The sequence below is a fragment of the Paenibacillus lacisediminis genome (genome assembly GCF_046567315.2).
Window position 1 is genome coordinate 518,488 of record NZ_JBKIAX020000001.1, and the last position, 57,671, is coordinate 576,158.

Below are 57,671 nucleotides of genomic sequence, written 5' to 3' on the forward strand. Positions count from 1 at the left end.
TGTTCATAACAGGGCTCGCCGTTAATGACGGGGCGCGTTTGCGGACGCGTGTAAAAATGACCGGCGATTTCATGGGCCATATATTGAAATTGCGAGTTATGCCCGGATTGATACATATAAAAATCCAGTCCGTCATGATTTTCGAACTCTTCCGGCAGATCTCTTAATCTGCCTTGAATATGCAATGTTTTTAAGCTTTCCGGGCTAATGGTTTGCACCACTTCAAGCGCTTTCATATAATACGCGTTGGCCCGCTCGCTTGGGAAGTCGGTATCACCGCTGATCAAGTAGATCGGATTGAATTTGGAGAAACGCTTTACGGCATAACTGACGTAAGGCTCGACGCAGTCTAGCGGCATTTTATTGCCTTTCTGGAACATCTCTGCCCAGGTGTCCGGCACATAATTGCACCACAGGAGCACCAAAGCCGGAATGAATCCGCGCTCCACGGCCATGTCCAGCATTTGTTCGGCCCGGTCGAAATATTCCTCATTCAAGCTGCGGTAATCGTACGAACCGTCTTCCTTCAATAAAAAGGGATCGATCCGGATCTCCGACTCGCTCGCATCCCATTGCCGCAGAATGTTGATTTGCAGCACGTTGAAGCCTTGCATTTTCCGAAAATCCAAATATTCTGCCCACTCTTCCAAAGAGGCGTTGGTGAATATGCTCCATACCGTGTCCGCTAAATAGAAAAATGGCTTTTCGTTTAACGTGAGTGTTCTCCGGTTTTTAGCTATGGATACGTTCACCTTAAATCACCTACCCTTTCTTCACACTAAAAGAAAATAATAGTTTATTAATTTTATATAAACTATTATCAATGAAACAGCTATTTAACTAAAATAATCCGCTTTCAATTTGAATATTAGCATCAGTGAGGGAATTAGTCAAATTATTTTTTATAAAAAGAAAATTAAGTTTAGTTAAGTTTAAGTCGTAAACTTTCGTGTATAATAGTGTTATAATTTACACAGTCTTTGAAGCAGGAGTGGTATTCATGAAAATAGATGACATTGCCAGACTCGCGGGGGTTTCCAAAGCCGCCGTTTCCCTGGCGCTCAACAACAAAGCCGGTGTCAGTGAAGCGACACGCCAGCATATCCTGGAAATTTCCAGGGCCAACGGCTACACCCCGCGGACGTTTAAAACCAATAAAGCCTCGGCCAAAAACAGCTCCGTGATGCGATTTATCGCCTGCAAAAATGTGGATATCGTCACCGAGCATTACGAGTCCCAGCCGTTTTTCAGCGAACTCATTCATCATTTAACGTCCTATGCCGGAGAACAAGGCCACACGCTGATTATTTCTTCTATCCCGATCCAAAGCTTGAAAGAAGAAATCCAGCAGCTCGAACATGAGCAGCCCTCGGCGGGGATTTTGCTGCTCGGCACGAATTTATCGGCGCAGATGATCGAAAGCGTTTTATCCATTCATCCGAATCTGGTCATCCTGGACACTTGCTTCGAGCATATCGATGCGAGTTTCGTTGCGATCAACAACTATCTTGGAGGTTATCAGGCGGGGAAACATCTTATCTCTTTGGGGCACCAAAGCATTGGTTACATCGAGTCCGAGGTGCGAATCTTTAACTTCGTCAAACGCAAGGAAGGATTTATGGCCGCGTTAAAAGAGGAGAATTTGGAGATCGATGAGCAGCTGACCTTTGCGATGAACCCGATGTCGCTGTTGTCGCAGGACGCTTTTAAAACAGCCGTGGAGAACATGAAGCATTTGCCTTCGGTTATATTTTGCGAAAATGATTACATGGCCATCAGCGCCATCAAAACGTTCCAGGAACTGAACATTAAGGTGCCCGAGCAGGTGGCGGTCATGGGGTTTGACAATATCCGTGAGGCCAAGGTGATCAGTCCCGAGTTAACGACGATCCATGTTAAAAAAGACATCATGGCCAAAACGGCGATGGACATGTTGCTGCGCAAGGTCGGCGGCCGGAAAGAGCAGAATGTGCAAATTCTGGTCAACACGGAAGTGATTGAGCGGGGGTCCTGCCGGGCCTAAAACGGGGGGCGGGGAGAGCGGTTAAATGTTTCCGGCCGGCAGTCTCTCCCGGTTTAAAGGCAGTTTAAGTCGTTTGGCGTTCAACCAGTTGAAAGCTTAAGGGGGACGGCTCCAAGGACTCGTCGCCAATGATGTTCCATATCCAATAAAAGGCGTTTTGCGCCTGCTCCTTGATCGGATTGTGAATGGTGGTTATGCCCAAGGACGCAGACAACTCCGTATCGTCAAAGCCGATAATAGCCAGCTGCTGCGGGATCGTCAGATTTTGGCGGCGGGCTTCGTTTAATATACCTGCGGCCGCGTAATCATTGGCGCAGAGGACGGCTTCGGGAGCTTCATTCATGGCGGCGAGCGAGCGCCAGGCTTGTTCGCCGTCAAGCATGCCATAAACCTCGTAACGGTACCAATCGCGTCTTACCGGCAGGCCGCGTTGTTCCATGACGGCTTCAAACGCCAGCCTGCGGCTTTTGGTATTCAAGCTGTTGGGTCTGCCGAAAACGTTGGCGATGCGCGTATACCCCTTGGCCAGCAGGTGCTCCAGCCCAAGCCGGTAACCTTCGCCCTGATCCATCGCCACGGAAGGGATCTGGCCTGCCCGCATACGCTGCCAGGAAATGATCGGCCCGTAGCGGCAGTAAGCGGACAGTTTTCCGGGGTCATTCACGCAAGTCATGATTAACAAGCCATCCACCCGTTTGCTCCGCAAATCCTCAAACGCCTGCAGTTCCTTCTCTTTATCCCCTTGCGAAGTATAAATAATCGTTTGAAATCCGCATCCCAAAGCAGCTTGTATAAAATGATTCAAAAAGGAAATGGTAGTTTCGTGCAGGACTGCGATGACGATCCCGATTTGCTGGGTTTGGCCTTTCGATAGCGCCACGGCGTTCCGGTTGGGAGCGTAGTCGAGCTGCTTCATAATCTGCAAAATTTTCTCCCGCGTTTCCGGGTTCACATTCGGCGAATTATTGATGACCCGTGACACCGTTGCCCGGGAATATCCGGATAACCTCATGATCTGTTCAAACTTTGACATGCAAATGTCCCTTTCCGAAAAGTTAAAGTTGACATGTAACCCGTTCCAACATTTAGGCTAAAAGTGTGAGTTCAAAAAGTCAGGTTTTTAGCACCGAGAAGGTTGGATGAAGCCAGGGACTGAGTAGCGGAGCGTACGTTTTGGGTACGTGAGCAACGGAAGGCCCGGCTGAATTCAAGATTCGATGCCGAATATGCCCCATGTTCTTGCTACGTGATCAAAAGATGACTTTTTGAACAACCTCTTTTGCATCCAGTGTAGCACAAATTGATGGAAAGATAGGAGTGTGGCAAATGAGTAACAGCAACAGCAAGGCCGTGGGCGAAATCCGTTTTCCGGAAGGTTTCTTATGGGGAGGCGCTGTCGCGGCCAACCAACTGGAGGGCGCCTATAACGAAGACGGCAAAGGTTTATCCGTGCAGGACGTGACTCCCAAAGGGCTGTTCGGGCCGGTAACGGAAGCTCCGACACCGGACAATATGAAGCTGGTGGGCATTGATTTTTACCATCGTTACAAGGAAGACATCAAGCTGTTTGCGGAAATGGGGTTTAAAGTGTTTCGCACCTCAATCGCCTGGTCGCGGATTTTCCCGAAAGGCGATGAGACGGAACCGAATGAAAAAGGGCTGCAATTTTACGACGATTTGTTTGATGAATGCCTGAAGTACGGGATTGAGCCGCTGGTCACTTTGTCCCATTATGAAACGCCGCTGCATCTGTCGAAGGAATACGACGGCTGGGTCAACCGGAAGCTGGTCGATTTCTATAAGCGTTATGCCGCCACGGTATTTAAGCGCTACAAAGGAAAGGTGAAATACTGGCTGACCTTTAATGAAATCAACTCCATTCTGGAAGCGCCGTTTATGAGCGGGGGCATCTACACGCCCAAAGACAAGCTCAGCAAGCAGGATCTTTACCAAGCCGTGCATCATGAGCTTGTGGCCAGCGCTTCCGCGGTTAAACTATGCCACGAGATCGATCCGGAGGCCAAAATCGGCTGTATGATCCTGAGCATGCCCACTTATCCGCTTACGCCTAATCCGGACGACGTGGTTAAAGTGATGGAGTTTGAACACCGGAACTATTTCTTCGGGGATGTACACGCCAGAGGCGCCTACCCGGGTTATATGAAACGTTTCTTTAGAGAGAACGGAATCGAAATCAAATTCGAGCCCGGTGACGAAGAAATACTGCGGCATACCGTTGATTTTATTTCCTTCAGCTACTATATGAGCGTGTGCCAAACGGCCGATCCGGAGAAACTCGCCGCCGGCGAAGGGAATATCCTCGGCGGGATTCCCAATCCGTATCTGAAATCCAGCGAATGGGGCTGGCAGATCGATCCGCAAGGGCTGCGTATTGTCCTGAACGCTTTCTACGACCGCTATCAAAAACCGCTGTTTATCGTAGAAAACGGGCTGGGTGCGGTCGATGAGCTGATCGTAAACGAAGCAGGGGAGAAAACGGTTGAAGACGGCTACCGCATTCAGTATTTGAACGATCACCTCGTACAGGTGGCGGAAGCCATTGCGGATGGCGTGGAAGTGATGGGATATACGTCCTGGGGCTGCATCGACCTGGTCAGCGCCTCGACGGCCCAGCTTAAGAAGCGTTACGGCTTCATTTACGTCGACCGCCATGACGACGGCTCCGGCACTTTGGAGCGTTACCGCAAAAAGTCCTTCCATTGGTATAAAGAAGTAATTGCAACCAACGGAAAAAGTCTAAAGCGCTAAGGCATACAGCCAACTAATACGTAATGAAGCGTGCCTCCCGTAAAAAGGTGGCACGCTTCATTTTTTTTGCGGTTGATAAGCACTGAAAAATATAAACATAGCATGAAAGTATAAAAATACGGAAATATAGCACGGATAAATCAAGAAAATTAAACTTAATTGTACTATAATTGGTTGTGCTTACAATATGTTTGGGTGAAGGAGGCTTCCTTTTTTGAGAAGAACATTTAGCAATCCGATACTGCCGGGATTTTATCCCGACCCTTCGGCGATCCGAGTTGGCAAGGATTATTACCTGGTGACCTCAAGTTTTGAATTTTTCCCCGGCGTGCCGATTTTTCACAGCAAGGATCTGGTCAACTGGCGTCAACTGGGTCATGTGCTGGATCGTCCGTCCCAGCTCAATCTGGATCAAATCCGCCCGTCCATGGGGATCTGGGCGCCGACTTTGCGATATCACCAGGGTGTCTTTTATATGATCACGACTTACGTCGATACCGATAAGAAACAGCATAATTTCTATGTAACGGCAACCGACCCGGCCGGGGACTGGTCCGATCCCGTATGGCTGGAGGATGCCCCGGGGATTGATCCTTCCCTGTTCTTCGATGATGACGGGAAGGTGTACTACACCGGCAACCGCGTTCCGCCCGAAGGTCAGGACTATCCGAAGCATATGGATATCTGGCTGCAGGAAATCGATCTGCAAGCGGGAAAGCTGGTTGGGCCAAAGCACAGTATCTGGCAAGGGGCTCTTAAGGTGGGCCATGCGCAAGAGGGGCCTCATGTTTATAAAATCGGCGGCTGGTATTATGTGCTGATTGCCGAAGGCGGCACCGGGCACACCCATGCGGTTACGATTGCCAGAAGCCGGAGCGTAACGGGCCCCTACGAGGGAAATAAGGCCAACCCGATACTGACGCATCGTCATCTGGGGAGAAGCTTTCCGATTGTCAACGTCGGTCACGCGGAACTTGTGGAAACCCAGTATGGAGACTGGTGGATGTTCTGTCTGGCTTCCCGAACCTGCGGGGGATATTTCCGCAACCTGGGAAGGGAAACGTTTCTGACGCCGGTAAGTTGGGAGAATGAATGGCCGGTGGTGAACCCGGGCAAAGGGATGCTTGAATTCAAGGCGGCGGCGCCGGATTTGCCGGAGACGAAATGGCCTCAGCCGCCGGCGCGCGACGATTTTGAAGCCGGCGCGCTTGCGCCGATGTGGAACTTCTTGCGGACGCCGCGCGGCGAGTTCTGGAGCCTTGCCGATCATCCCGGCTATCTGCGGCTCCGCCTTAAGCCGGAGCGGCTTTCGGACCTGGCCAACCCAGCGTATTTGGGACGTCGCCAGCAGCATCTGAGCTTCAGAGCGGCGGCGGACATGGCCTTCCGTCCCGGGGCTGAAGGCGAAGTCGCCGGCTTGGTGCTGCTGCAGAATGCGGACTATCATTTCCGGTACGAGCTGGGTTTGGAATCGGAAGAACAGGCGCTTCGCCTGACCGAACGCCGCGGCGGCGAGGAGAAGCTGCTCGCTTCTGCGCCTTATACGTCGGGAAAGGTGCAGCTAAAGGTTGAAGCAAGAGGGCAGGAGTACAGCTTTTATTACCGGGGCGATGAAACGGAGAAATGGACGATCCTGCTCGAAGGAGCCGATGGAAGAGTGCTCAGCACGGATTTGGCCGGCGGTTTTACCGGGGCTTATATTGGCATGTACGCCAGCTCTCAGGGCGCGGAAAGCTCCCGGTATGCCGACTTTGACTGGTTCAGCTATGAAGAGCTGGACAAAGCGGAGGAGGAATGCTGATATGACAAACGATATGAATGGTCATGAGTATCCGCTGCCCGAGCTGCCGTCTATCCCTGAACGCATTTTTACCGTAACGGATTACGGGGCGGAAGGGGACGGACTGGCGCTGTGCACCTCCGCCATTCAGGCGGCATTGGACGACTGCGCCGCCGCGGGCGGCGGCAAGGTGGTTATCCCGCCCGGCATTTGGCGGACAGGACCGCTGACGCTGCGCAGCCGGATCAATCTATGCGCCGAACGGGGAGCGCTGGTGCTGTTTGACCCCGATTTCACGCTGTATCCCCTGGTTTCTTCCCATTACGAGGGCAACTCCGGCTGGCGCTGCCAGGCTCCGCTGGACGGCGAGGGACTAAGCGATGTGGCCATCACGGGCGAAGGAATCTTCGACGGAAGCGGCGAGGGCTGGAGACCGGTGAAGCGCTTCAAGATGACCGAGCAGCAATGGAATCGCCTGATTGCCTCCGGCGGAACGGTGGACCCGCAGAGTGAAATGTGGTGGCCTTCCCGCGAGGCGCTGGAGGGGGAGAGCCTTCTCCGGAGACTGCGGGAGGAGGGGGAGACGAGCCGGGAAGCCTATATGGCTGCCCGCGACTACCTTCGTCCGGTACTGCTAAGCTTGCGGGGCTGCCGGAGAGTGCTGCTGGACGGGCCAACCTTCCAGAATTCGCCGGCATGGTGCCTGCATCCCCGAGGCTGCGAGCAAATTACCGTACGGAATGTCCAGGTGCGAAATCCGTGGTATTCACAGAATGGGGACGGCCTGGACCTGGAGTCCTGTTCGCACGCTCTTGTCGAGCACTGCAGCTTTGATGTGGGGGATGACGCCATTTGCCTGAAGTCGGGCAAGGATGAAGAGGGACGCAGGCTGGGCCTGCCCAGCCAGTATATCACCATCCGTCAATGCACGGTGTATCACGGTCATGGCGGCGTGGTGATTGGCAGTGAGATGTCCGGAGGTGTCCATGCGGTCAGGGTCCATGACTGTACATTTATCGGCACGGATATCGGGCTGCGCTTTAAAAGCGCCCGGGGAAGAGGCGGGGTGGTCGAGGACATTGTGATGGAGAATATCCGAATGAGCGGCATTGTGCATGAGGCCGTGTCTTTTCATATGTTCTACGCGGGAGTTGAAGGCTCGGAAGGCTACGAAGAGCAGCCGCTTCCGGTGAGCGAGGAGACCCCCGTATTCCGGAATATCCGGCTAAGCAATCTGGTTTGCCGGGGAGCGGCCACTGCACTGCTCGTCAACGGGCTGCCGGAAATGCCGCTGGCCGGTTTGACCGTCAGGAATTTCCGCGCGAAGAGCGAGCGCGGCATAATTTTGCGCAACGCCGCCGATTTGGTTCTGGACGATGTTGTATTGCAAACCACGGAGCAGGAGCAGCCCAAGGTGCTGGCTCATCGCTGCGGCGAGATCCGGATAATCCGTTCGGGCGATCTCGCTGTCGCGACAGAGTAAGGAGCCGCCCGCGCTAACTCGCGTTATTCCTTCGGGCCCGAGCCGGACGAAGCACGGGACTGGGCCTCCTTCCGGTATTGAAGCGGTGTAAGTCCGGTTGACTTCTTAAAGGTTTTATTAAAGTGGGACAGATGCTCAAATCCGACTGCGGCGGCGATTTCCTGGATTTTGGCGGAGGACCCGGCGAGCATCCGTTCCGCTTCCCTGACGCGAAGATGGACGATATATTCACGGAAGTGGAAGCCTGTGAACCGATAGAAGATTCGGCTTAAGTAGGACGGACTAATAAAAAAATGCTTGGCCGTTGCCTCTATGGTGAGAGCCTCGCGGTAACGGGCGCGAATATAGGTGGCTACATCGGTCACCAGTTCATGCAGCGGATGATTCCGCTCGCCGGCCTGGGGGGAGCCCCCAGAACGCTGCAGCAAAATCATCAGCTCGGTCAGCAAAGCGATGACGCAGCTTTCGTAGTAGGGCTTGCCCAGCCGGCATTCTTCCAGCATCCGGTCCAGGAGATTCTCCGCATCATCCTGTTCGCGTAAGGTCAGTCTGAACAAGCGGTATCCCCGGCCATGAAACCATGCGGATTCATCGCGCAGGGCGTGCGGAAGCAGCGTGGGATCATAATGGATCAGAATCCGCTCGAATTCGGCGATTTCGGAGCTTGCGGTGGAGTGAAGCTCCCCGCCGGGAATCAGGATGAGCTCTCCCTTGTGGACAGTGATTACCCGATTGTCCACAAAATAGACCCGTTCCCCTTCCGACAGATAATAAAGCTCCATCCATTTGTGGCTGTGGGGACGCGGCATGGCGGTAGCGCCCTTGCGCATCATATGCTGAATACTGAAGCGCCCTTGTTCGATATGATATTTGGGATTCGGACCCGTTACGTTTACCATGATCTGCCTCTTTTCTTTGAACACATCTATAAGAGGTTGTTCAAAAAGTCGTCTTCCCATGACGAAGTAGTTCAGGGAGCGGAATCGACGTCGAATCTTGAATTCAGCCGGGCCTTCCGTTGCTCACGTAGATCTGTCTACGCTCCGCTACTCAGTCCCTAGCTTCATCCAACCTTCTCGGTCCTAGAAATCCGACTTTTTGAACACGCATCTATAAAATTAATACCTTGAAATATGAAAGGAGTCAAACATGCTGTTTACAGTTTCCAAGCATGGCGATGAAGGTTACGGCAGCTTGCAGGAGGCGTTGGCTTCCGTTTTGCGGAAATACAAGCCGGAGGTTCAAAAAGTCGTCGAGGGGAGAAGCTGATCATGTTCACATTGGAGCAACATATGAAAAGATGGGCCGATACTGCTCCGCACAAACTGGCCTTTCGTCAGGACATTCCCTTTGAAGAGTGGCGGGCCGGGCTTGCCGCAAGCTTTGCGGCCCGGCTCGGCGGGTTCCCCGAATTGCCGGCGGAGCTTGAGCCGGCAAGGCTTGAACGCGTATCTTGCCCCGGCTACGTACGGGAACGTGTGGAAATCACGACCTTTGAGGGAATGCGCATGGCGGTGTATCTGCTGCTCCCGGAGCGTCCGCTGGCTGCGCCCGCGCCGGCGGTCATCGCCGTCCACGGGCATGGCTACGGGAGCAGGGAGATTGTCGGTCTGATGCCGGACGGAGCCGAACGAACAGGGCCTCCCGGCTTGCATAAAGATTTTGCCGTATCGCTGGTGAAGCAGGGCTTTGTCGTCGCGGCTCCGGAGGCGCTTGGCTTCGGCGACAGACGGCTCGCGGAGGATCGGGCCAGCGGGGATGCAGCCCGGAATTCCTGCTTTCGCCTGTCCTCGGCGCTGCTGCTGGCCGGACAAACGATGGCCGGCTTTCGCATCTATGAAACCATGAGGACGCTGGACTACCTGCGGACCCGCAAAGAAGTGGCGCCAGAGCGCATCGGAATTATGGGGATCTCGGGAGGAGGGCTGGTGGCGGGCTTCACGGCCGCGCTGGATGAACGGCTCGCTTGTGCGGTTGTGAGCGGTTATGCGGGCACTTTTGCAACCAGCATCCTGACCCGGAACCATTGCCTCGATAATTACATCCCGGGAATCTTGCTGGACGCGGAAATGCCCGATTTGCTTGGTTTGATCGCTCCGCGCAGTCTGTTTCTGGAATCGGGAAACACCGATCACCTATTTGGCCCGGAAGGAGCAAGGCAAGCTCTGGATCGGCTGAAGCTGATCTATGAGGCTGCAGGCGGCGCCGGGCGGGTGGAGGCGGACTTTTTCACCGGAGGGCATGAAATTAACGGGGAGCCGGCGTTTGCCTGGCTGCGGGAGCGGTTGGCGGATGAACGCCGTCATGTTTAGTATGGCTGACGAGCGGGAGGAGGAATTGAGATATCGGATTTGAAGAAGCGGCGAAACCGGCCGCGGTATGTAAAAAACCGTTAAAACCCTTGATCTCACAAGGCTTTAACGGTCGTTAATTCTTTTTTGCGTTGTCTGCGATTTATAATCCCCATTTGCTTAAGTCAAATCATTTCTAAGTTCCGGCCGGCCAACGCGAGCCGGTTCTTTTTAAGGCGCCGCCCCAGGCCGCTGCGGCTGCTGCGGAGCCGGCATCTGTGCGTTAAGCACGCAGGGAGCGGCGTCTATCGTTTTTTTGACGTTGCGTTTGCGGTTGTTCCTGTAAACGGTGTGAACGTCATGGCGGCTTGAAATGCATGCATAGGCGATTTCAACCCGGAAGCTGATGGTTAGATGAACAGAGATCTAGAAACGATTACCAACAGGATGAACAGCACGAGAATAACGCCAACGCTGGTAAATCCGAAACCTGCACAGCTAAATGAGCTCATTGTTCGCCACCTCCTTTGTTCTGCTACAACACCAATATATTGAGCGTAGACCAATTTGGATTGGACGAATGTAACGATTCTCATCATCGTCTAATTTTTCTTCGTAACGATACATATGCCTGGAACATAAATTAGGGATAAAACAGGCGAACCCAATGGGAGGATTTACAATGACAAGCTTGGAAGGCGGCAACCCGCAAGACCCTGCCGAAGGTTCCGGTCCGAATCATCGGACGGTGGCGGTGATCGGGGAGGGGGTGCTCGCTGAGATGGTGTATAACCAGCTATCCGCGCTGTATAAGACCGTATGGAAAAACGAACGAAGCGATAGTAATGAATGGATTGCCGGGTTGGCGGAGGAGACGGAGCTTACCGTATGGATTCGCGATGACGGAAATTCGGCGGCGGATTTTAAGGAGGAAGAAGCGCTGCAGCAAAAAGGCGCCCCTTGGCTGCGCATCCTTACCTCCGGGAATGAGGTTGTAGTCGGACCTTTGGTTGGACCGGAGACTGGAGGGTGTTATAGGTGTGCGGACCAGCGGCGGGAGATTGCCGGACGAGACGGCGGCGATGTTATGGCCTCGCTGTTTTCGCTTCTTGCGCCGGGGGAAATTCCAAGTAATGAGCCTCCTTCTTGTTCGGGGCTTGCGCATGCGGCGCACATTGCCGTTAACGAGTGCCTCCTTTATCTTAACGGGAAAAAAGCGCGTTCGGAAGATCATCTGTATATCGTTAATCTAGAGACGCTGGAAAGCTCGCTGCATTTTGTCCTGCCGGATCCGTTGTGCGAAGTATGCGGACAACTTTCCGCTGATTCTGCTTTGTCGGCGCGGATCGGACTTGCGCCAAGGCCAAAAATAGCCGCAAACGGTTACCGGTCCCGCGGCATCGATGATTTAAAGGACGCGCTTATTCATGATTATTTGGATCCCCGTACGGGCGTGTTTAACAAAGCGACGATTGACCTGTTTTCCCCGTTTGCCGGGGTATATGTGAATATGCCTTCGTGGATGACGGGAGACGAGGTCTCGGGGGGGCGCAGTCATTGTTTTGCGGAAAGCGGGCTGACCGCCATTTTGGAGGGATTGGAGCGGCGCTGCGGTTTCGTTTTGCGGGGCAAACGCACGATGGTACGGGAGAGCTATAACCGAATTGCCGGCGAAGCTCTCGACCCTGCTACAGTGGGGTTATATAAGCCGGAACAGTATGCGCAGCCGGATTTTCCGTTCGAACCGTTTGACCGAGACCGCGTTATGAATTGGGTTTGGGGTTATTCTTTTTTGCGGCGGCAAACCATATTGGTTCCGGAGTGTCTGGCCTATTACAGCTGGAGCTACAGCGAGAGCTTTGTTGAGGAAGGATCAAACGGCTGCGCTTTGGGCGGAAGTTTGGAGGAGGCCGTTTTGTACGGGATTTTGGAGGTGGTTGAGCGCGACGCGTTCCTCATCGCCTGGTATGGACAATTGCCCGTCCCGCGGCTGGACCTAGGCTCTGCGGACGACCCTGAACTCAGGTTGATGATCGAAAGGTTTAAAACGGTGGCCGGGTATGAAGTTTATTTGTTTGACATTACGATGGAAAACCGGATACCGGTCATTTTGGCCTTGGCGAAAAGCAATGGGCCCGGAAAAATGAATCTGCTCTGTGCGGCGGGTTCCCATCTTGACCCGGCAAAGGCGGCGAAAAGCGCTGTGCATGAGCTGGGCGGGCTGGTTGTTGTGCTTAACGAGAAATTTGCGGAGCGGCAAGACGAGTTGCGGGACATGTTCCATGACCCTGATCTGGTTCTGCAGATGGAGGATCATGCTTTGCTGAACGGTTTGCCTCAAGCGGAGGAAAGGTTTGATTTTTTGCTGGATGGCCGGGGGCCGCTGCGGACGTTTGCGGAACAATTTATTCGCAAGGCAAGCCATCCTGATCTGACGGAAGATCTGAAGGATATCCTGCAAATATTCGAACGGCTGAATCTCGAAGTGATTGTGATCGACCAGACCTCTCCGGAAATTTCACGCCATCATTTGCACTGCGTCAAAGTGTTGATCCCGGGCATGCTGCCGATAACGTTCGGACATCAGCTCACCCGGCTGCACGGGCTGGAACGGGTGTTAAGGATACCGGCGGAGCTTGGATATGCGGAGGAACCGTTAACGCTGGAACAACTCAACCCGCATCCTCATCCTTTTGTTTAATCCAAGGAGGAATGAAAAATTGAGCCCACATCGGTTTCAAACAGAATGGCCGCATGACATTTTGGCCGTTGGTTCCGGATCGGTTTTCTTTTCGCTGCTGTCCGCTTTGAATGAGTCCGGGTTCAGCGAAATCAACCTGTGTATGACTAGTTCGGCGCAGGGCGACCGGCAGCGGCTGGCGGAATGGCTGGGCCAAACCCGCAAAGCGGCTCCCGAGGCGAAGGTGAGGGAAGTCGCATTGGGGCGGGAAGACGCTGATGGCTGGAGGGAGGTCGTACGGCCATATCAAATGATCCTCTATGCCTCGCAGGAAGGGAATCCCGGGGAACTGCTGCGGCTTGGGCAGGCTTGCCGGGAAGAGAATAAGGCGCTGCTGCCCGCTGTCTGCTTGCATCAAACAGGGGTGGCGGGCCCGCTCGTACAACCCGGCCTGGAAGGAGACGGGCTGGATGGAGGCTGGGAGTCGGCTTGGCGCCGGCTGCACATGGCTGCTTTTTGCCAGGGTCCGGAGCGGCAGCCGGTTTCATCGGCAGCCGGCGCGTTGCTCGCCAACGTGCTTGTATCCCGGCTGCTGAAATACGCTGCCGGAGAGAGCGAAGCGGGGGATGGTGCTTCGCTTTATCTGCTTAATTTGGAGACGCTGGAAGGGAGTTGGCATGTTTTTCTCCCCCATCCGTTCGCGGCTGGCCGGAAGGAGATCGCCATCGAAAATCTGCAAAATTCCGGCCGGCGGTTCGAACAAAACGCTGATTGTAGTAGGTTGGATCAAATTTCTGAGCGGCGGCACGAACAAATGTCTGATCAGCGTCACGAGCAATTCCCTGACCGCAGGCTCGAACAAACCGCTGACGGCAGACTCGAACAAATCGCTGATGGCAGGCGCGTACAAACCACTAATGGCAGGCTCGAACAATCCACTGACGGCAGTACGCCGGATGGCTGGTTCGCTTATTTCAGCCGGTTAACCTCGGAGCAAACCGGAATTTTCCACACATGGGAGGAGGGAGCATTGAGTCAACTGCCGCTTGCCCAATGCCGAGTCCAGGCGGCCGATCCGTTGTCGGAGGGCCCGGCAAGCTTGCTTCCGGACATCGTTTGCGCCGGCCTGACGCATGTGGAAGCGCGCCGGGAAGCGGGACTGGCCGGGATCGAAGCTTATGTGTCGCGGCTGGCCGAGGCGCTTTTGGACGAAACAGGCGGATTCATCGGCATCGGTGCGGGGGAAACGGTAGAGGAGGCAATCCATCGGGGCTTGCAGGATTGTTTGAGCGAATCGTTTCGCAGGCGGACGTGCGGACAGACACGCGTGCAGGCGGGGGAGCGCGGGCAAGAGCGGAAGCAGGAGCAAGAGCTGGTGCAGGAGCAGGAGGAGGAGCTGGTGCAGGAGATGGTGCAGGTGCAGGCACAGGAGCAGGCACAGGCGGTCGAACGGGAGCAAGAGCAGACGAAGGAGCAAATGCACGAGCAGAGGCATAAGCAGACACGCGAGCAGGCGGAAGAGTGGACGAACGTGCTGAAGCAAGGGCGGACGAACGAACAGGGACACATGCAACTTCATGAGCGGACGAACGGGCGTGCACACATACAGCCGCTGGGGCAGATACCGTCCGCCGTTTGCGTTCGGTTGGGGAAAGTGGATGATAAGCGCTGTCGATACTACTTACAAGCCTTAAGCATCATGCAGGGTGAGCCGGTGATCGGCTTGGGAGAAGCTGTGTCCGGGTTTCCGGTGTTTTGGGTAGGTACGGGCGAGGCTTGGTACGGCGGTGTAGGTCTAAATGACACTTTTGCACTACGGAATGCCCTTCGCGCCGCTTTAGTGAAAGCGCAAAACACACAATATCCATCGGGCTCGGGGGGCCAGCCGGCCAACGTGGTGGAGATCCCCTCCCTGCAACTAAAACAGGATGCCTCCGTCCGCCTTGACATTGGTCGATTTGATGGAACGTTCGAGCCGGAAGTCTTGTCCGAAGCGCTGCAGGTTGTGAAAAGGAACGGGCAGCATCTTACCGCGTTAGATCTTGCCGTGGAGCCGTTCCTGAAAGAGCTGGCTGTGTTTGGCGTGTCGCTACGGGAGGGGGAAGCATCTTTTTGACCGAACCAACTGCAAAAGTGCATTTCATTTTCCGCAGAATTGCTCCTTTGAGCGTTTGAAATGCAAAAGTGCATCTAATTTGGGGCCATTTGATAAAAAAGTTAATTTTGACCGGGAATGAACTGCACTTTTGCATTTGAACCACCTGTTTCGAGGAATTTCGACGAAAATCGCATGCACTTTTGCATTTCGCAGGGCATTCCCGAGACATTCCGCAAGGCATTCAGCGAGGCATTCAGCGAGGCATTCCAAAGGGCGTTCCGCGAGGAACCCGCGGCCATTCCCCGGGTACTCCTCGGGGAATTTCGTGGCCGCGGTATGGTGCGGACGGTGCGTGGTCCGGGGCATGTTTGGATAGCTTTCAGAGTCCGGATTGGCCACGGGGATATTCGCTGAGACGGTGTTTGCTGCAGTCGTATTCGCTACAGCCGTTTTTTGCCGCAGTCGTATTTACTGCAGTCGTATTCGCTGCAGCCGTATTCGCTGCAGCCGTATGCCCACGGCCGTATACGCTACAGCCGTATTCCCGCGGCCGTATTCGCTACTCCACTTTAAACTGTGCCGCCGCCGCGGTCAGTTCTTTCGCCAGTCCGTCAATGGTTTGCACCATACCGGCGAGCTGTTGAACGGTTGCCGACTGCTCCGTCATCGTGGCCGAAACTTCCTCGACGGAAGCGGAGACCTCTTCGCCCGATGCCGAGAGGCTTTGGACGGAGCCGAGCACTTCGTCCTTATCGCTTTCCAAGCGGCCGACTTCTTCCGCCATCTGTTTGATCTGGCCGGTGATGTCGGTGATTTTTTCAAAGATCTCGTTAAAAGCTTGCCGCGTCTGGCCGACAAACTGGTCCTGCATGGCTGCGATATCTTTAATCTGGGCCACGCTTTGGTAGTTATCCTCCACAAAAGCGAGGTTTTCCTGAATAATGCCTTGAATATGAGCGGACTGCTGCGAGCTTTGCTCGGCCAGCTTGCGGATTTCCGCCGCCACGACGGCAAAGCCGCGGCCGTGTTCGCCGGCTCTCGCCGCTTCGATGGACGCGTTCAGCGCGAGCAGGTTGGTCTGTTTGGCAATTCCGGCGATCGCGTCCGTGATGCTGTTGATTTGCTCCGAGCTTTGTTGCAGGTTAGACGTCATTTCGGAAATCTTGTTCACCTGTTCTTCGTTCTGCTCGTTGATGCGGATCAATTCGTCCACCACAGCGTTGCTCGTATGGAACACGCCGACGATTTCCTCCGAACGGTCCTTGGCGGATTGGGCTTTGGAGCTCATCGACTCGAAGCTTTCCCCGAAACCGAAAAATTTGTTTACGATATGTTCGGTTTCCCGGGCTTGGGAGTCCATTGCCTTGGCGATTTCCTGCGAAGTGGCGGACGTTTCGCTGACGGATACGGCCGTTTGCTTCGAGGAAGCTTCCAGCTCCTTCGTGCTTGTCCCGAGCACCGCGATCGTTTTGTTCATATTTTGGATCAAGTCTTTGTTGCGGCCGACCATTTGGTTGAAGCTGCCCGCCAACGTTTTAAACTCGCCTTCATACCGGTCCTCGTCCGCGCTAACGGTGAGATCGCCGGAAGCCATCTGCCGGAACAATTGGGTTAATTGCGCGAGCGGCTTGGCGATATAACGGGACAGCAACAAGCCAAAGCCAACAGCCACGAGAATGATCACAAGGGTTAAAATAACGGTGTTGCGGAACATCTCCTTGATCGGCTGCTGAATGTCGTCCAAAGAATCGATAACCGAAACGGTTAAGTCGGGGCCCGGAATCCGGTTGATCCGCAGGTACTCGTTGTTCATTTCAAGACTGGATTTTTCGATTTCTTGACTGCCCGTATTTTTAACAGAACCGGCAAGCTCTGCAATGACTGTACCGATTCTTGAAGAGTCCAGGGAGTTATATAACACCGTTCCGCCGCGGCTGACGATTTCGATGCTGCCTTCCCGATTGATGGAAACTTCACCTAATGTGCTGAAAAAGAACTGGCTGTCGATCGTCGTTACGAAAACGCCCAGCACTTTGCCGTCCGAATCCTTGATCGGCTGGGCGAAGGCGAGCAGCAGGTTGCCTGTGCTTTTTGACACGATGGCATCGCTGATGTAAGGCTCCCCTTTGAGCGCTTCGCTAAAATATTCGCGATCCGACCGCGATTGTCCGATATTTTCCGCGTTCGTTCCGGCCACGATCGTACCCTTAGCATCCGTAAGCAAATAGGACTCGATGTCGCTGGTTCCTGCCAAACTGCTGTTCAGAATCCCGTTCGCTGGGTCCAGATAAGGATTGGCCGGCGAGAAAAATTGTTTATCCGAGAGTTCACCGGATTCTCTAAGCTTCAGCAGGCTGCGGAACGTATTGTGCTGTGAGATGAGGAAGGTGGATTGCTGCTGCAATTGGACGGCCGTCGACAATCCGCCTCCCAGCCGGTCGGCCATGACGTTGATCTCGTCCTTGCTCTTGCGCAGCGCCAAACTGGACGCCTCCCGATAATTCAGGACGGAAGTCGCCAGCAAAGACGCGACCACCAATAAACAGACGAAAAAAGGTATTTTCACGCGCAATGAAACAGATTTCATTTTCCCGGTTATTCCCGAAGGCTTTTCCTTCACAACTCTTCAACTCCCTTATGCTTCTCTTTTCTATAGTTGCTAACGAAAAGATATATCGGTTGCGATGCAGGAGTTGTGAAGTGGAATTTTCATCCAGCGGTTTGTTTACATGACCGTAAAATATTCGGTGATGCCGGCGTAAATCGCTTCGGCGATTTTTTGCTGGCCGTTCCGGCTGATCAGCAGGGCGCGGTCTCCCGCATTGCTCAAAAAACCCATTTCGACGATGACGGCCGGCGATTCAACATGCTTCAGCAGGAAAAACGGTTTGCCGAGCTCGGGGATCGAAGCCCTGTCCAGGTTATAAAACCGTTCCAAGGCACTCTGAATGGAGGCGGCCAGCAGCGCGCTGCGCCCTTCGTTCTGGTGCAGGACAAGCGGTCCATGTTTCGATTTGTTGCGGCCCCAGTTCACATGCAGGCTAACGACGATGGAAGCGGGGAGCTGCGCACTGAGTTCCTTGCGTTGGGCGAGATCCCTCATATGGCGGGAACTGCTGCGCGACCAGCGGTTATCGTCGCTTAGCGCGTAGTCGCCTGTGCGGTTCAGAACCGCCCGGTATCCGTGGCTTCGCAGCACGACGTAGAGCCGGCGGCCGATCTCGAGGTTGATGTCTTTTTCCATAATATCTTCGTAAGAGGTTCCGCCGTCAATGCCGCCGTGTCCGGCATCGATCAGGATGACCGGCTCCGGAAAAGCGTGCCGAAGGTCTGTGTCTTCCGCAAAAGCGGGACTTCCGCATAAACCGAAGGCAAGGGAGACGACAAGCATAGCTGCCAGCGTGTACCGCGTCAAAATTTTCATGGTTCTCACCTTTCCAGGCCTTATTTCCTTTATAGATTGAGCTTTGGGCGTCTAAATCATGCATGAACTGCCCGGGAGCGGCGGGTTTAGAGAACGGTTCGCCGGAGCAAACTAAAGATAAGGCGAGCAAATGACGAAAAGGAGATAGTTAGCATGGCAAAAGGCGATGAACTGGTGAAATACATTACCGAAAAAGTCGTCGATTTCGTGGAGACCCCCCGGGAAGTCCGGCGGGAGCGTACCAAGCCGAAGGAACCGTGGACACGCCGCTGGTTCGGGATGATCCCGTTTTCGGTTTCTTTATGGGCGGGGCAGCTTCCGGTAAAACGGAAAAAGGAAAGGGAGCATTCCCGTTCCAGCGAGGGGTAAATCTCGTGTGAACATTAAAGAACCGCCGAGGAAATTTCTTCGGCGGTTCTACTCGTTTAACCGGAATAAGCGATAAATTTGCCCGGCTTTGACTCGAGCAGAGCATCCAAGGCGATGAGCCGGATCGAAGGGCCTTCGCCGGTTAGGACATATACGGAACCGTTTAGGGATGTTTCGCCAGGTACGGAATCGGTGCCGGAGGATGTGTTGTCCTGCCACGTTTGGTACCCAAATATCGGCATAGGAATCGAATAAGTGCGTTCCGGGCCCGCTGCGGCGAAGATCAGTTGTTTGCTGGATTGAAGCTTGCGGATAAACGTTTCCTGCTTGACCGAAAACGGACTGTCCGCCATCCACAGCAAATTGTCGTAAGGATTAAAGGCATCGGCGGTAAAAACGATCCGGCCGGGGGCCAGTTTCGCCTCACCGCTGCCTGCCGCGTGCTGGGGCGTTTTATAAAGGGCGGCCTGTCTGTCCCAGGTTTCAGCCGTTTCAGGCAGCCATTCACCGTCCGCGGCGTGAATGAAACGCGGCGATTCGCCATCCGGCAGGCGGACCATCCATTCGGCTAGGGCGGGGCCGGCATAGAGCGGCGTAACGCGGATTTGGCTGAGCTGGTCTGCGGTCAATTCTGCAGCCAGCTCGCTATTTTTCAGGGCAGCCTTCAGCAAGGAAGGGGCAAAAACGGTATTGGCGCCGAGCCCATATTCGACCAGCTTGTATTCGCCATCGGACGTGGCGGAAATGATCAGGTAACCGTTCGAGCGCGAATCGCCGCCGGATTCGCCGGGGATCACGGTGACCAGCCAGCTGTGCGTTCCCGGGCCAAGCGGCTCAATCACGGTTTTTGCGCCGCGCCAGGCGCTGAAAGGTTCGGTTTGTGCCAGCTTCCGTACGGCCTCCGCAGCAAAAAGGCGGAGCTGCTCGGGAGCGTGATCGGCCGTTTGAAGTCCGGTGGCCCACTCGGCAGCTGCGTCCGGACCGGAAGCGGCATAGCTAACGGCTTCTCCCGCTAGCGTAAGTCCGCCGGTGCAAGCCAGGCCGATGCTGCATAAGATTTTCATCGTAATCGATAGGTTTCGGGGGAGCTTTCCAAACATCGTTCGCCCTCCTATTTAGGGGATGAGTGAGTCAGCTTTGCGATTGCTTGTCCATTGTACCGGACCCGGGGCAAAAAGGTTGTTGCAACCTGTCGCGCTTAGGGTCTTTGTCCAGCTTCTATTTTTGCGGTCTTTTAGCGAGATCGGTCTATTTCTGGTCACCGCGGCGAACGCAGGTGAAAGATGCCGCAGCCCAAGGCGGATACGACAATTCTCGGCTCGTATTGCCAGCGGATTTCTTCCCGCCTCGCCTCGTATTGATTCCGCGCAGCCTGCTGCCGTTCCTCATCCGGTTCTTTGAGCAAATCCTTATAGTAAGCCTCGATAATCTCCAGCTCGTCCCGCAGGCGTTCCCTGGCCTGGATCGACCAGCCGTTGTCGTAGGTGCCGAGCAGTTCGGACAGCCTTGCTTCCAGCGCGGCCCGGCCCGCGTCCAAAGTGAGGTTTGTCGGCTCGATATGGACGTTTTCGGGAAGGCGCGGAGCGAGCGTGACGCCGGCTAACTTCTTCTCAAAAGCTTCGTCGATTTTTCCGTTTAGCAGCGAGATCCCGAAGAAATGGAGCTCCTCCCGCTTCATGTCACAGCAGAACTCGACTTTATAGCAGACACCGAGCCACGGCTCGTAGGCGGCCGGCAGCAGGGCCGTGCGCTGGCGCGGGCCCGGCTCCTCGAACAGATAGACGAAGCGGCCGCCGCGTTTGGCCGCTTCGAAGATTTGCTTAAGCCGCGAGCTGCCGAAGGTCAGCTCCTCGCGCTGAATGCGGCCCGGCCCCAGGACCGGCATTGGGCGTACGGGGCCGAAATAGCGGCCGAGGAGGCTGTCCTCCGGCGGTTGGCCAGGCTGGCCCGTTTGGCCCGGGCCGGGCTGCTGCTGCAGTCCAGCGCCGGTAACGCCGCCGGGGCCTGGTGCGTTTGCCGGAGCTGCGCCGGCGCCGCCAAGCCCGGGCGCAGCGCCTGCGGGTGCCGGACCGCTGCCGCTAAATCCGGCCGCAGCGCCCTTGCCGGTGTTCGGCGCGGCCGCCTTCCCGGCTTCGGCCTCCCGGTGCCGCTCGGGGTCGAAGATGAACGAAAACGACATCGTCTCCGGCTCGGCCCCGGTGCGTTCGATGAACCCCCAATAATACGGGCGGTTCGTCAAATCGCGGTCGGCACGGGGTGACAGCTTTACGGTGACGTGATAGGGCGATTTTTCTAAAAATTGGCATTCGGTCGCTTCAAGATACGTCATTACAAGCTTGCGGATTTGCTCGTTCGTCATCGTCATGCGGGTCAACCTCCCAACAGCTGCTTCAGATCGCCGCCTTCGTTTTCGCCGCCTGTAGCGTCCAGCTCGGATTTGATCGAATGAAACGTGCGGCCCAGCGATTCGACGCGGTTGGCGATCTCCTCGTCGCTTGCGGATTCGAGCATGATTTTATAGATGCTTTTTTCCAAGGAATGTTCCTTCTCAAACCGCTCCAAAATCACGTCAAGATCTCCGATCACCATTTCGAACATGTTGATCTTTTCATGCAGCAGGTTCACGATATACTCTTCAATCGTTCCTTTGGTGGACAGGTTGTAGATTTTGACGTCATTTTGCTGCCCCAGCCGGTGCACCCGGCCGATCCGCTGCTCCACCCGCATCGGATTCCACGGCAAGTCGAAGTTGATCATGTGATGACAGAACTGCAGGTTGATGCCTTCGCCGCCGGCTTCGGTGGCGATCATCACCTGGGCGCGGTCGCGGAACAGGTCCATCATCCAGTCCTTTTTGCCGCGGTTCATGCCGCCGCGATAGGGGACAGCCGTCATGTTGCGGTCGCGAAAATAATTCAGCAAATATTCCTGGGTCGCGCGGTATTCGGTAAACACGATCACCTTGTCGTTCATTTCCCGAATCAGCTCCATCGTTTTTTCGGCTTTGCTGTTGGCCTTGATCTGCCGGATCAGGTCGACGATTTCCCAGATTTTGTCGCGCAAAGGGGAATCGGGAGCAAGCTTCTTTGATAAGTTGACCAGCGTGACGAAGACGGCGTCGCGGCTGCTGCATACTTCGCGCTGGAGCGTCACTAGCGAGAGCATGCTGTTCAGGTCGCCACCCGCTGCCTGATATTGGTCTTTGACGAAGGAAGTGACCCCGCTGTACAAATTTTTCTCTTCCGGCGAAAGTTCGACGTCGATGTTCCGGACGATCCGCTTGGTGAACTCCAGCTCCCCATCGGCGCGGCGGTTGCGGATCATCACTTTGGAGAGCTCGCCTCTTAGCTGATCCTCGTTTTTCGGCAGGCGTTTGTCCACGACGAAATTGGCTGCAAATTCGCTTTGGCCGCCGAGCTGGCCGGGTTTGAGCAGCGTGATCAGGTTGAACAACTCGTCAAGGTCGTTTTGCACCGGCGTCGCTGTCAGCAGGAGGCAATATTTTTTGCGCAGCTGCAGCATAAATTGATAATTCGTCGTTTTTTTGTTTTTCAGCTTGTGGGCCTCGTCGACGATCAGCATGTCATATTCATTGTTCAGCAGAATCGATTTATGCGGATCGCGTTTCGCCGTATCCATCGAAGCCACAACGACGGCGTTTTCCCAGGAGTGCTCTTTTTTCTGGGCAACGGCGGGGATGCCGAATTTCTGGTTGAGCTCGCGCACCCACTGCAGCACAAGGGAAGCGGGCACCAGGATCAGTACTTTGCGGACCAGTCCGCGGATGATGTACTCTTTTAGAATCAAACCGGCTTCAATCGTCTTGCCCAGACCGACTTCGTCGGCCAGGATGGCGCGCCCGCGCATTTCGAACAGCACCTTGCGGGCGGTTTCGGTTTGGTGGGGCAGCGGCGTTACCTGCTGCAGATGCTTCAGGCACTGCATTTCCTCAAAGCTCGTGACCAAAGAAGCGGTTTCCGCCTCAAGGGCGAGGTTAAACAGCTTCCAGTCGTCCCAGGGGCCGCCTTTTTCCTGCCGGGCCGTAAGCTCGCTGAACCAGCTCCGGTCGAACTCGACCTGGACCTCGGCGTGCGGGGCCGGATCCTTGGTGAAGCTTAGGGATTCGCCGGGGGGATGAGCAACCATGATAAAACCTCCCTTTTCGTGCTTGTACATCTGACTTGGTTATTCGATTCGAGAAGAGGGTGAAGCGGCGGACTGTTCCGGATTAAGATTTTCAGCTATTCGCTAACGGTTGTAATCGCGCCTATTTAGCCGAAAAGACGGGGATTCAATTTCTAACGGTTATAAACGCGCTTATTTGGGTGAAAAAGGCTCGAATCCGTGAGAATACGGCAAAATAAGCTCTGCCGCAACCGTTAAAATTGGTTTCCCCTGCATTTTATCGAAATAGCGGTGCTCACAACCGTTAGAATGACAGTCTTGATTGAAAGAGCTGTGCCTTCCTGATGTTAAGCGCTGTATCTGGCTTTTAGCCCAAAGTAATCGGACTTTTTTCTGGCAGATGTATGTGTAGTATGGACGAAAAAGAGGCGGTTCATAACTTTGACGGAAGTTTACGGTAAGCGAAAATCAGGGCGGGACGGTTCCTCCGAATTTAATCCTCACACGGGAATGATACAATCATAGTAAAATCGGCGTGAGGCAAAAAAGATGGCAAAAGAGCTCTGGTGATATATCGAAGAAAACATATAAAAAGCCTATAGCGGCTTGTATTGCCGGCTACAGGCTTTACTCATTTTTGAGGGATAATTAATTTTTTTCCACCATTTGTATAAATGCAGGGTAGTCGTGGATCGCAATTCCTCCAAACCCGTCATGTTCCGCATAAAAGTCCGTTACGGTATTTAACTGCAGATTCATGTATTTCAAACCTTTGTTATAGTACGTAATTTCTTCCGTGATGGTGCCGCCGTTGGGTGAATTGGTCTCTGCGCCGATGTAAATTTTCTTGCCTAATTTCGCCGCATAATCGGTTTCCAGCTGCGTTGCGCGAATTTGTTTGTCGGCCGTGTCGCGATACGCCATAATGGATACGGTGTCCACAATGTCCAATACAAAATAACTTAGCGGTTTTTTCTCCCCGCCGGTGTTTACGATGACCGGGTTCTGCCCCGCTGCATACCACCACGGAATCGCTGCATTGAACTCCAGATTCTCCTTGCTTAAGGCAATTTCGTTCGCGATTTTCTTCAGGACCTGGATATATTGATAGCAAACGGAGCCTCTTTTGGTTAAATATTCGGGCAGGGTGTGCGGTTCAATGTCAAATTGGATTCCGTCAAATTTATTGTCCGGGTAGGACGTATTAAATGAGAGCACCTGGCGGAGTTCCTGAAGCGCTTCGCGATGATGGGTTTCCAGCGCCCAGTTGGCTCTGCCGACAAGTGCAAACACGCGTATTCCGTCCTCATGCGCTCTGCGGATCAGTTCCTCATAAGTTGCGGGCTGATCCTCCAATGTTTTTCTTGTCCCGATGAACAATAAGTTGATGTCATGATCTTTTAAAAACTGCAGCAACTGTGTAATCTTGTTTGAATCGGAAGCCGCTTGATAAAAATCCCAAACCCATAATGCTTTGGTTTCTCCGTTATTTGCATGAGCCGGGGAAGGGGCAACGTTCACCAACGCCAAACAAACCGCCAAAACAAAAATTGCCATTTTTCTCACTCGGTTCTCTACTCCATTCTTTGTAAAATTAGCAGGATTAATTTACCAGAACTAGATTAACATAAAACGGAATTTGTCGAATGATCTGTTTGGCCTATTGTGAAAAAAATTCGACAGGATTTTCACATTCTAATATACAATAAGATAGATTTAGCGGAAGGGAAGAGGCGATTCAGATGAAGGAGAAACTACACCATATCTATTCGAAAGTCCGGTTTAAAAAAATTCGTAACCGCTTTCTTGCTGCGATGATCGTATTGTCGATTCCGCCGCTTTTTCTGTTAGGTTATCTTTCCTTTAACATTGCGAAGGATACGCTGCTGGAAACGAATAAAAAAACGGACCAGGTCCATCTCCAGTCATCCAGCGAGGCGGCAGACCTCATCTTCCGCAACATCGTCAATTTGAACCGCTCCGTTATTTTGAACGATGAAATCCGCGACCAACTGCGGGCTAGTCAAAATCCCGATGAGGCGAGTGCCGGCGCCAGGCATGAGAAGATTTTAAGCCAGCTCCAAAAGATGGTGAACAATCTGTTTATCAATTCCCGGTACGTCGATTCGATTTGTCTGGTTGATCTGCAATTTAAGGCACACTGTTTAGGACGTTCCGATAATTTGGGGGTTTATGAGGGAGATGGTCAGGAAGAGCGGATCAAATTGTCGCCATGGTATCGCAAGGCCGTTGAATCCCAAGGTCAAGTCGAGTTTTTTCCCGATAACGTATTGGGGGACACGTCCTACACTTTCTCCACGGTCAAACTGTTCCGGGATTCCGAAAATATCAGCGGTGAACCGATCGGTATTCTCATCATCAATATTTCCAAATCGATTTTTGATTCTATTTTTACGGAGACGGACAAAACGGACGGAGAATACATCGTATTAACTTCAACCTCAGAGAGCATGGGGGTTATTTATCCGCGAAATTCCTACATCGAACTAAACGGCCTTGCCGGGGAAAAAAACGAGCTTTATCCGCGGCTTGAAAAACAAGGTTACATGGTCGTGGATTTCAAGAACGAAACGACGGGCTGGACCTTTGTCCATATCATTAAATTGAGCGAGTTGTTGAAGCAGTCCCGGCAAATCGGAACGGTCACGGCGATTATTTCTTCCATGATCGCGCTTGTCGCTTTGATGCTGTCCTACTTTATCTCCGGCAGCATAACGCGCCCGCTGCTCCAGTTAAAGAAAATGATGCTGGACTGGACCAAAGGGAAACGGGATTTCGGTGAAACTTTTGAACATGATGAAATAGGGGCCATAGGGCAAACGTTTAAAAAGATGGCCTCCGAAAATGAAGAGCTTAGCGAACGGCTCGTTCACACCGAACTTAAGGAACGGGAAGCCGAATTACGAGCATTGCAGGCGCAGATTAAGCCACACTTTTTGTACAATACGCTGGATTCGATATATTGGATGGCCACGATCCAGAACAATAAAGAAGTCGCCCAGATGGCGTTTTCCTTATCCGAAAGCTTTAAGCTGAGCTTGAATAAAGGCAAAGAAACGATTCCGGTCTATAAAGAACTTCAGCACATCGATCATTATATGACCATCCAAAATTTAAGATATAATCATCGTTTTAAATACATTGAAAACATTTCCGGTCAGATCAAGAGCATGGAAATTTTGAAACTGCTGCTGCAACCGTTGGTTGAAAATGCCATTTACCATGGACTGGAACCGAAAGTAGGCGAGGGGACCGTGTTGCTCAAAGGGGCCGTGGAAGGCGGGTTTCTCATCTTTGTGATCGAAGATGACGGAGTCGGGATCGAGGATATGGAGCAAACGGAACGAGGCTACGGACTGCGCAATGTCAGGGAACGAATGAAGATGTTTTATGGTGAAGCGAGCGAATTGATCATCGATAGCGAGCCGGGTTCGGGCACCCGGATTGAACTGAGAATTCAACTGGACGGCAATGAGGTGAGGCTCGATGTATAAGGTTGTGATTTTTGATGACGAATATATTGTGCTCCAGGGGCTGCAGCAACTGATCGATTGGAACGGCTTCGGGCTTGAGTTGGTCGGAACGGCTGCGGACGGTTTGTCTGCTCTGGACATGGTTCGAAAACAAACTCCGGACATTGTGTTCACCGATATCCGCATGCCTGGCATGGACGGACTAAAGCTGATCGAAGAGATTATGGCGAAAGCGCCTGATACTTACTGTATCGTGTTTAGCGGTTTTAATGAATTTGAATATGTAAAGCGGGCGCTCAAGCTTGGGGTTATCGACTATTTGGAAAAACCGATCACCCTCGAAAGCATCCAGAGTTCCATCCAAAGAGTCTTGTCCCGGATCGAAGCGGATCTGGAAATGGAGATGTTGAGAAGACAGGTTGAGGAGAGCAAGGGCGTCCCCAAAACCGGAGCGGGAACCGAAACCGGCGACAGCGTAAAGCAGGGGGCGATTGAAAGGGCGAGAGCCTATATAGAACAAAATGTATCCAGAGATCTATCCTTAAACGAAGTGGCGGAATATGTCGGTATGAACGCCGCTTATTTAAGCGTGGTATTTAAGGAAGCGATGGGGGAGAGCTATATCAAGTTTCTGACAAGGCTGCGCATGGAGTTGGCGAAAGAACTGCTGCTGAGAGGATATAAAGTTCATGAAGTAAGCGAGCGCGTCGGTTATCATACGTACCGGCATTTCTCGGAAATTTTCAAGAAGCACACGGGCCTGACTCCCGGTCAATTCAAAGAGGAACAAGAGGCGAGAAGCAATCTTTAATAGGCTCCATCCAAAAAAAACGGACAGAAATCTATAAAAAGCAGCAGTACCTGGTGCGATAAGCCGAATTTATAATAAAGCCAACAGAGAACCCGGGCTCTGTACACAAAACTAAAATGGTTCAGGGGGATAAGCCCAATGGGGAAGTCGAGAAAAATCGTTGCCACAATGCTCTGTGCCGTAATTATGGCTATATTGATGGCCGCATGCGGAAATAAACAGAATGAAACAAACCATTCTGCTTCCGGGAATAGCGGTTCAAACGCCTCACAAGAAAATGTAACGATCTCGCTGCTGACGGATAATACGCAAGAACAAGTAAGCGCTGCCAAAGCGGTCATTGAAGCGTTCCAGGCAAAATATCCTTACATTACTGTCGAACACGAGACACGTCCCGGCGGTTCCGAAGGCGACAATTTGGTGAAAACGCGCATCGCTACCGGGGACTTAAATGATGTCTTTTTCTACAATTCCGGTTCCTTGCTGCAATCTCTCGCTCCTGAAAAGAACTTTGTGGATTTGACGAACGAGCCTTTCATGGCCAAAGTGATGGAGTCCTACAAGCCAACGGTAACGGTCAATGGAAAGATTTACGGCGTGCCGGCGGGCTCCACTATGGCGGGCGGTTGGTTCTATAACAAAAAGATATATGCCGATCTCGGTCTGTCCGTTCCGAAAACTTGGTCAGAACTTATGGTGAACAATGAGAAAATCAAGGAAGCGGGCATTACTCCGGTGATCGGATCGTATAAAGACAGCTGGACGGCCCAACTGATCGTACTCGCCGATTATTACAACGTCCAAAAGCAAGATCCGGCGTTTGCCGAGAATTATACAGCCAATAAGGCTAAATTCGCGGGTACTCCCGCCGCTTTGCGAAGCTTTGAGAAATTGTATGAAGTGAACGAAAAAGGCTTTATGAACAAAGATTTTCAGGCAACCACTTATGACGCGGGGCTGAAAATGCTGGCCGAAGGAACAGGAGCGCACTATCCAATGCTGTCCTTCGCGGTTCCGGCTTTGGAGCAAAACTTCCCGGACAAAATGGGCGACATCGGATTTTTTGCCCAGCCGGGAGATTCCGCGGAGTTGAACGGTTTGACGATCTGGCTGCCGGCCGGGGCCTATGCCTACAAAAACAGCAAACATGTCAATGAGGCGAAGCTGTTCCTGGAATTCCTTACGACACCGGAAGGGATTTCCGCTTGGATGAACGCCTCAAAACCTACCGGTCCATGGCCGGTTAATGGAATTGAAGTACCGGACAATGTTGCACAAGTCGTCAAGGATATGCTGCCTTATTTTGAATCAGAGGAAACGACAGCCCCCGCGCTGGAATTTGTCAGCCCGCTCAAAGGCCCGAATCTGCCGCAAATTACGGCTGAAGTCGGCTCCGGTATCACGAGTGCCGCACAGGGCGCGGAAAACTATGACAAGGATGTCAAAAAACAAGCGCAGCAGCTTGGATTAGAAGGTTGGTAAAGCAAAATGAAGTTATGGAAACGCACCTATTCCTATACCTTTTTGCTGCCTGCGGCCATCGTATACACCATTATTTTTCTTATACCGACCGCGCTTTCCTTTTTCTTTAGTCTGACACGCTGGACGTTATCGGATTGGGAGTTTATCGGACTCGAAAATTTCGTTACTTTTTTTCAAGAATCGTCTTTAAGCATCGGCTTCAAAAATACGTTGATTTACGCTCTCGTCACTTGTGTTGCCAAAGTGGTACTGGGCCTGCTTCTTGGAACGTTTCTGACGTCGAAAATAAAGACCAAAAGTTATTTGCAATCTGTGTTGTTTTTTCCGACACTGGTCAGTACGATTGCTGTCGGCGTGGCTTTCAGCACGATGATGCACCCGACCCAGGGCGTGATTAATCAAGCCTTGCAAGCGATCGGCATCACCGGACCGGACTGGCTCGGAAATACGAAGATCGCGCTCTTGTCGGTCGCGTTCGTCGACATTTGGAAAGGCGTAGGTTTTGCCACGGTCATTTTTGTCGCCGGCATTTTGTCGATCCCGGAGGAGTATTATGAGGCGCTGCAGATCGATGGCGGTAACGCCTGGAACAAATTCTGGAACATCATTGTTCCGCTCAGCCGGCCGGCCATGAACTCAGTGATCATTCTTTCGTTCATCGGCGGATTACGTTCCTTTGATTTGATCTGGGCGATGACCAAGGGCGGCCCCGGGTTTACAACGGACGTAATCGCCTCCATCATCTACAAACAATATCAGGGTGGATTCTACGGCCTGGCCACCGCAGGAAACGTTATATTATTCTTGTTCGTGTCTCTGCTCGCTTTCCCGCTCAGCATGTATCTTAACAAGAAAGAGGTGGGCCTATGAGTATGAGACGCGAAGCCGGACGACGATTCACGCTTGAGTTGCTGGCGGTTCTGGGCACGATCGTGTTATTTTGGGTTCCGTTCTATTTTGTCATCGTCAACGCTATGAAGAACTCGCAGGAAGCCTCGCTGTTAAACTTGCAATGGCCTTCGCGGATTCATTTATGGGAGAACATCAAGGAAGTTGTTCAGGCCAGAGATTACATGCTGCTTCGGGCATTTTACAACAGTACGGTGATGACGGTGCTTTCCATCGCCATTTTAGTCATAATTTGTGCCATGGTAGGTTTTATTCTGCAGCGCCGTAATGACAAAGCGAGTCCTTACATCAATTTCCTTGTGCTTTCGGGGCTGATTATTCCTCCGGCAATCGTTCCGACGATTTGGGTATTGGACCTGGTCGGGTTATTTAAAACGATGGCAGGCATCGTAGCGGTTGAGGTTGCGCTTGGTTTACCGTTCTGCGTCATCTTGTACAGAGGATTTATCGCCGGCATCCCCCGGGAAATCGACGAGGCGGCCGTCATTGACGGCTGCGGCAAATACCGGCTGTTTTTCCAAATGATCCTGCCGCTGCTCAAACCGGTATCCGCCACGATCATCATTACACAGTCCGTGTTTATTTTTAACGATTTTACGAATCCCTTGTACTTCTTTCCCGGATCGGACAACGCTACTGTTCAGTTGACGTTGTACAACTTTACGAGCCAGTTTGTGTCCCAATGGAATCTGTTGTTTGCGGACATTTTAATCATCACGGTTCCGCTACTGCTGCTTTTCGTTATATTCAACAAACAGATTGTCTCAGGCATGGTCGCTGGATCGGTGAAAGGGTGATTTGTAAGCTATTCCAATTACGGTACAGGAGTTGAATAGAAAGTGGCGATACGTCAGGGATGGGTTGAGAAGGCGCAAAGTCTGATTCCAGAGCTGTTGGAAACAAGAGTTTATCCGCAAGAACTTATTGAAGTGTACCCGGATGAAGCCGCGTTCCAAGGCTGGGGGAAGAAATCTTTAAGTCCCTATGAGCGTGTTTTGCATAAACCGTTTGATAGAGGCGAGAGCTTTACCCTCGATTTTGGAGATCACCAGGTAGGCTATGTAACCTTCAAAATAAAGGCGACGGGTAGCCCGCAAGACGCTCCGCTCCGACTTAAATTGATCTTCGGTGAAATGCCGTGCGAGGTTGCGGAAAATTTCGATGATTACAACGGCTGGATTAGCCGGTCCTGGCTTCAGGACGAAGTGATCAATATTGACGTGCTGCCTTGCGAATTGAAGCTTTCGAGACGTTACGCGTTCCGGTATTTGAAAGTCATCGTTCAAGAGACTTCGCCAAAGTTTAAGGCCGCGTTTGAGGAGATTTATTGTACAAGTGTAAGCTCGGCTGATCTTTCTAAAATTAGCCCCCTGCCTGAGCATTTGCCGGAAGATCTGGTCACCATGGACCGCATCGGGATCAAAACGCTGCAGGATTGCATGCAAACCGTATTCGAGGATGGGCCCAAACGGGACCGGCGGCTGTGGATCGGCGATCTGCGGCTGCAGGCGTTAGCCAACTATGTTTCTTTCAGCAATTTTGATCTGGTTAAAAGATGCCTGTATCTGTTCGCCGGTATGACGCTGGACAAAGGAGAAGTAGGCGCCTGCCTGTTTGAAAATCCCGAGCCGCATGTCGATGACACGCTGTTGTTTGATTATTCGTTGTTTTTTGTCGCTGTTCTGCATGACTATTATATGGCATCGGGGGACAAGGAGCTGTTGCAGGAGCTATGGCCGGTTGCCCGGGAACAGCTGGATTTGGCATGGCTTAAGGTCGGAGACGATGATCTTGTCACGGACGACCCGTCCTGGTGGTGCTTCGTGGATTGGCATCCGGAGCTGAACAAGCAAGCCTCAGCGCAAGCCATATTTATTTATTGCCTCAAACGGGGGATAGTGCTGGCGCGGGAGCTTGGCCGTAAAAATGAAGTTGAACTCATTGAAGAGAGGGTTCATTTACTAAGCAAGGCGGCTGTAACGAAATTATTCGATCCGGATCAAGGATTCTTCACCAGCGGGGCGGACCGTCAAATCTCATGGGCCTCGCAAATTTGGATGGTGCTGGCTGAGATCTTGGAGCTTAATGACAATGAGGCGCTCATGAACCGGCTGTTTGACCGGCCGCCGGCGATCGGCCCCAATACGCCTTACATGTATCATCATCTGATTGAAGCGTTGATTATTGCAGGTAACAAGGAAAAAGCGCTGGAGCAAATGCGGGCTTATTGGGGTGAAATGGTCAGGGATGGTGCCGATACATTCTGGGAGGTTTACAACCCGCAGGAGAAAAGACTATCCCCATACGGAAGCAATCTCATCAACAGTTATTGCCATGCCTGGAGCTGCACGCCCGCTTATTTTATCCGCAAATATTTTGCTTGATAATCATGGAAGAAGCGCAGACAACAAACGCCCCAGCCAAAGATAGGAGTCTAAGGCTGGGGCGTTTCGTGATTACCAGAACCGTTTATAGTGAAATTTGTGCGTCAGCATAGAGGAATAAAGTATGTTGTAGATTATCAGGTAAGGATTCTCGAATTTTGTTGAAGTATTGAGTAGACATATCTAGTAAAGAGAACATAAATTTATTTTTGACAATGCAAATAACTTTTAATATGATCAAAGAAAAATTCAACTTATTGAGGTATCGGCCAATGATCAGTTACAAACCATTTCAAAAATAATTAATAGACCGGGATATCAAGAAACAGGAGTTATTGAAATTAACAGGAATATCATCAGCCACCGAAATAACGTTAGCATGATGGCAAGTGAAGACATGAGAAAACGGCAAAATTAGTCTATTGAAGATCTCGGTGACAACATAAAGGAAAAAAAGGGCGCTATTTCAGCGATATCCCTCACGTTGCGTGAAATAGAGGAATTTTATGGCGCTATGTTCACGATTTAATGGCGAAAGACCGCCTTTCGACCTGTTCATCGAAAAATAAGACCCAAAATTTCCCCTATGATGATGAATAGGCTCAAATTCGGAAAATAAGACCCAAAAGTTCCTCTATTTTATGGGGATGGTACTGAGCACAAGACTAATATAGAACAAAGTGATCCACGGCCCCTGTCCGCAGATAAGCCATATGATTTCCGGCAACCAATACGAGACAGGAATATGGATGGAGTCATTAGAAGATGTTTCGAGGAGGGCAATATTGAAAAGAATGGCGGTTTTTTTTCTCTCAGTAATAGTAGTGATTATTGGAATCTTGTTTTTACTGGAGAAAACGAAATACACTTCAATGCAAACGGAAATTTTAGATAAAGTACGCACAGATGACACAGTGAAAATTTCTATGGAGAGATATTCAGACCATGCAAGAATATCCATTAAAGATAAAGAGATGGTTGAAAAAATCTTTGCCGATTTATCAAGTGTTGAATTAAAAAGGGTGAAAGACATTTCTTCTGACACGGAATATGCAGTAAGAATATATCTTAAAAATGAAAACCTTGGTTTTGAAGTTTCGAAAGATATGAAGTACATAGTTATACTTAAGAAATCAGGCCATACCAATTATAAGGTGTTTACTGACAACAACTTTTTAGAAACAATTCAAAACTTAGACTTACAAACTTCCAAATAAGTGAAAATGCGGGGACGTTATGCGTATTTAGTGAGGATGATTATTCGATGATGATGAAGAAAAAAATTTATAGAATTCGGAAAAAGATTCGGACAACTATTAAATTTGGAATTCGACCCGCATTGGTATGGCTAGAAGCGGGGGCGGATGGGCATTTCAGCAGATCAAAATATAACAAACAACCCAGCCAAAGATAAGATCTGTAAAGGGCTGGGTTGTTTCGTGAATTGAATAGCTTGGCTATGGAAAGTCATTTTCATCCTTCCTGCGAGGAGGGGGCATGGCTTTCAAAGTATTGTCCGCTTTGCAGACGGTTTACAAATTGCTGCAGCCATTCGTAATAGCTCACGGCATGCTTAAGTTTATGCAAATCCTGCAGGCAAAGCTTGCGCTCCTCCTCGGAAGTGGAAATATCGAGAATCGTTTCGGACAGGGGCGGGATTACCGCTTCCAGCGCCTCAACCATGACGTCGATTTCCCGCTGCAGCTTGGTGGCGAAAAACGCCTGGAACGCCTTGAAAAAATCCGTTTCCGCAGCGTAAAGATCCTTGCGCGCCTCCTTTTCGTCCAGCTTCGCCACCATTTTGGATTCGATCAAGGAACGGACCGCATAACTCATATTGCTTTTGCTCATATTCATGCTCTGCTGCATTTCCTCCAGCGTCATCGGCCGGTCTTCAAAAAACATGATCCCGTAAAGCTGACCGTAAGAGTAATTAACCCCGTACAAGTCCATCGTTTGGGCGATCGCATCGATTACTTTAGCCCGCAGCTCTTCCCGAAAGTTTAGCGGATCGCTCATTTTCCCCGAAGTTGGCTTTTTCACCATGACACCTGCCTCGAAATTTTACATAAAATTAATCATCGCTTCACGCAGAGATAACCCTTTACCCAAACTTTGAACGTACAATATTTATTGAACAGAGCGTGAATAAAACTATTTTACAACCAATTATAGCAAAAATTCAAAAAAAATTGAACAGTGAAAAAAGGAGGACTCATGAAACGTTCTCAATTAGCGGAAGACTTCCGGGCGCTGCTTTTCACGCTTCCCGCCATGGTTCCGCTGGCGTTGTTTTGGTTTTATCCGCTTGGGTTTATCATCTATCTCAGTTTTATGGAATGGGATTTCATGAGCCCGGACAAGCTTTTCGTCGGATTGCAAAACTACCGCGATTTGTTCGCCAATCCGGCATTTTATCAGTCACTGCGCGTTACCGTGCTGTTTTGTGCGGGCAGTGTACTTCCTGTGGTCGTGCTCGGACTTGGCCTGGCGCTGCTGCTGAACCGGAACATGAAAGGCGGATCTTTCTACCGGATGCTGATGTTCTCGCCGTGGGTGACTCCGACAGTGGCCGTGTCGATCGTCTGGTCCTGGATCTATGAACCCGAGGTCGGACTAGCGAACAGTCTGCTGAAGGCGGTTGGCCTCGAAGGAATCCGCTGGCTGGAGGACCCGAACTGGGCGCTCGTTGGTATTCTCCTCGTCACCATCTGGAAATCGGCCGGCTGGGGGATGATATTTTACCTCGTCGCGCTCAGGAATGTGCCTTCCGATTTGCTGGAAGCCGCCGAGTTGGATGGAGCAAACCGCTGGAACAAATTTGTGCGCGTAACGCTGCCGCTGATCTCGCCCACGACCTTTTTTCTGGTCGTCGTTCAGGTCATCCAGTCGCTGCAGGCATATGACCAAATTAATGTGCTTACCCAGGGCGGACCGGCAGGATCCACCAGAACGCTGCTGTACCTCTACTACCAATCCGCTTTTGAGTCGTTTCAAATCGGAGAGGCATCGTCGGTGGCCATTACGCTGGTCGTCTCATGCGTGACCCTGTCACTGCTTTCGTTCTGGGTTGGACGGCGCACGGTTCATTATACTTAATTGTCCTTGGGAAGGAGAGCGAGCATATTGATGCAAGGTTTTAAAAAGATGGGGAGTGCGCTTCGCTACTTACTGGTTGCGGCGGCATCGCTGCTGATGGCGTTTCCGTTTTACTGGATGGTGACCAGCGCGCTCAAAAGCAATGACGAGATCTGGCAGTTTCCGCCGACATTATGGCCGCAAAGTCCCAAATGGGGGCAGTTTGCCGAGGCATGGGCTGCGGCTCCGTTTGAACGTTATATGGTCAACAGCATTTTTGTGGCGATTTCCATTGTCGTGCTGCAGGTCATTAATTCCGGGATGATGGCTTACGCCTTGACGCATATGAAATTCCGCCTGAAAGGATTTTTTACCGCAGTGGTGCTGGTCGGATATATGGTGCCGAGTACGGCGGTTTACCTGCCAGGTTATATCTTGCTGGGCAAGCTGGGGATGCTGGATTCCTACGCCGGGCTGATCTTCTCCAACTGTGTGAGCGTGTTTTCGATTTTCCTGATCCGACAAGCCTTTCTGCAGGTCTCGCATGAAATGGTGGAGGCCGGGCAAATCGACGGAGCTTCTCATTTCCGGATTTTGTGGACGATCCTGCTGCCGCTGGCCCGCTCTTCTTTTGCGGTACTGGGGCTCATTACCTTCATCGATCAATATAACAATTATTTCTGGCCGATGCTGATCACCAAAAGCGACAATTTACGGCTGGTTTCGGCCGGGCTGCGCAGTTTTTTCGTGGAGGGGGGTGCTTACGGGCTGAAATGGCCGCTGATTATGGCTGCCAGCGCCTTCACGATCGCTCCTTTGCTCGCGTTGTTTGCGCTGACCCAGAAAACGATCATGCAAAGCGTCAATTTGTCCGCAGGTGCAAGTAAGGGTTAATGAAATGAAAACCAAACGTGGAGGGTATGAAATGCCAAATTTAAAGAAATCATTTTTCGGAATTTTGATGACATGCACATTCCTGCTGATCAGCGCATGCGGGGGAGGCTCCGGCGCGGCAGGCAACTCGGCTGACCCGGCTCAGGCCGCTTCCGGAGGAAATGGGGAGAAGACGGGAACGCAGGCCCCTGCGGAGCCGGTAACGATCGAGTTCTGGTATGGACTCGGCGGGAAGCTGGGCGAAAACATGCAGGTTTTAATCGATAAATTCAATAGTTCTCAGCAGGAGGTTATCGTTAAGCCGGTCGTACAGGCGGATTACAGCGAAACGGAAAAAAAGCTGCAGGCGGCCATCGCATCGAAGACCGTACCCGCTGCGGTGCTGTCCTCCAATGTGGACTGGGCGCGCAAAGGGTACTACGCTCCACTTGATGAGCTGATCGCCGGAATGCCGGATTTTAATCAGGACGATGTGGTGCAGACGTTCCTCGAACAGGGGAAGGTGGACGGCAAGCAGTTTTTCCTGCCGATGTACGGAACGACGCAGGTGATGTATTACCGGAAGGATGCGCTGGAGAAGCAGGGAATCAAAGCGGAAGATTTGACGACCTGGGAAGCACTGGCTGATGCGGCCGCGAAAATGACCGTGAAAGAAGGCGGCAAAACCGTATTTTACGGCTGGGAACCGATGTGGGGCGCTGGCAATATGATCGACGCGGTATATAGCAAAGGCGGCAAAATTTTGAGCGATGACGGCAAAACGGTGCTGATCGATTCCCCGGAATGGGTGGAAACGTGGGAGTTGTTCCGCAAATGGATCCACGAGGACAAAATCATGCGCATCCACTCCGGCGGCCAAGGCTGGGAGTACTGGTACAAAACGATCGACGATGTCATGAAGGGACAAGCGGCCGGATACACCGGCTCCAGCGGCGACCAGGGCGACCTGGACTTTAACATCGTGGCGGCAATGGAGCAGCCGGGCTGGGAAGGCGCAGGCGAAGGCAAGCCGGTCGCCGAGGCGATTATGGCCGGGATTCCGGCAGCGGCCAGCCCGGAGCAACAGCAGGCGGCGATGAAATGGTACAACTTCTTTATGAGCGCGGAAAATACCGCTTTCTGGTCGATGAACACCGGTTATATTGCGGTTCGCCAATCGGCCCTGGATAACCCGGAATTCGTCGCTTTCAGCGAGAAAAATCCGCAGGCCACCGTGCCGCTCAAGCAGGCAACGCACGGCTCGAAGCCGTTCCAGGATCCTACGGGCGGCAAAATTACCGATGCGCTTAAAATTGCCGCGGATAAGGTGCAGATCAGCAACGTGCCTGCCGCCGAGGCGCTTAAGGAAGCGAAGGAGACGGCGCAGCGTGAACTTGACCGGATGGGCAAATAAGGAGGCTCCCTTGGGTCAATTGATTGTACACGACCGGGAGTTTGAGATCCAGGCGATTTTGTTTGATAAGGATGGCACATTGCTTGATTTTGTTTATACCTGGGGAAAATGGGGCGAGCTGCTGCTCGCCTGTTTCTCCGCAGAGATTAAGGGGCGCCGGCTGCCGGCTCTTCCCGCCAACCTTCTGGAGATGTGGGGCATGCGTTATAACGAAGCAGGGGAATTTGCCGGTTATGACCGGAATAGTCCTTTATCGATGGGAACGGTTGATGATCTGCTGACACTGTTAGCCTGGGAGGGCTACAGGCTTGGTTTATCCTGGGCGGAGGCTTGGATGCTGGCGGGGACATGCCGCCTTGCGGCGGATGCCGGTTTGAAGCAATCCCGGACGGCCAGGCTAATCCCAGGAGTGCTCCCCTTTCTTGAGCAATGCGAGCGCAGCGGAATCAAGCTGGGGATCGTCACGTCCGATGAGACGAGCGCGGCGGAGGAGCATTTGGAGTGGCTGGGGATTCGCCGTTTTTTTTCGATATGCTTGGGAGCCGATCGGGTCAACCGGGGAAAGCCGTTTCCCGATATGGTGGAGTCCGCCTGCCAGCAAATCGCGGTGGATGTTGCGCGCACGGCCGTGATCGGCGATACGGACGGGGATATGCAGATGGCCCGCTCAGCCGGTGCGGCTGCGGCAATCGGTTTGGGTGCGGAGGGCATAGCGGGCAAAAACGGGTTTCCGCAGGCGGATATCGTGATTGCCTCTTATGATGAGCTTGCCATTCGGAAAGGCCAGTAAACGGAAGGTGGAAAAGAAATGGGCTGGTTATTCCTGGCTTTGGCCATTGTGCTGGAGTTGTCCGGCACGGTGTCGATGAAGCTGTCGGATAGCTTTTCCCGCTGGGGTCCTTCGGTGCTGATGTTCGCTTTTTACGGGGCGAGCTTTACTTGTCTCAATTTTGCGCTGGGGTATATGAAGGTCAGTACCGTTTATGCGATATGGTCGGGGGTTGGCATCGTGCTGATCTCCTTGGTGGGAGGATTTGTGTTTCAGGAAAAGTTATCGCTGTCCTCGATGCTATGGATCGGCCTGATCGTGATCGGGGTCATCGGTTTAAATATGAGCGGCAAGGGAGGATGATGGGCATGGCAAATACAGCTATGGCGAACGGGAGCAGCGAGCGGCGGGACGACAATATTCTGCTCGCTTTTCAGGTGATTACCGACACGCATGTTCGGGCGGATGCCCGGCATACCTATAACGTGAACCTGGAGAAGGCGCTGCAGGACATTGCAACTCACGGGGCCGGGAGCGCCGGGGTGATGCACGCCGGTGATGTGACCGACCATGGTTTCCCGGAAGAATACGAGGAATGGAAACGAATTTGGCGCCAACATGGGGACTCTTTACCGCCGCTGTACATGACTATGGGCAATCACGATGTGGGCTTGGGAAATTGGGATGAGCGTTTAAGCCGTTTCCTGTACGAGACGGGGACGGAATCGGCCTATCATGATCATTGGATTAACGGTTATCATTTTATATTTCTGGGGACCGAGGAAGGTTTGGAGATCTGCTGCTCGCTGTCCGAGCAGCAGATGGCCTGGCTGGACGCCAAGCTGGGGGAAAATGCCGCGGCGGACCGGCCTGTGTTCCTATTTCTGCATCAGCCGCTGAAGAACACGGTCGCCGGCTCTTACGAGGAGCAAAAGTGGTACGGTGTCGTCCAGGACGCCGAGCTGCGGGCCGTTTTGGCGCGGCATCCGCAGACGATTCTGTTCACGGGGCATACCCATTGGGAGCTGGAGGCGCCCAACAATTATTTTCCCGGGCAAGGTGAGCTGCCGGCCATGTTTAACGCGGCTTCCGTCGCTTACCTGTGGACCGATGAGGATGAACATAAGGACGGCAGCCAAGGCTACTATGTGGAAGTTTACAAGAACCACGTAAGTGTGAGGGGCCGGGATTTTACGAGGGGCGTGTGGATCGAAGCGGCAGCGTTTCGGGTGGATTTTCGGCGGACATAAAGCTCGAGCCAACTGCGTGGAGCAGTAATCGAGATAGATATGATGACAATTAAGGAGACGGCGATGGCCGTCTTCTTGCATTTTGCAGCAGATGTGAATGACAACCACCGGATTTGGTGAAAAGATGAAATGGCGAAAAGAAGAAAAAAATCCGATGCGCCGGCACCGGATCGTTTACTTGATTCTTTTCAGTTCAGCTTCCTGCTGGATGGAGCGTGCGGAAAGCAATTCGATGATTTTATGCTGATTCTCCAGAATGGATTCCACATTCTTGAGTCGATCATTGGTTTCCAGCACTGCACGTTTAATCAGTTCCTGATCTTGTTTCATGACTTGCTGTTCATTTTCTAGACGATCCAAGCGTTGATCCACCTGTTCAAAACGTTCATCTATCCGATCGAAACGTTGATCAAATCGATCCATTCGCTCGTTAACCGGTGTTAATTCTTCTTTAATAACGGACCGCAGCAACTCTGTTAATTCATTGTCCATAAGTTCCGCTCCTTTAAGAGGTTGTTTAAAAAGTCCGCTTTTGATCACGAAGTAAATTCAAGAAGTTAATCGGCATCGAATCTTGAATTCAACCGGGCCCTTCGGTGCTCACGTACCCAAAACGTACGCTCCGCTCCTCGGTCCCAGCTTCATCCAACCTTCTCGGTGCTGAAAACCGACCTTTTTGAACACGCACTTTAAATCTTGATAGAACTATTTTATCAAATATCGAGGCCTAATTCTATTAAGATTTTGCGTCTTTGATTTAGTATGTAATGTAGGCTATATTGTCGAAATGTACACTGAGAACCTAGCGTAGTCAGCCAAATCAATACTAATACATTAAAGAAAGGAACAATTAAGTGGAAAATTCTCCAAAGCATACAGTGACCGCAGCTGCGGTTGTGATAAATGACCATCATGAAATTTTGTTAATTTATGGTCCAAAGCGAGGCTGGGAAATTCCTGGTGGTCGAGTTGAAGAGGGAGAATCATTATCCTCCGCAGTCGTACGGGAAACTAAAGAAGAGACTGGAATAGATATAGAAATCGTGAAATTTTGCGGGTTATTTCAGAATGTTAAGGAATCCGTTTGTAACACCTTATTTTTGGGAAGACCCATTGGGGGAACGTTTAGAACATCGAATGAAAGCCTAGAGATTGGATTTTTTACAATTGAAGAGGCATTGAATATGATAACTTGGAGGAGTTTTAGAGAACAAATTGAATATTGTATAAATTATAAAGAACAATTTTTAGTAGAATTTAACAATCAAAATTTAAAGCGAAAGACATTTTGTGGGGATATTGAGGAGGGCTCAGACTTCTTATAACACTGGATTACGCGGAGGGCCGTTGACTCTCGGACTGCAGAGGCGTTTCATGGAGGTGGTCTCAGTGAGAAAAGAAATCCCATGAAAGGCGGGAACCTACTATAAATACTCTCAACATTCATTGGGTTGAACTGGAACAAGACACTTTAAACCTAAAAACACAAGCGTACGAAGTGATTCCTTTATCACCAGGGCTTGAAGCGGATGTTGTAAAAGTGGAATCAGGTAATAGATCTTATGTTCTCAAGATATGGAATAAAAGTTCTAAACCTAATATTGAGAACCAACACAAACTCCTATCGGAACTATACAATAGAGGTATAAGTGTCTCAAAGCCTTTTGGTTGGGGCGTTGACGTAGATAACAATCAAGTTTTGCTGACCAGTTATGATGGCACGCCAGTCTCCAAAATAAACAAAAACAAACTTAAGAATCTAGCACGAATGTTAGCCGAGGTGCATAAATTTCGTTTGGATGACCGCGCCTCGTTATTAATTCCAAGGTATGATTTTATTCAATACTTTTTTCCTTCGATAGAAATGCACGAAGATTTAAACCGTACATTGATGAACGTTATTAATATGACAGAGCTTGGCCAAAACAGTTTAATACATGGCGACTATAACTTAGGGAATATCGTAGAGGAACAGGGGCGCTATACAATAATCGATTGGACCAATGGACAACTTGGTGATCCTAGATACGATATCGCATGGTCAGTATTCTTAATGAAGATTTACGCTGGCGAGAGGTATGGAGAAATATATCATTCAGCATTTTTAGGGTTAACAGATGACCCTGCTGCGGATGACTTGCGGATTTTTGAAGCAATTGCTTGTTTGCGTTGGATTTTATTATATCGAGTTGCCGATCTTCCTAAGGGTCCAAGCACAATGAAACGAGTGAAAAAAATCGTCCAAAACAATATTTATTTAAGTGAAGAATTTCTGGAGTGAAACCGGAAGTAGGCGGGGACGTACCATAAAAAAACAAGGAGTGCTTCCAATGAACCAAAAGTTTGCCTTTTCACGTATTGGCTACGTTTATGTTCCAACAACCCAAATTGATGAATCCATCGCATGGTACACCGAGAACCTAGAATTTAAACTCATGAATAAGTTTCAAGATCGAGGCTCATTTGTTGCAGTATTACATCACCCGCATAAAAACTCAATTGCATTATTACTTATAGAAACCGATGACAAGAAATCGTTGGAAATCATGAGAAATGGGAAACCATTTCCTATCATGGCGATTAATTGCCCAGATATTGAATATACCCATAAGTTGCTAAAAGACAAAGGATTAATGGTTGAAGATTTACATACGCTAGGGGCTGGGGAAGCAAAATATTTTTATTTTAGAGATAATGAAGGGAATTTATTAGAAGCAGCTTGGTCAATTTGGGATCCGGAAGACGAAATTAAAGAAGAATTTATTGAGCAAAAGAAGAAATGGTGAAGCAAAAAGTAACATCAATTCCAATTTATGATATGATAATTTTAAAGTTAAAGTACTTAGTTGTTTCGATCCAGCCTAAGATAGGGGCAATCTAGGGCTGGGTTGTTTTTGCGATACCGTTATAGTAGGTTAAAACTTTTGAAAGGTGTGATGTGGTATGAGAAATAACCAGTGTATTTTAATGGACTTGTCGGTGAAGGCATTATATTAGGTAGAGAGCCTAGATCGGGTCTCTCTACAAATTGGAGGGTTCCGATGATTAGATTACAAAGAATTAACAAAGATAATTGGGAAGAATGTGCAGCATTAAAACCGGAAAAAGAGCAACAACAATTTATAGCACCCAATGTGTATTCAATTGCTGAAGCACAGTTTTTGCACGGGTTTTCGAGCATGGCTATATATAAGTACGAGACAATGATTGGGTATACGCTATATGGAATTGATCCGGATGATAACAATTATTGGATGTACCGTTTTATGATCGATCAACACTTTCAAGGTAAGGGATATGGATTCATGGCCGTTCGTAAGATAATTGAAGAGATAAGAAACCGCCAAGATAGAACGGATGTACTGATTTTGGGATATAAACCCGAGAATGAGAGAGCAAGAAGATTGTATTCAAAGGCAGGATTCACAGAAGATGGATTGGCTCCGTGGGGAGAAGTGATCGCAAAATATAAATATGTGTAAGTTCGGGGATGGCATGAACATCATCAAACATTGAAATCACGTGGGGGGACGACTAAGGTCGTCCCTTGGTTTACATGAATTTCAAAAAACAGAGCCGTGGTTAATCAAAGAAGACACGAAAGAGGCTTAGTCAAAAAATGACCCAGTCAAGATAAGCTCTAAGGCTGGGGGATCGTGAACATCAGAACGTTAGGTGAAATCACCGCAAATGAAAATATGGAGTGAATTCCTATGGAGTTAACAGAAATCAAGAAAGATTTATTCAAAAAAACTTTTTGAAACTACCTTGAAATGAAAGGAAGAAATTCTTGAAGATACAATGTGAATGTGGTGGAGTCATCGTTGACTCAACAGACTATTTATCATACAAAGGGTATTTGATATCTGATCAAGACTGGTTTGATTTTTGTGATGCAATTGACTTTGCAATCGAAAAGTCAGGTCCGACAGAGATGGATAAAGAGCACGCTGCAATGAGAATTCGTAGAATATCGAATTTACAAGAATAGTTTATCAATGTACTGAATGTGGCAGATTGATAATTGATAGAGTAGACGGGGGGTTAGAAATCTTTAACAAAGCTGATACCTACATAGGAACAAGAACATTAGGGTCTGTTTTTGGTGACGATTGGAAAAGGCCTTTAATCGGTGATTGGAATGATGAGAGAACTGGGGAGACAAATGGGTATTTATGGTGTGTAAATGCACCTGAAACAGATTTTAAAAGTTGGGATAAACTTGAAAAAGAATACTATTATTGTTTCAAGAATTAAAAGAAAAAAATAAACTTCGTTCATCATTGTTAAGAAAGAACCATGAGATATTACACTCCTGGGAATGCAATGATGTCCTCTAAAAAGGAGAAGTACCATGGTACATAACTTAATTGCTGTTTTTGTACTAACTATGATTATACATATGGTTGAAACTTCATCTTACGCGTTACGTTTAGCTGGGGTTAAAATAAATAAACTTGCCGTGGCACTTTCATTATTGGGGATTACTGTTCTGATCTCCCGGACAGCTAATCTAATACAAGCACCAATGACGGCAAAGTTTATAGACTATGGCAAGGTTGCCTTGAATTTTGATGTTTTAGAGTATCTAAGGATTATCATAGTTGCCTCATCTTTTGGCACAATATTAGGCATTCTCCTTTTCCCTACACTTGTTAACTTATGGGGGCGAGTTATATCTAGGTTTGAAGTTGCAGGGTCTTTACCAAAGTTGATTTCAAGTGTAACAATTGGTCAATTAATGAACACAAGGCATTATGTTCAAAAACCTTCTTTTCAGCTTTCAGGGTTCCGGTATCTAGGGATTCCAAAGAGATTTATACTTTTGAATGTCTTGGTAACGGCTATTTATACGGTTGGTGTTTTATCTTCGCTTTATGCAGCGTATTTGGTCCCAGAATTGGGCACATCCGCCTCACAATCATCTGGACTAATTAACGGTATTGCAACGATATTGTTGACGATTTTTATAGACCCACAGATAGGATTAATTACGGATAAGGCTTGCAATAATGCGATCTACAAAGAGAAATTAGGGAAAATCTATTTGTTGCTCATGATTTCGAGGTTTTTCGGAACCTTACTTGCACAATTTTTATTAATACCTGCTGCCTATTTTATCAGTTTCGCGATTAAGATTTTTTGAGAGAAAGCATGGAAATATTGGAATTTAAACAAGTCAAGGGTGAGACATGAAGAAATCAAAATTAAGCATTGGGCTGGATATTGTTTAAGTTGATTTATGTTGGTTGTCAACCATAACACTGGGCAATAGCGGAAAAGAATAGGAGAAAAATGATTAAATTTCATAAAGACATTGTTGAATTTATCGATTATCCATTTACTGCAGCATCTATTTACCCAAATGGAGTCATACATAAGGATAAAATTAAAGAGGTTTTACTGAATCAATTTCCGCCTGAGATTCGGACTTTAGAAGGGGAAGTTTTATTTGTCATAGCTCCTTATAAAGAACAACTAGAAATATTCGCTCAAAACCATAATATACCCATCGTAAAAAGAGTCGATGTTTGGGGGTTAGTATTGGAAGAGTTTTTAGATACAGAATTTAGCGAAGAAGATCGGGAAAGCATATTTAAAATACTTGAAGATTGTGGAGTTAATAGAGATGAAGTAATCCGTATTAGAAATTCTCTGCAGGAACTTATGGTAGCATATAATTTCAAATCTATGTTGTGGGAATGGTTTCATTTAGGATTATATGATCTCTTGCAAGCGTACAACGGAAAATTAGCCGGAAATAATTATAAATTAAATATTCAAGAGTTTAAAAGAATTTATTGGAAAGCCATGGAATTGGGAAATAAAGGCCTTTTGAGGGGATGACAAGACGGCCCTTGCTAACACACTGCACTTAACGCTCCAGTCCTCTAGTGACCACAAAAGCACCCTATAACTATCCTTTATGATCCGGATAAATAATATTTTTTGTCCATTTTTGCAGGGATGCACTATGATATAATTAACTGCAAAAATAATTATGTATCTAAATTACTTCCTGGCTTGCTGCAGCGACTAAGCAGGAGCGCCTGCTTCCTTCTGCAAATCTTAGGTAATAAGGACTGATAAAATGAGCAACGGACAAACGAAAACAGACGTTATCTTGATCGGTGCCGGAATCATGAGTGCGACCTTGGGGTCACTGCTGAAAGAATTAGCGCCAAACTGGGAAATTACAGTTTTCGAGCGGCGCGCCATAGCGGGAGAGGAAAGCTCCAACGAATGGAACAACGCGGGGACGGGGCATTCCTCCTTGTGCGAGCTCAATTATACCGTCGAGAAGCCGGACGGGTCTATTGATATTAGCAAAGCGATCAAAGTGAATGAAGAGTTTCAGGTCTCCAAACAGTTCTGGTCTTATCTCGTAAACAGCAAGCTGATTCGCAATCCGAAAGATTTTATTGTGCCAGTGCCTCATATGAGTTTTGTGCAAGGGGAAAAAGACGTCACCTTTTTGAGAAAACGTTATGAAGCGCTTTCAAATCATCCGCTATTCCATGGGATGGAGTTTTCCGACGATTCGGACCAGCTAAAGGAATGGATTCCGCTAATGATGAAAAACCGGATGGCCAATCAACCCATTGCGGCGACAAGAAGCGAAGCCGGAACGGATGTCAATTTCGGCGCATTAACGCGCATATTGTTTGAACACTTAAAGCATAAAAACGTCGGTATCCACTACAACCGCCATGTGGAAGATATTAAACGTTCCGCTGACGGCTCGTGGGAAGTGAAAATACGGAATGTCGAAAGCGGTGCTGTGGAACGCCATACAGCGAAATTCGTCTTCATCGGCGGCGGGGGAGGAAGCCTTCATCTCCTGCAAAAGTCCGGTATTCCCGAAGGAAAGGGAATTGGAGGATTCCCGGTAAGCGGACTGTTTTTGGTGTGTCAAAACCCGGAAATTGTCGCGCAGCATCATGCCAAAGTATACGGCCAAGCTCCGGTTGGCGCTCCGCCGATGTCTGTGCCGCATCTTGACACCAGATTTATTGACAACAAAGAATCGCTGCTGTTTGGACCGTTTGCCGGCTTCACGCCTAAGTTTTTGAAGTTCGGTTCCATGTTGGATTTGATCACTTCCGTCAAACCGCATAATCTTGTAACGATGCTGGCGGCGGGCGCAAAAAACGCTTCCTTGACCACCTACCTGATCAAGCAGGTGATGTTATCAAAGGAAAAACGTATGGAAGCTTTGCGGGAATTCGTTCCAAACGCGAAAAGCGAAGATTGGGATGTGCTGGTGGCCGGTCAGCGCGTGCAAATTATTAAAGATACAGCTGCAGGAGGCAGAGGCACGCTTCAATTCGGTACGGAAGTGATCAGCGCCGCCGATGGCTCCATTGCCGCATTGCTCGGGGCATCTCCTGGGGCTTCTACCGCCGTTTCCGTCATGCTCGAGGTCATGCAAAAATGCTTCCCGGAACATATCCATGCATGGGAGCCGAAGATTAAAGCCATGATTCCTTCTTATGGTGCGTCGCTATCGAACAACCCGGAGCTTATTCGCGAGATTCATGCTTTCGCAGCCCGAACGCTGGGTCTAAAAGAGACTTTGCCGTTGGAGGCAGTGCACTAAACTAGATAACCATTGCCGCTAATCGCTAATGAATAGTGGATGAATAACCATTTCTTTTGTAACCCTTTACACGCACAGCAACAAGGTGTTGGATGAAAATCCAGCACCTTTTGTTGTATAATTTACCCATGTATGTATTCGAGGAGCCAGATGCGCACAAATTTGTAAGCGCTTTTATGTCTAAACACAAGTAGAACTGATCGCTTCAACGGCTAATCCATGATGGGAAGAGGGGAAAAATGAAACGAATTCCGATGATGCTTCAACTGGGACTGATCCTGTTTTGCGTCATGACAGTTCCCGCGGCAATCCTGACTTGGTATAGCGGTACGCAGATTATGGGCAATTCGGAAGCCGCCATCGCCGAATCTTCATTGGCGGGATTAAACGCCAACCGCAAGCTGAACGAAAACGCGCTGAACAACCTCGCTCAAGATACGGTGCGCCTGGCCGCCACTAACATCTTTGACCGCATTCGCGGCTTTGAAACCTTTACCGAACTGAACGAAAATTACAATAATGTGAGCGGTGCGTTAGCGGTGCTCAAGGAACTGGTGAACTTGAATCACCGGGTAGACGGCGTTTATTCCTCCTATTTTTATCTAGAGAGTGCGGATTATGTGGTTTCAACCGACAAAGGCATTATAGCGCTGGGCCGCTATGAGCCGATCGGGTGGATGGAGAAAGCCCTTGCCGGACGCCGGGGAATCAGCGGCGTATGGTATCCGCGCCGGATGGCCTCGGGGGAAACCGTGGTCTCGTATGTGCTGCCGCTAAACCGCCTTTCGACCACGACGCGCGGCACCATCGTCGTCAATTTGCGGGAGAAGCAAATCGGGGAGTATCTGCGTTCATCGGAGCCGGGCGAACATGGCTACCTGCTCATGAAATCGGATGGTACCATTATCTCGCACAACGACAAATCCTTGCTGCTCAGCGACGGCACGAAGCAGCCGTTCATGCAAGAGGTTTTGGAAAGCGGGGCGAAAGAGGGGTACGCGTACCATGAGCTTGAAAACGAGCGGCTATTGTACACGTGGTCGCGCTCAAATCTGTTCGGCTGGTGGAATGTCAACATTTTTTCGATGGACGAATTGATAACCAAAACCCTCATTTTGCAGCGCAGTATCATTTTGCTGACGGCCATCCTTATTTTTTGCGGTTCCATACTGACGGTTTTTCTTGCGACATGGCTGTCCAAGCCGCTGCGCGAGCTGGTGCGGACCGTGCGGGCACGCGGGGTTCTAGGGGTGGCGGACAAAAATGAGCTTGCCTTCCTTGACGCGGCATTCCGGCGAATGCAGGAGGAAGAGGAGGAACTCTACAAGCTGCTGCAGGAGCGTGAACAGGATACCCGCAGCCTGGCGATCCATCAATTATTGCGAGGCGAGGTATCGAAACCGGTCGCGGAGATGTTCCCGAAACCTTATTTTCAGGTGGCCGTCGTCTCCATAGACCGTTACAGGCGTTATGTGAACAAAACGAACCCGGAGACGCGCAGCTACCACCGGTATCTGCTCATCTCGCAATGCGACGGCTTGTTTCCGGCGGGGGTTCATGCGCGCTGCGTCTATCAAGGGGAAGACTGCTTCGCCACCGTGATCAATTACGGGCAGGAGGAACTTGAACGCGGCTTAAGGGGAATCAAGGAAGCGCTCGTGGCGATTCGAAGCAAAGCGGCAGAACTGCTCGGCCATACCGTAACGATCGGCGTTAGCAGCCGGGCGGAGACGAGCGCCATGATCCAGGACCGCGTGGTGGAAGCGCTGGAGGTGATTAAACACCGTATGATTGAAGGCAGCGGCGGGATTACTTTCTGGAGGCAGGATGCCGAACATGGCAAAAGCTATATTTACCCCGCGAACAGCGAAAGACGCATTCTAAACTTTTTGGACGCCGGCGACCTCGACAGCATCATGAAGGAGCTCGCGCTCATCCGAAACGAAATTCATTCCGCCCAGTACATCTCCTACGACAATATCATGTTCATCTACAATCAATTGCTTGGTGTCACCATAAAACATCTCAGGGAAAACAATATCAGCACCGCGCGTATTTTTGCGGGCCGGGGGAACATTTATTCCGCGCTTGCTTCCATCGACACCCTTGACGAGCTAGAAGAATATCTGCGCGAGTTTTTCGGCGAAATAATTCAGTACCTTGCGCGGAACTCGGGGGAGACCGGCTACAGCGAGCGAATTATCCGCTACCTGGAAGCTCATTTTTGTGAGGAAATCGTGTTTGAGGAGATGGCGAAGGACATCGGCATCAGTTATTCCTATATGCGAAAGATCGTATACGAACTGACGGGGAAGAGCCTAATCGACTACATCAACCTGCTGCGAATCGAAAAAGCGAAACAGCTGCTGCTGGAGACAAAGCTTAATATAAAGCAGATCGCAGCGGAGGTCGGATACTACAATGTACAAAGCTTAAACCGCTTTTTCCGCAAATACGAGGGCATGCCTCCAAGCAGCTACAAGGCTTCCAAGTGCCGGACAATCAAAAATGATAGGGAAAATCAAAACTCATGATTTACCGATCCGAAGCCAGAAGCGTATGATGAGACACAAACTCGCCATTGCCACTCGGCTGCTTGGACCACTTGCTCGTTTGGACAGCAATGGGCCTGAGGAAAACCATACTTCGGGGAGGTGAAACAGTGAAACTTGAAAGCGCTTCAAATAATGAACCCGTTTTAACGAACCAAAAAGCGGCCAACCGGGGATTCACTTATTATATCCGGCGGGACAGCCAGCTCTATTTACTGTTGTTGATTCCCTTGGCATTCGTGCTGGTGTTCAAATACGCGCCGATGTCCGGGCTTGTGCTGGCCTTTAAGGATTACAAAATCGCCAGGGGCTTCTGGGGCAGCGAGTGGGTGGGCTTTGAGGTGTTTGCCGACATCTTCGCAAAGCATGATTTTGGCCGCGCCGTCCGCAACACGCTGCTGCTCAACACGCTCGACCTGTTGTTTAGCTTCACGATGCCCATCGCGCTCGCGCTGTTGCTGAATGAGATCAAAAGCGTCAAATTCAAGCGGGTAAACCAAACACTACTGTATCTGCCGCACTTCCTGTCCTGGATTATTATCGGCGCGATCGCGTACCAATTGCTCAGCGAAAGCAACGGTGTGGTCAACAATGTCATCGAAATGATGGGCGGTACGCGCATCCCGTTCCTGCAAGAGGACACCAACTGGCTGATCAGTTATTTGGCCATCGGCGTCTGGCAGAGCATGGGGTGGGGGACGATCATTTACCTGGCTGCCATGAGCGGAATCAACCCGGAGCTGTACGAGGCGGCGACCGTGGACGGTGCGGGGCGGTGGCGGAAGGTATGGAATATCACGGTGCCTTCGATCCGCCCGACCATTGTTACACTCTTGATCATGAACTTGGGCCGGGTCATGGAGGGCTCGTTCGAGCGCATTTTTGCCTTGCAGAACAAGGCCACCACGGAGTTTACAACAACCATCCCGGTATTGGTTTACAGATGGGGGATCGAAAGCGGCAACTTCAGCCGCGCGACCGCGCTTGGGTTGTTCCAGTCCGTCATCGGTCTTACGCTCGTGCTGCTAGCCGATCGAATTGCCAAAAAACTCGGCGAAGACGGCCTGCTGTAGGCGCTAGCTTAGGTAGAAAGGAGGCGAAATATGAAAGCAGCCACAAACACACTGGCGGCGCATCGCAAACGGCGGTTTGACATTTGGGATGTGCTGATCTATCTCGCGCTGGTCCTGGCCTCACTGGCCTGCCTGCTGCCGTTCATTCACGTCGTGGCCAAATCTTTAAGCGATGATGCCTTTGTGATTGCGAATAAAGTGTTTCTCTGGCCGCAAGGGTTTACCCTGGAGGCGTACGGAAAAATTTTTGCCGATGCCAGCATCCTGCGGTCTTTGTACGTATCGGTGGTGGTAACGGTCGTGTTCACCGTCCTGGGCATGCTGATCACGATCTGCGCGGCCTACCCGCTCTCCCGAAAGCAGCTGAAGGGCCGTACGGCGTTAACATTTATCTTTATGTTTACCCTGTACTTTGGCGGCGGCATCATTCCCGAATACATGCTGGTCAGCAATCTCGGCATGCTCGATACGTGGTGGGCGCTGATCCTGCCGCAGGCTTTCAGCGCGTTCAATTTTCTGATTATGAAGACGGCGATTACCAGCAGCATCCCGGTCAGCCTGGAGGAATCGGCGAGAATCGATGGCGCGGGGCACTTCCGAATTTTGTGGAGCATCGTTCTTCCGCTTTCCAAGCCAATCATCGCGACGTTGTCGCTTTTTTACGCCGTCGGACGTTGGAATGCTTATCAAGACGCGCTGTTTTACATTAAGCAACAGGTCGATTTACGGCCGCTTCAGCTTAAGCTGTATTACCTGGTCATCCAGGCGAGCGAAAGCTTTCAGTTGGAGGCCACCCAAGTATCGCTGAGCAACCCCGAGGTGCTTAAAGCATCGTGCGTCGTATTCGCGACCTTGCCGATCCTTTGCATTTATCCTTTTATCCAGAAATATTTTGTGCAAGGGGTGATGCTCGGAGCCGTCAAGGAATAGCAGCGTCTTGCCATCAAAGGTTCAAACTATATTTCACGGGGGGAAATAAGCTATGGGCAAAAAGAAAATCATTTCTTTGAGTTTGGCTTTATTGGTCATCGTGGGGTTGTTGTCGGGCTGCATGAGCGGCGGCGATAAAAAGGCAAACGGCAACTCATCCGGGCAGGCTCCATCCGCGAACAATACGACCAATGGTGACTATGCGGATTACTCCGCCGGTTTTCCCGAAAACGTAACCCTGGAAATTCCAGTCTATGAACGGGCGTTCGAGGGCTGGAACGTAACCGACAATTACTACACGCGCTGGATGCAAAAAGAGTTCGGCGACAAATATAACGTCACCCTGAAGTACGTGCCGATCACCCGCAGCAACGAGGTCACGGATTATGAGCAGCTGCTGGCCTCGCATAAAGCTCCGGACATCATTTTCCATTACGACATGCCTCAGGCGCTGGCCTACTATGGTGAGGGCGTTATGCAGGAACTGGACCTGAACGAAATTGCCCATTATGCCCCTATCTATTGGAAAAATATGGGTGAAACCATTAAACAGTATGGTACTGTGGACGATAAAAATGTGTTCTTCTTCGGCGAGCGTCCGAGCTTGGACAGCTTTACAACTTTGATCCGCAAGGACTGGGTTGAGAAGGTCGGGATGAAAATGGAGGACCTGACCTCGCTTGAGAAATATAACGAGATGCTTGCCAAGTGGAAGGAAGCGGGACTAGGCGCCGGCGGCGAATTCTTGAAAAAGAACAATTTCACCTACAATTATGTCTTCCGCGACTGGCCGGCCGACGAGAAATACCGCGCGCTTTATTCGGATCTCGGCGTCGCGGATCTGACCACCGCCGACACCGAACGTTACCTGCGTAATCTGAACTATCAATACAACAACGGCTTGATCGACAAGGAATTTTATTTGCGCGACGACGACAACAAGATCAAGGCCGAGTTCGTTGCGGGCAAGACCGGCACGTATGCCTTCTACCTCTCGAACAACACCGATGTCATCACCGCGACTCTGAAGAACAATCCGCAAGCGGAATTCGCCGTTCTGGATACCCGGGCCGGTACGCCGGAGGGACGTAAACCCCAGGGGCGCGCCTACTGGCCGTTCGGCATGATTATGGGCATTAACTATGAATCCACCGAAATGGAACGGGCCGCGATTTGGATGTACCTGGAATGGATGAGCCAGCCGGAAAATCTGTTCTTCCTGCAGAACGGCGTCGAAGGCCAAAACTATACGCTCGATGCCGATGGCATTGCCGTGAAGAGCGCGGATTTTAAAGGTGAATCGGTTCTTTCCCAAAATAACAACAAAGACTACTGGTGCCTTGTCATCGAAACCGTCAAATACGATAATCCGGAAAAGATGCGCGTGGCTTACCTCCGCAGCATGGCGCCTCCGGGCTATGAATCTTTGGCCGAAAATTCCTTGGCCTACTACGACAAGTATGCGGAATACCGCACGCCGGATGCCTTGTTCAGCGTCGTGCTCGAAAAAGTGAACGAATACAAGGCGGATCTCAATTCGCTTTTCCAGGAGCTGTATGTGAAGATTGCCATCGCGCCCGAAGCTGAGTTCGATGCCACGTACGAGGCGGCCAAGAAAACCTATCTTGATGCCGGGTATCAAGAAATTCTGGATGAAAAGCAGGCGGCGATCGATGCAGGCAATTACAAATAAGGGCTGTTCTTAAAACATTTAGCGGGAGATGGACACGATGAAATTGAATGCGGACCCGTCCGAGCTGAAGCAAATCATCGGGCGCGTAGTGGACTACACCTTCGGCATGGATTTGACTTGGGATTGGCCGTGCGGCGTCGCCTATTACGGGATCAGCCGAGCGTTTGAAGCCACCGGGGAGCAGGCCTATCTGGAGCGGATGGCCGAGTGGTGCGATGAGTACATCGAGGCCGGGCTTCCGGGTTGGACGATAAATACATGCGCGATGGGGCATATGCTGCTCACTTTGTATGAACAAACGGAGGACCGGAAATATTTCGATCTAATTTTAAGCAAAGTCGACTACCTGCAGAACAAGGCGCTGCGCTTTGGGGACCGGGTGCTTCAGCATACGGTGTCGGCGAATAACGATTTCCCTGAACAGTGTTGGGCGGACACCTTGTTTATGGCAGCCTATTTTATGCTGCGTGTCGGCGTGAAGCTGGGGGAGAAGCCCCTGATCGATGATGCGCTGCATCAATTTTATTGGCATATTAATTATTTGCAGGACGCGGACACCGGTCTGTGGTACCACGGCTACAACCACATCAGCCAGGATCATATGTCCGGCATCTTCTGGGGGCGCGCCAACGCTTGGGCCGCTTATACGATGTCCCGGGTGGGAAAGGTGCTGCCGGAAGCTTATTTGTATCCTCCTTTTATGCATATCGGAAGTTCTTTACGCGACCAGCTTGCGGCCATCAAAACACTGCAGCGGGAGGACGGTCTCTGGGGCACCGTGCTTGACTATCCGGCATCGTACGGCGAGGTATCGGCGACAGCGGGCATTGCGGCGGCGATGGTGATGCAAGGCAACCCGCTGCATGCCAAATATGTGCAGCGGGCGCTGGACGGCACGCTGGTGAGTATTGCCGGCAATGGGCGGGTACTGAACGTTTCGGGCGGCACCGCGGTCATGAAGGACATTGAAGGTTATCTTGGCGTGGACAAGAAATGGGCCCAAGGCTGGGGTCAAGGGCTGGCGTTGGCCTTGCTGGCGGCGGTGCTTGAAAATAACAAAAGCGATAAGTAAGATGTAACCGTTTACCATCAGAAAACGAAAAGGCCCTTCCGGCTTCCTATCGGAAGCGGAAGGGCTGAAACCTAGCTTTCCCGTTTTGTTCGATTATTTTTTCAAATTTACCGTAATTACGCTATCCTGAATTGCCGTTACGTTTCCTTCCCCGGAAGGGAGGACTTGTTCCACAGAATCCAATCCGGAAGGGATGAGCACGGGGGTAACCACGGGAAGTTCCGCTTCTCTGATTACATCCATGTCAAACTCGATGAGAAGCTGCCCTTTGGTCACTTTGTCCCCCGTGTTCACATGGGCCGTAAACCCGTTTCCTTTTAATCCTACCGTATTGATGCCGATATGGATCAACAGTTGTACGCCGCTCTCATGTTCAAGAATAACCGCATGCTTGCTTTTATCCATCACATGGGCAACGGTTCCGTCAAAAGGAGCGAAGGCTTTGCCCTCCGTCGGTTCAATGGCGATACCTTCCCCCATATGTTTTTCCGCAAATGCCGGATCCGGGACCTGCGTGATGGATACGGCCTTGCCCGTGATGGGGGAGGGGATCTCCAGCTTATCGAGAGCAAGGGCCGGCTTGGCGGCCGGCGCTTCCGCTGCGGCTTGAGAAGCTGCGGGTCCGCTTTCTTCTTTCACCGCTTCGTTTTTGTAACCAAAGATCCACGTTAATACGAAGGCGACGGCCATCGCCGCAACATTAGACAAAATATACAATGGAAGCTGACTGTTCAGGTAGAGAAGCGTGCCCGGGATGACCGTAATCGACATGCCCGTTCCGGCCAAATGGAAGAATGAGGCCATGAAACCGCCGACCGCGCCGCCGACCAGCCCCATAATAAACGGCTTCATGTATCTTAAATTGACGCCAAAAATGGCAGGCTCGGTAATGCCCAGGAAAGCCGACAGCGAGGACGGCAGGGCAAGCGCTTTGAGCTTCATGTTTTTCGTCTTCAAGCCTACGGCCAGGCAGGCTGCTCCTTGGGCGGCCATGGCGGTGGTGATTATGGCGTTAAAAGGATTTCTGCCGCTCTGTTCGAGAAGCTGGATTTCCAGGAAGTTGAAAATATGATGAACGCCCGAAACCACAATAATTTGGTGCAAAAAGCCTATAACGAGACCGGCGATGCCAAACGGCAGGTTGAGCACGCTCACCGTTCCATGAAGCACCCACTCCTCCAGGGAATGGAAGACCGGACCGATCACGAACAACCCCAGCGAAATCATGATCAATAAGGTAACAAACGGGGTTAAAATCAAATCCAACGCTTCCGGAATGCGTTTGCGCAAAAACTTCTCCAGTTTTGCTCCAATCAAGCCCACAAAAAACGCCGGCAATACGGATCCCTGATAACCTACAATCGGAATAAAGCCGAACATGATCAGCGGGTGAGCGGAACCGTCCGCCACGCTGTAGGCGTTGGGAAGTGCTGGATTGACCAGCATGAGACCGAGCACGATCCCGAGCACCGGGCTCCCGCCAAAAACTTTGAACGCCGACCAGGCCACCAAGGCCGGGAGGAAGGCGAAGGCCGTGTCCGTCAGAACTTGGGTGAATAACAGGAAGTTAGGTGATATATCCGCGGGGGTCGCCCCGAACCAGGCCAGAATCACCTGCTGGGTCAGCAAACCGCGCAGGCCCATGAACAGCCCGGTTGCCACCAGTACGGGAATAATCGGCACAAATACGTCGCCGAATGTGCGGATTGCGCGCTGGAATACATTGCCCTCTTTTTTTCCTTGGCTTTTCAGATTCTCTTTCGAGGTGCTCTCAATGCCAAGCTTTTCGACTTCCTCAAAGATTCGATTGACCGTTCCTGTTCCAAAAATAATTTGATATTGCCCGGAGTTGAAGAACGCGCCTTTGACTTTATCGATATTTTCGACTTGCTGTTGCTTGATTTTGTCCTTATCCAGCACCATGATCCGCAAACGTGTCGCGCAATGGGCGATAGAGGCGATGTTTTCCTTGCCGCCGACCGCCTGGATCACTTCTTTAGCAATTTGCTGATTTTCCGACATTGCTCTCGTCCCCTTTTCCAAAAATTATATATCCCACTTGAGGACACGGAATTCCGCGCTTCCACCGTAAGAAAACAAGCGTATTTCCGTACTTCCGGGATCCGGGAAGATGCGGCTTGTAAACACTTCCTCACCATCATTGACAAAAATTTCAACCGAGGACACGTCCACGAAGAGATGGAATTTGAGCTTGCCTGCGGCCATGCGGCAGCGGCGGATATTTCCGTTGATCTCTCCCAGGGCCTGACCCGATAAGGAGCGGTCGAGGATGATTTTGTTCGCGGCTCCGTCGTATTTCAGAACCGTCTTCTCCCGGCCGCCGGCGCGAAACTCAAGTCCAACCGCTGTGGCGTCCCCATTTGCAATTTCACAGATCAGTTCGTAGGAGACGCCCTCGAAACCGTTTAGGCGTTTTGTATCGTTATTTAGGGTAATTTCGGCGCTGCGCATCGCTTTTCTAAGCTTGGCGAGCTCAGGCACCGGCTGCTGGATCAGCTTTCCGTCCCGCAGTGTTAATTGCCGGGGAAGCGTCAAGCAGCCCGACCAGCCGCTTTCGTCCGTCGGGTAATCCACATCCGGCAGCCCCATCCAGCCAACCAGGAGGCGCCGCCCATCCGGAGCTTGCATCGTCTGCGCCGCGTAAAAATCAAACCCCCGGTCCAACTCCTCAAACGGGTTATGGGCAAATTCCAGGGATAACGGATCAAGCGGTTTTCCGATCACATAACCTGTCTGGTAGATGTTGTTGAATCTGTCCCCATCGGCTTCCAGACCTTGGGGGCAAAACAGCAAAACTCCCGAATCATCCAATTCAAAATAGTCCGGGCATTCCCACATATATCCGAAACGAGGCAGCCGGGTTTTGATCTCTCCTTTAAACTCCCAATGGAGCAGATCCTTGGACTGGTACAAGACCGCGGCTCCTGTACGGTCGGTTCGTTGGGCACCAAACACGCAGTAGTAATCGTCTCCCGATTTCCAAACCTTCGGATCCCTGAAATGGTCCGTATACCCGGGAGGAACCGAGGAGATCACCGGCTGTTCGAGCTTGTTGATAAAACCGCTTTCATTCATATAGGCCAAGCATTGATAAGGATACCTGTTCCACGCTTCATCCCGCGTATTTCCCGTATACAGCAAATACAACTGGCCATCCTTTTCAATGGCGCTGCCCGAATAGGCGCCGTGCGAATCGTAGGGGCCCCCGGGCTCAATGCCGATTC

General features: G+C 50.8%; 47 protein-coding genes and 1 pseudogene (2 of these 48 only partly in view). 34 read left to right on the forward strand and 14 right to left on the reverse strand.

All coding sequences use genetic code 11. From position 1 onward, the window contains the following. Nucleotides 1–752 carry the 5' portion of an apiosidase-like domain-containing protein gene (locus tag ACLD72_RS02200; protein ID WP_410998258.1) on the reverse strand. It extends 523 nt beyond the left edge of the window, so 752 of the gene's 1,275 nt are visible here — the first part of the coding sequence; the start codon lies at nucleotides 750–752; its stop codon lies beyond the left edge, outside the window. Nucleotides 753–1,000: 248 nt separating this feature from the next. Between ACLD72_RS02200 and ACLD72_RS02205 the strand changes: the two genes are divergently transcribed. Further along, on the forward strand, nucleotides 1,001–2,023 hold the full coding sequence (locus ACLD72_RS02205) for a LacI family DNA-binding transcriptional regulator (protein ID WP_410998256.1): 1,023 nt from the start codon (nucleotides 1,001–1,003) through the stop codon (nucleotides 2,021–2,023). 64 nt (nucleotides 2,024–2,087) lie between these two features. On the opposite strand, the gene ACLD72_RS02210 is transcribed toward ACLD72_RS02205, so the two are convergent. Next, complete coding sequence (locus tag ACLD72_RS02210; RefSeq protein WP_410998254.1) at nucleotides 2,088–3,056, reverse strand: LacI family DNA-binding transcriptional regulator; 969 nt, start codon at nucleotides 3,054–3,056, stop codon at nucleotides 2,088–2,090. A 293-nt stretch (nucleotides 3,057–3,349) separates the two neighbouring features. Between ACLD72_RS02210 and ACLD72_RS02215 the strand changes: the two genes are divergently transcribed. The 3 genes from ACLD72_RS02215 (at nucleotide 3,350) to ACLD72_RS02225 (ending at nucleotide 8,055) form a co-directional block, all read left to right on the forward strand. Then, nucleotides 3,350–4,792 (forward strand): glycoside hydrolase family 1 protein, encoded by a 1,443-nt coding sequence (locus tag ACLD72_RS02215; protein ID WP_410998252.1) that lies wholly within the window; start codon nucleotides 3,350–3,352, stop codon nucleotides 4,790–4,792. Between the two features lie 214 nt (nucleotides 4,793–5,006). Continuing rightward, entirely contained in the window at nucleotides 5,007–6,593 is a 1,587-nt protein-coding gene (locus ACLD72_RS02220; protein ID WP_410998250.1) for a glycoside hydrolase family 43 protein, read from the forward strand. Nucleotide 6,594: 1 nt separating this feature from the next. Further along, nucleotides 6,595–8,055, forward strand: a complete 1,461-nt coding sequence (locus ACLD72_RS02225; protein WP_410998248.1) for a glycoside hydrolase family 28 protein — start codon at nucleotides 6,595–6,597, stop codon at nucleotides 8,053–8,055. A 23-nt stretch (nucleotides 8,056–8,078) separates the two neighbouring features. Here the strand turns inward: ACLD72_RS02225 and ACLD72_RS02230 are convergent, their stop codons facing one another. Next, the gene (locus ACLD72_RS02230) at nucleotides 8,079–8,954 is read right to left on the reverse strand and encodes a helix-turn-helix domain-containing protein (protein ID WP_458475509.1); all 876 of its coding nucleotides are present in this window, start codon (nucleotides 8,952–8,954) and stop codon (nucleotides 8,079–8,081) included. A 372-nt stretch (nucleotides 8,955–9,326) separates the two neighbouring features. On the opposite strand from ACLD72_RS02230, the gene ACLD72_RS02235 reads away from it, so the two are divergent. Then, complete coding sequence (locus ACLD72_RS02235; RefSeq protein ID WP_410998244.1) at nucleotides 9,327–10,367, forward strand: alpha/beta hydrolase family protein; 1,041 nt, start codon at nucleotides 9,327–9,329, stop codon at nucleotides 10,365–10,367. Between the two features lie 389 nt (nucleotides 10,368–10,756). On the opposite strand, the gene ACLD72_RS02240 is transcribed toward ACLD72_RS02235, so the two are convergent. Next, the gene (locus tag ACLD72_RS02240) at nucleotides 10,757–10,858 is read right to left on the reverse strand and encodes a YjcZ family sporulation protein (RefSeq protein ID WP_251589247.1); all 102 of its coding nucleotides are present in this window, start codon (nucleotides 10,856–10,858) and stop codon (nucleotides 10,757–10,759) included. Nucleotides 10,859–11,127: 269 nt separating this feature from the next. Between ACLD72_RS02240 and ACLD72_RS02245 the strand changes: the two genes are divergently transcribed. After that, nucleotides 11,128–13,047, forward strand: a complete 1,920-nt coding sequence (locus ACLD72_RS02245; protein ID WP_410998366.1) for a TOMM precursor leader peptide-binding protein — start codon at nucleotides 11,128–11,130, stop codon at nucleotides 13,045–13,047. 19 nt (nucleotides 13,048–13,066) lie between these two features. Beyond that, nucleotides 13,067–15,142: a hypothetical protein gene (locus ACLD72_RS02250; protein WP_410998242.1), complete on the forward strand. Its 2,076-nt coding sequence runs from the start codon at nucleotides 13,067–13,069 to the stop codon at nucleotides 15,140–15,142. 541 nt (nucleotides 15,143–15,683) lie between these two features. Here ACLD72_RS02250 and ACLD72_RS02255 read toward each other — a convergent pair. Both ACLD72_RS02255 and ACLD72_RS02260 read right to left on the reverse strand, forming a co-directional pair. Further along, complete coding sequence (locus ACLD72_RS02255) at nucleotides 15,684–17,690, reverse strand: methyl-accepting chemotaxis protein (protein WP_458475510.1); 2,007 nt, start codon at nucleotides 17,688–17,690, stop codon at nucleotides 15,684–15,686. 159 nt (nucleotides 17,691–17,849) lie between these two features. Continuing rightward, a complete protein-coding gene (locus ACLD72_RS02260) occupies nucleotides 17,850–18,548 on the reverse strand; it encodes an N-acetylmuramoyl-L-alanine amidase family protein (protein WP_410998236.1) in 699 nt (232 codons plus the stop codon). 153 nt (nucleotides 18,549–18,701) lie between these two features. On the opposite strand from ACLD72_RS02260, the gene ACLD72_RS02265 reads away from it, so the two are divergent. After that, a complete protein-coding gene (locus ACLD72_RS02265; RefSeq protein WP_410998234.1) occupies nucleotides 18,702–18,917 on the forward strand; it encodes a YqzE family protein in 216 nt (71 codons plus the stop codon). 56 nt (nucleotides 18,918–18,973) lie between these two features. Here the strand turns inward: ACLD72_RS02265 and ACLD72_RS02270 are convergent, their stop codons facing one another. The 4 genes from ACLD72_RS02270 to ACLD72_RS02285 all read right to left on the reverse strand — a co-directional run bounded on the left by ACLD72_RS02270 (nucleotide 18,974) and on the right by ACLD72_RS02285 (nucleotide 24,608). Then, nucleotides 18,974–20,017, reverse strand: coding sequence for a hypothetical protein (locus tag ACLD72_RS02270; RefSeq protein WP_410998232.1), 1,044 nt, complete (start codon nucleotides 20,015–20,017; stop codon nucleotides 18,974–18,976). Nucleotides 20,018–20,175: 158 nt separating this feature from the next. After that, entirely contained in the window at nucleotides 20,176–21,282 is a 1,107-nt protein-coding gene (locus ACLD72_RS02275; RefSeq protein ID WP_410998230.1) for a YqhG family protein, read from the reverse strand. A 5-nt stretch (nucleotides 21,283–21,287) separates the two neighbouring features. Next, the gene (locus ACLD72_RS02280; protein WP_410998228.1) at nucleotides 21,288–23,063 is read right to left on the reverse strand and encodes a DEAD/DEAH box helicase; all 1,776 of its coding nucleotides are present in this window, start codon (nucleotides 23,061–23,063) and stop codon (nucleotides 21,288–21,290) included. A gap of 627 nt (nucleotides 23,064–23,690) precedes the next feature. Further along, nucleotides 23,691–24,608, reverse strand: a complete 918-nt coding sequence (locus ACLD72_RS02285; RefSeq protein ID WP_410998226.1) for a hypothetical protein — start codon at nucleotides 24,606–24,608, stop codon at nucleotides 23,691–23,693. Nucleotides 24,609–24,784: 176 nt separating this feature from the next. Between ACLD72_RS02285 and ACLD72_RS02290 the strand changes: the two genes are divergently transcribed. From ACLD72_RS02290 to ACLD72_RS02325, 8 genes and pseudogenes are all read left to right on the forward strand, one after another. Further along, the gene (locus tag ACLD72_RS02290) at nucleotides 24,785–26,557 is read left to right on the forward strand and encodes a sensor histidine kinase (protein WP_410998224.1); all 1,773 of its coding nucleotides are present in this window, start codon (nucleotides 24,785–24,787) and stop codon (nucleotides 26,555–26,557) included. Next, nucleotides 26,550–27,347, forward strand: coding sequence for a response regulator (locus ACLD72_RS02295; protein WP_410998221.1), 798 nt, complete (start codon nucleotides 26,550–26,552; stop codon nucleotides 27,345–27,347). The genes ACLD72_RS02290 and ACLD72_RS02295 overlap by 8 nt, the downstream gene beginning before the upstream one ends. A gap of 138 nt (nucleotides 27,348–27,485) precedes the next feature. Next, nucleotides 27,486–28,829 carry an ABC transporter substrate-binding protein gene (locus tag ACLD72_RS02300; protein ID WP_410998219.1) on the forward strand — a complete coding sequence of 448 codons (1,344 nt, stop codon included), beginning with the start codon at nucleotides 27,486–27,488 and terminating at the stop codon, nucleotides 28,827–28,829. Between the two features lie 6 nt (nucleotides 28,830–28,835). After that, a complete protein-coding gene (locus ACLD72_RS02305) occupies nucleotides 28,836–29,699 on the forward strand; it encodes a carbohydrate ABC transporter permease (protein WP_410998217.1) in 864 nt (287 codons plus the stop codon). A gap of 2 nt (nucleotides 29,700–29,701) precedes the next feature. After that, complete coding sequence (locus ACLD72_RS02310) at nucleotides 29,702–30,535, forward strand: carbohydrate ABC transporter permease (protein WP_410998364.1); 834 nt, start codon at nucleotides 29,702–29,704, stop codon at nucleotides 30,533–30,535. 42 nt (nucleotides 30,536–30,577) lie between these two features. Continuing rightward, the gene (locus tag ACLD72_RS02315; protein ID WP_410998206.1) at nucleotides 30,578–32,122 is read left to right on the forward strand and encodes an alpha-L-rhamnosidase-related protein; all 1,545 of its coding nucleotides are present in this window, start codon (nucleotides 30,578–30,580) and stop codon (nucleotides 32,120–32,122) included. A 272-nt stretch (nucleotides 32,123–32,394) separates the two neighbouring features. After that, nucleotides 32,395–32,487, forward strand: a pseudogene (locus ACLD72_RS02320) (helix-turn-helix domain-containing protein); the annotation flags it as partial. 420 nt (nucleotides 32,488–32,907) lie between these two features. Further along, the gene (locus ACLD72_RS02325; RefSeq protein ID WP_410998204.1) at nucleotides 32,908–33,339 is read left to right on the forward strand and encodes a hypothetical protein; all 432 of its coding nucleotides are present in this window, start codon (nucleotides 32,908–32,910) and stop codon (nucleotides 33,337–33,339) included. 256 nt (nucleotides 33,340–33,595) lie between these two features. On the opposite strand, the gene ACLD72_RS02330 is transcribed toward ACLD72_RS02325, so the two are convergent. Further along, nucleotides 33,596–34,168 carry a GbsR/MarR family transcriptional regulator gene (locus ACLD72_RS02330; RefSeq protein WP_410998200.1) on the reverse strand — a complete coding sequence of 191 codons (573 nt, stop codon included), beginning with the start codon at nucleotides 34,166–34,168 and terminating at the stop codon, nucleotides 33,596–33,598. Between the two features lie 171 nt (nucleotides 34,169–34,339). On the opposite strand from ACLD72_RS02330, the gene ACLD72_RS02335 reads away from it, so the two are divergent. From ACLD72_RS02335 to ACLD72_RS02360, 6 genes are read left to right on the forward strand one after another with little or no spacing between them, the layout of a single operon-like run. Beyond that, nucleotides 34,340–35,221: a carbohydrate ABC transporter permease gene (locus ACLD72_RS02335; RefSeq protein WP_410998199.1), complete on the forward strand. Its 882-nt coding sequence runs from the start codon at nucleotides 34,340–34,342 to the stop codon at nucleotides 35,219–35,221. Nucleotides 35,222–35,251: 30 nt separating this feature from the next. Beyond that, the gene (locus tag ACLD72_RS02340; protein WP_410998362.1) at nucleotides 35,252–36,094 is read left to right on the forward strand and encodes a carbohydrate ABC transporter permease; all 843 of its coding nucleotides are present in this window, start codon (nucleotides 35,252–35,254) and stop codon (nucleotides 36,092–36,094) included. 31 nt (nucleotides 36,095–36,125) lie between these two features. Next, nucleotides 36,126–37,487: an ABC transporter substrate-binding protein gene (locus ACLD72_RS02345; RefSeq protein WP_410998198.1), complete on the forward strand. Its 1,362-nt coding sequence runs from the start codon at nucleotides 36,126–36,128 to the stop codon at nucleotides 37,485–37,487. 10 nt (nucleotides 37,488–37,497) lie between these two features. After that, nucleotides 37,498–38,277 carry an HAD family hydrolase gene (locus ACLD72_RS02350; protein WP_458475513.1) on the forward strand — a complete coding sequence of 260 codons (780 nt, stop codon included), beginning with the start codon at nucleotides 37,498–37,500 and terminating at the stop codon, nucleotides 38,275–38,277. Between the two features lie 18 nt (nucleotides 38,278–38,295). Next, a complete protein-coding gene (locus tag ACLD72_RS02355; protein ID WP_410998196.1) occupies nucleotides 38,296–38,619 on the forward strand; it encodes a DMT family transporter in 324 nt (107 codons plus the stop codon). A 5-nt stretch (nucleotides 38,620–38,624) separates the two neighbouring features. Continuing rightward, nucleotides 38,625–39,506, forward strand: a complete 882-nt coding sequence (locus ACLD72_RS02360) for a metallophosphoesterase family protein (RefSeq protein ID WP_410998194.1) — start codon at nucleotides 38,625–38,627, stop codon at nucleotides 39,504–39,506. A gap of 174 nt (nucleotides 39,507–39,680) precedes the next feature. Here the strand turns inward: ACLD72_RS02360 and ACLD72_RS02365 are convergent, their stop codons facing one another. Then, entirely contained in the window at nucleotides 39,681–39,998 is a 318-nt protein-coding gene (locus tag ACLD72_RS02365; RefSeq protein ID WP_410998193.1) for a hypothetical protein, read from the reverse strand. A gap of 362 nt (nucleotides 39,999–40,360) precedes the next feature. Here ACLD72_RS02365 and ACLD72_RS02370 point away from each other — a divergent pair, with 362 nt between their 5' ends. From ACLD72_RS02370 to ACLD72_RS02425, 12 genes are all read left to right on the forward strand, one after another. Next, on the forward strand, nucleotides 40,361–40,831 hold the full coding sequence (locus tag ACLD72_RS02370; protein ID WP_410998191.1) for an NUDIX hydrolase: 471 nt from the start codon (nucleotides 40,361–40,363) through the stop codon (nucleotides 40,829–40,831). A 173-nt stretch (nucleotides 40,832–41,004) separates the two neighbouring features. Then, complete coding sequence (locus ACLD72_RS02375; protein WP_410998189.1) at nucleotides 41,005–41,787, forward strand: aminoglycoside phosphotransferase family protein; 783 nt, start codon at nucleotides 41,005–41,007, stop codon at nucleotides 41,785–41,787. A 49-nt stretch (nucleotides 41,788–41,836) separates the two neighbouring features. Then, nucleotides 41,837–42,292, forward strand: a complete 456-nt coding sequence (locus tag ACLD72_RS02380; RefSeq protein ID WP_410998187.1) for a VOC family protein — start codon at nucleotides 41,837–41,839, stop codon at nucleotides 42,290–42,292. A 255-nt stretch (nucleotides 42,293–42,547) separates the two neighbouring features. Continuing rightward, a complete protein-coding gene (locus ACLD72_RS02385) occupies nucleotides 42,548–42,988 on the forward strand; it encodes a GNAT family N-acetyltransferase (RefSeq protein ID WP_410998185.1) in 441 nt (146 codons plus the stop codon). A gap of 872 nt (nucleotides 42,989–43,860) precedes the next feature. Beyond that, entirely contained in the window at nucleotides 43,861–44,652 is a 792-nt protein-coding gene (locus ACLD72_RS02390; protein WP_410998179.1) for a lipid II flippase Amj family protein, read from the forward strand. 149 nt (nucleotides 44,653–44,801) lie between these two features. Beyond that, complete coding sequence (locus ACLD72_RS02395; RefSeq protein WP_410998177.1) at nucleotides 44,802–45,353, forward strand: hypothetical protein; 552 nt, start codon at nucleotides 44,802–44,804, stop codon at nucleotides 45,351–45,353. A 244-nt stretch (nucleotides 45,354–45,597) separates the two neighbouring features. After that, nucleotides 45,598–47,106: a malate:quinone oxidoreductase gene (locus tag ACLD72_RS02400; RefSeq protein WP_410998175.1), complete on the forward strand. Its 1,509-nt coding sequence runs from the start codon at nucleotides 45,598–45,600 to the stop codon at nucleotides 47,104–47,106. A gap of 239 nt (nucleotides 47,107–47,345) precedes the next feature. After that, nucleotides 47,346–49,640 (forward strand): helix-turn-helix domain-containing protein, encoded by a 2,295-nt coding sequence (locus ACLD72_RS02405; RefSeq protein WP_410998173.1) that lies wholly within the window; start codon nucleotides 47,346–47,348, stop codon nucleotides 49,638–49,640. Nucleotides 49,641–49,729: 89 nt separating this feature from the next. Then, entirely contained in the window at nucleotides 49,730–50,731 is a 1,002-nt protein-coding gene (locus tag ACLD72_RS02410; RefSeq protein ID WP_410998360.1) for an ABC transporter permease, read from the forward strand. 30 nt (nucleotides 50,732–50,761) lie between these two features. Further along, nucleotides 50,762–51,661: a carbohydrate ABC transporter permease gene (locus ACLD72_RS02415; RefSeq protein WP_410998171.1), complete on the forward strand. Its 900-nt coding sequence runs from the start codon at nucleotides 50,762–50,764 to the stop codon at nucleotides 51,659–51,661. A 52-nt stretch (nucleotides 51,662–51,713) separates the two neighbouring features. After that, entirely contained in the window at nucleotides 51,714–53,354 is a 1,641-nt protein-coding gene (locus tag ACLD72_RS02420; protein ID WP_410998169.1) for an ABC transporter substrate-binding protein, read from the forward strand. Between the two features lie 37 nt (nucleotides 53,355–53,391). Further along, on the forward strand, nucleotides 53,392–54,426 hold the full coding sequence (locus ACLD72_RS02425; RefSeq protein ID WP_410998167.1) for a glycoside hydrolase family 88 protein: 1,035 nt from the start codon (nucleotides 53,392–53,394) through the stop codon (nucleotides 54,424–54,426). Nucleotides 54,427–54,519: 93 nt separating this feature from the next. Here the strand turns inward: ACLD72_RS02425 and ACLD72_RS02430 are convergent, their stop codons facing one another. Beyond that, nucleotides 54,520–56,448, reverse strand: coding sequence for a sucrose-specific PTS transporter subunit IIBC (locus tag ACLD72_RS02430; protein WP_410998165.1), 1,929 nt, complete (start codon nucleotides 56,446–56,448; stop codon nucleotides 54,520–54,522). 24 nt (nucleotides 56,449–56,472) lie between these two features. After that, nucleotides 56,473–57,671, reverse strand: the 3' portion of a protein-coding gene (locus ACLD72_RS02435) for a glycoside hydrolase family 32 protein (RefSeq protein WP_410998163.1). 271 nt of this gene lie beyond the right edge of the window; 1,199 of the gene's 1,470 nt are visible here — the last part of the coding sequence; its start codon lies beyond the right edge, outside the window; its stop codon occupies nucleotides 56,473–56,475.

Coding starts and splice junctions, on each gene's coding strand:
- ACLD72_RS02260 (WP_410998236.1), bottom strand. CDS start 18,548: ATGAAAATTTTGACGCGGTACACGCTGGCAGCTATGCTTGTCGTCTCC.
- ACLD72_RS02210 (WP_410998254.1), bottom strand. CDS start 3,056: ATGTCAAAGTTTGAACAGATCATGAGGTTATCCGGATATTCCCGGGCA.
- ACLD72_RS02380 (WP_410998187.1), top strand. CDS start 41,837: ATGAACCAAAAGTTTGCCTTTTCACGTATTGGCTACGTTTATGTTCCA.
- ACLD72_RS02420 (WP_410998169.1), top strand. CDS start 51,714: ATGGGCAAAAAGAAAATCATTTCTTTGAGTTTGGCTTTATTGGTCATC.
- ACLD72_RS02215 (WP_410998252.1), top strand. CDS start 3,350: ATGAGTAACAGCAACAGCAAGGCCGTGGGCGAAATCCGTTTTCCGGAA.
- ACLD72_RS02225 (WP_410998248.1), top strand. CDS start 6,595: ATGACAAACGATATGAATGGTCATGAGTATCCGCTGCCCGAGCTGCCG.
- ACLD72_RS02305 (WP_410998217.1), top strand. CDS start 28,836: ATGAAGTTATGGAAACGCACCTATTCCTATACCTTTTTGCTGCCTGCG.
- ACLD72_RS02230 (WP_458475509.1), bottom strand. CDS start 8,954: ATGGTAAACGTAACGGGTCCGAATCCCAAATATCATATCGAACAAGGG.
- ACLD72_RS02270 (WP_410998232.1), bottom strand. CDS start 20,017: ATGTTTGGAAAGCTCCCCCGAAACCTATCGATTACGATGAAAATCTTA.
- ACLD72_RS02205 (WP_410998256.1), top strand. CDS start 1,001: ATGAAAATAGATGACATTGCCAGACTCGCGGGGGTTTCCAAAGCCGCC.
- ACLD72_RS02240 (WP_251589247.1), bottom strand. CDS start 10,858: ATGAGCTCATTTAGCTGTGCAGGTTTCGGATTTACCAGCGTTGGCGTT.
- ACLD72_RS02335 (WP_410998199.1), top strand. CDS start 34,340: ATGAAACGTTCTCAATTAGCGGAAGACTTCCGGGCGCTGCTTTTCACG.
- ACLD72_RS02235 (WP_410998244.1), top strand. CDS start 9,327: ATGTTCACATTGGAGCAACATATGAAAAGATGGGCCGATACTGCTCCG.
- ACLD72_RS02265 (WP_410998234.1), top strand. CDS start 18,702: ATGGCAAAAGGCGATGAACTGGTGAAATACATTACCGAAAAAGTCGTC.
- ACLD72_RS02330 (WP_410998200.1), bottom strand. CDS start 34,168: ATGGTGAAAAAGCCAACTTCGGGGAAAATGAGCGATCCGCTAAACTTT.
- ACLD72_RS02340 (WP_410998362.1), top strand. CDS start 35,252: ATGCAAGGTTTTAAAAAGATGGGGAGTGCGCTTCGCTACTTACTGGTT.
- ACLD72_RS02300 (WP_410998219.1), top strand. CDS start 27,486: ATGGGGAAGTCGAGAAAAATCGTTGCCACAATGCTCTGTGCCGTAATT.
- ACLD72_RS02310 (WP_410998364.1), top strand. CDS start 29,702: ATGAGACGCGAAGCCGGACGACGATTCACGCTTGAGTTGCTGGCGGTT.
- ACLD72_RS02290 (WP_410998224.1), top strand. CDS start 24,785: ATGAAGGAGAAACTACACCATATCTATTCGAAAGTCCGGTTTAAAAAA.
- ACLD72_RS02430 (WP_410998165.1), bottom strand. CDS start 56,448: ATGTCGGAAAATCAGCAAATTGCTAAAGAAGTGATCCAGGCGGTCGGC.
- ACLD72_RS02345 (WP_410998198.1), top strand. CDS start 36,126: ATGCCAAATTTAAAGAAATCATTTTTCGGAATTTTGATGACATGCACA.
- ACLD72_RS02245 (WP_410998366.1), top strand. CDS start 11,128: ATGGTGTATAACCAGCTATCCGCGCTGTATAAGACCGTATGGAAAAAC.
- ACLD72_RS02395 (WP_410998177.1), top strand. CDS start 44,802: ATGATTAAATTTCATAAAGACATTGTTGAATTTATCGATTATCCATTT.
- ACLD72_RS02295 (WP_410998221.1), top strand. CDS start 26,550: ATGTATAAGGTTGTGATTTTTGATGACGAATATATTGTGCTCCAGGGG.
- ACLD72_RS02355 (WP_410998196.1), top strand. CDS start 38,296: ATGGGCTGGTTATTCCTGGCTTTGGCCATTGTGCTGGAGTTGTCCGGC.
- ACLD72_RS02400 (WP_410998175.1), top strand. CDS start 45,598: ATGAGCAACGGACAAACGAAAACAGACGTTATCTTGATCGGTGCCGGA.
- ACLD72_RS02415 (WP_410998171.1), top strand. CDS start 50,762: ATGAAAGCAGCCACAAACACACTGGCGGCGCATCGCAAACGGCGGTTT.
- ACLD72_RS02385 (WP_410998185.1), top strand. CDS start 42,548: ATGATTAGATTACAAAGAATTAACAAAGATAATTGGGAAGAATGTGCA.
- ACLD72_RS02275 (WP_410998230.1), bottom strand. CDS start 21,282: ATGACGATGACGAACGAGCAAATCCGCAAGCTTGTAATGACGTATCTT.
- ACLD72_RS02425 (WP_410998167.1), top strand. CDS start 53,392: ATGAAATTGAATGCGGACCCGTCCGAGCTGAAGCAAATCATCGGGCGC.
- ACLD72_RS02280 (WP_410998228.1), bottom strand. CDS start 23,063: ATGGTTGCTCATCCCCCCGGCGAATCCCTAAGCTTCACCAAGGATCCG.
- ACLD72_RS02360 (WP_410998194.1), top strand. CDS start 38,625: ATGGCAAATACAGCTATGGCGAACGGGAGCAGCGAGCGGCGGGACGAC.
- ACLD72_RS02365 (WP_410998193.1), bottom strand. CDS start 39,998: ATGGACAATGAATTAACAGAGTTGCTGCGGTCCGTTATTAAAGAAGAA.
- ACLD72_RS02405 (WP_410998173.1), top strand. CDS start 47,346: ATGAAACGAATTCCGATGATGCTTCAACTGGGACTGATCCTGTTTTGC.
- ACLD72_RS02390 (WP_410998179.1), top strand. CDS start 43,861: ATGGTACATAACTTAATTGCTGTTTTTGTACTAACTATGATTATACAT.
- ACLD72_RS02410 (WP_410998360.1), top strand. CDS start 49,730: ATGGGCCTGAGGAAAACCATACTTCGGGGAGGTGAAACAGTGAAACTT.